At 41.2% G+C, this 57,671-nt stretch carries 53 protein-coding genes (1 of these 53 only partly in view); 7 read left to right on the forward strand and 46 right to left on the reverse strand.

Going from position 1 to position 57,671, the window contains the following annotated elements; all coding sequences use genetic code 11:
• Positions 1-736: 736 nt before the first annotated feature.
• From ACN6KS_RS26925 to ACN6KS_RS26965, 9 genes are all read right to left on the reverse strand, one after another.
• A complete protein-coding gene (locus tag ACN6KS_RS26925; protein WP_440960843.1) occupies positions 737-2,182 on the reverse strand; it encodes an SEFIR domain-containing protein in 1,446 nt (481 codons plus the stop codon).
• Positions 2,183-2,241: 59 nt separating this feature from the next.
• A complete protein-coding gene (locus tag ACN6KS_RS26930; RefSeq protein ID WP_440960844.1) occupies positions 2,242-3,411 on the reverse strand; it encodes a hypothetical protein in 1,170 nt (389 codons plus the stop codon).
• 38 nt (positions 3,412-3,449) lie between these two features.
• Complete coding sequence (locus ACN6KS_RS26935) at positions 3,450-4,505, reverse strand: hypothetical protein (protein ID WP_440960845.1); 1,056 nt, start codon at positions 4,503-4,505, stop codon at positions 3,450-3,452.
• 46 nt (positions 4,506-4,551) lie between these two features.
• Positions 4,552-5,070 carry a hypothetical protein gene (locus ACN6KS_RS26940; RefSeq protein ID WP_440960846.1) on the reverse strand — a complete coding sequence of 173 codons (519 nt, stop codon included), beginning with the start codon at positions 5,068-5,070 and terminating at the stop codon, positions 4,552-4,554.
• Between the two features lie 276 nt (positions 5,071-5,346).
• A complete protein-coding gene (locus ACN6KS_RS26945; RefSeq protein WP_440960847.1) occupies positions 5,347-7,215 on the reverse strand; it encodes a TnsD family Tn7-like transposition protein in 1,869 nt (622 codons plus the stop codon).
• Between the two features lie 3 nt (positions 7,216-7,218).
• Positions 7,219-8,940 carry a TnsD family Tn7-like transposition protein gene (locus ACN6KS_RS26950; RefSeq protein ID WP_440960848.1) on the reverse strand — a complete coding sequence of 574 codons (1,722 nt, stop codon included), beginning with the start codon at positions 8,938-8,940 and terminating at the stop codon, positions 7,219-7,221.
• Between the two features lie 55 nt (positions 8,941-8,995).
• Positions 8,996-10,747, reverse strand: coding sequence for an ATP-binding protein (locus ACN6KS_RS26955; protein ID WP_440960849.1), 1,752 nt, complete (start codon positions 10,745-10,747; stop codon positions 8,996-8,998).
• Complete coding sequence (locus ACN6KS_RS26960; protein ID WP_440960850.1) at positions 10,740-12,899, reverse strand: hypothetical protein; 2,160 nt, start codon at positions 12,897-12,899, stop codon at positions 10,740-10,742. Before ACN6KS_RS26960 ends, ACN6KS_RS26955 begins: the two co-directional genes overlap by 8 nt.
• On the reverse strand, positions 12,880-13,728 hold the full coding sequence (locus ACN6KS_RS26965) for a TnsA endonuclease N-terminal domain-containing protein (RefSeq protein WP_440960851.1): 849 nt from the start codon (positions 13,726-13,728) through the stop codon (positions 12,880-12,882). Before ACN6KS_RS26965 ends, ACN6KS_RS26960 begins: the two co-directional genes overlap by 20 nt.
• 131 nt (positions 13,729-13,859) lie before the next feature.
• On the opposite strand from ACN6KS_RS26965, the gene ACN6KS_RS26970 reads away from it, so the two are divergent.
• Entirely contained in the window at positions 13,860-15,209 is a 1,350-nt protein-coding gene (locus tag ACN6KS_RS26970) for a hypothetical protein (protein WP_440960852.1), read from the forward strand.
• A 913-nt stretch (positions 15,210-16,122) separates the two neighbouring features.
• Here the strand turns inward: ACN6KS_RS26970 and ACN6KS_RS26975 are convergent.
• The 3 genes from ACN6KS_RS26975 to ACN6KS_RS26985 form a co-directional block, all read right to left on the reverse strand.
• Positions 16,123-16,464, reverse strand: coding sequence for a hypothetical protein (locus ACN6KS_RS26975; protein WP_440960853.1), 342 nt, complete (start codon positions 16,462-16,464; stop codon positions 16,123-16,125).
• A gap of 134 nt (positions 16,465-16,598) precedes the next feature.
• Complete coding sequence (locus tag ACN6KS_RS26980) at positions 16,599-18,386, reverse strand: hypothetical protein (protein ID WP_440960854.1); 1,788 nt, start codon at positions 18,384-18,386, stop codon at positions 16,599-16,601.
• A 10-nt stretch (positions 18,387-18,396) separates the two neighbouring features.
• Positions 18,397-19,557: a DUF4317 family protein gene (locus tag ACN6KS_RS26985; RefSeq protein ID WP_440960855.1), complete on the reverse strand. Its 1,161-nt coding sequence runs from the start codon at positions 19,555-19,557 to the stop codon at positions 18,397-18,399.
• Between the two features lie 78 nt (positions 19,558-19,635).
• Here ACN6KS_RS26985 and ACN6KS_RS26990 point away from each other — a divergent pair, with 78 nt between their 5' ends.
• Positions 19,636-19,824: a hypothetical protein gene (locus ACN6KS_RS26990; protein ID WP_440960856.1), complete on the forward strand. Its 189-nt coding sequence runs from the start codon at positions 19,636-19,638 to the stop codon at positions 19,822-19,824.
• A gap of 243 nt (positions 19,825-20,067) precedes the next feature.
• Here ACN6KS_RS26990 and ACN6KS_RS26995 read toward each other — a convergent pair whose 3' ends face one another.
• Positions 20,068-20,739 carry a hypothetical protein gene (locus tag ACN6KS_RS26995; protein ID WP_440960857.1) on the reverse strand — a complete coding sequence of 224 codons (672 nt, stop codon included), beginning with the start codon at positions 20,737-20,739 and terminating at the stop codon, positions 20,068-20,070.
• A gap of 280 nt (positions 20,740-21,019) precedes the next feature.
• Here ACN6KS_RS26995 and ACN6KS_RS27000 point away from each other — a divergent pair, with 280 nt between their 5' ends.
• Complete coding sequence (locus tag ACN6KS_RS27000) at positions 21,020-21,250, forward strand: hypothetical protein (RefSeq protein ID WP_440960858.1); 231 nt, start codon at positions 21,020-21,022, stop codon at positions 21,248-21,250.
• On the opposite strand, the gene ACN6KS_RS27005 is transcribed toward ACN6KS_RS27000, so the two are convergent.
• From ACN6KS_RS27005 to ACN6KS_RS27070, 14 genes are all read right to left on the reverse strand, one after another.
• Entirely contained in the window at positions 21,236-22,243 is a 1,008-nt protein-coding gene (locus tag ACN6KS_RS27005; RefSeq protein WP_440960859.1) for a restriction endonuclease, read from the reverse strand. The genes ACN6KS_RS27000 and ACN6KS_RS27005 overlap by 15 nt on opposite strands.
• Before the next feature lie 453 nt (positions 22,244-22,696).
• The gene (locus ACN6KS_RS27010; protein WP_440960860.1) at positions 22,697-23,425 is read right to left on the reverse strand and encodes a DUF6602 domain-containing protein; all 729 of its coding nucleotides are present in this window, start codon (positions 23,423-23,425) and stop codon (positions 22,697-22,699) included.
• Between the two features lie 11 nt (positions 23,426-23,436).
• Positions 23,437-24,180, reverse strand: a complete 744-nt coding sequence (locus ACN6KS_RS27015; RefSeq protein ID WP_440960861.1) for a nucleotidyltransferase domain-containing protein — start codon at positions 24,178-24,180, stop codon at positions 23,437-23,439.
• Between the two features lie 182 nt (positions 24,181-24,362).
• On the reverse strand, positions 24,363-24,707 hold the full coding sequence (locus tag ACN6KS_RS27020; RefSeq protein WP_440960862.1) for a helix-turn-helix domain-containing protein: 345 nt from the start codon (positions 24,705-24,707) through the stop codon (positions 24,363-24,365).
• Between the two features lie 214 nt (positions 24,708-24,921).
• A complete protein-coding gene (glmS, locus tag ACN6KS_RS27025; protein ID WP_094871743.1) occupies positions 24,922-26,754 on the reverse strand; it encodes a glutamine--fructose-6-phosphate transaminase (isomerizing) in 1,833 nt (610 codons plus the stop codon).
• 638 nt (positions 26,755-27,392) lie between these two features.
• Positions 27,393-28,733 carry a phosphoglucosamine mutase gene (glmM, locus tag ACN6KS_RS27030; protein WP_094871744.1) on the reverse strand — a complete coding sequence of 447 codons (1,341 nt, stop codon included), beginning with the start codon at positions 28,731-28,733 and terminating at the stop codon, positions 27,393-27,395.
• A gap of 111 nt (positions 28,734-28,844) precedes the next feature.
• Positions 28,845-30,302 carry a CdaR family protein gene (locus tag ACN6KS_RS27035; protein ID WP_094871746.1) on the reverse strand — a complete coding sequence of 486 codons (1,458 nt, stop codon included), beginning with the start codon at positions 30,300-30,302 and terminating at the stop codon, positions 28,845-28,847.
• Positions 30,295-31,125, reverse strand: coding sequence for a diadenylate cyclase CdaA (gene cdaA, locus ACN6KS_RS27040; RefSeq protein WP_060625814.1), 831 nt, complete (start codon positions 31,123-31,125; stop codon positions 30,295-30,297). The genes ACN6KS_RS27035 and cdaA overlap by 8 nt, the downstream gene beginning before the upstream one ends.
• A 218-nt stretch (positions 31,126-31,343) precedes the next feature.
• Positions 31,344-31,958 (reverse strand): zf-HC2 domain-containing protein, encoded by a 615-nt coding sequence (locus ACN6KS_RS27045; RefSeq protein ID WP_042192079.1) that lies wholly within the window; start codon positions 31,956-31,958, stop codon positions 31,344-31,346.
• Between the two features lie 121 nt (positions 31,959-32,079).
• Entirely contained in the window at positions 32,080-32,646 is a 567-nt protein-coding gene (gene sigW / locus ACN6KS_RS27050) for an RNA polymerase sigma factor SigW (protein WP_042192081.1), read from the reverse strand.
• Between the two features lie 775 nt (positions 32,647-33,421).
• A complete protein-coding gene (locus ACN6KS_RS27055) occupies positions 33,422-34,285 on the reverse strand; it encodes an IS3 family transposase (RefSeq protein WP_440962363.1) in 864 nt (287 codons plus the stop codon).
• 11 nt (positions 34,286-34,296) lie between these two features.
• Positions 34,297-34,614: a transposase gene (locus ACN6KS_RS27060; protein WP_440960679.1), complete on the reverse strand. Its 318-nt coding sequence runs from the start codon at positions 34,612-34,614 to the stop codon at positions 34,297-34,299.
• 478 nt (positions 34,615-35,092) lie between these two features.
• Complete coding sequence (gene ppc / locus ACN6KS_RS27065) at positions 35,093-37,885, reverse strand: phosphoenolpyruvate carboxylase (protein WP_094871748.1); 2,793 nt, start codon at positions 37,883-37,885, stop codon at positions 35,093-35,095.
• Positions 37,886-38,121: 236 nt separating this feature from the next.
• Positions 38,122-39,015 (reverse strand): LysR family transcriptional regulator, encoded by an 894-nt coding sequence (locus ACN6KS_RS27070; protein ID WP_094871749.1) that lies wholly within the window; start codon positions 39,013-39,015, stop codon positions 38,122-38,124.
• Positions 39,016-39,182: 167 nt separating this feature from the next.
• Between ACN6KS_RS27070 and ACN6KS_RS27075 the strand changes: the two genes are divergently transcribed.
• From ACN6KS_RS27075 to ACN6KS_RS27090, 4 genes are all read left to right on the forward strand, one after another.
• A complete protein-coding gene (locus ACN6KS_RS27075; protein ID WP_440960863.1) occupies positions 39,183-40,151 on the forward strand; it encodes an ABC transporter ATP-binding protein in 969 nt (322 codons plus the stop codon).
• 90 nt (positions 40,152-40,241) lie between these two features.
• The gene (locus ACN6KS_RS27080) at positions 40,242-41,321 is read left to right on the forward strand and encodes an ABC transporter substrate-binding protein (RefSeq protein ID WP_440962450.1); all 1,080 of its coding nucleotides are present in this window, start codon (positions 40,242-40,244) and stop codon (positions 41,319-41,321) included.
• A 5-nt stretch (positions 41,322-41,326) separates the two neighbouring features.
• Positions 41,327-43,006: an ABC transporter permease gene (locus ACN6KS_RS27085; protein ID WP_440960864.1), complete on the forward strand. Its 1,680-nt coding sequence runs from the start codon at positions 41,327-41,329 to the stop codon at positions 43,004-43,006.
• A complete protein-coding gene (locus ACN6KS_RS27090; protein WP_094871755.1) occupies positions 43,003-44,313 on the forward strand; it encodes an MBL fold metallo-hydrolase in 1,311 nt (436 codons plus the stop codon). Before ACN6KS_RS27085 ends, ACN6KS_RS27090 begins: the two co-directional genes overlap by 4 nt.
• 103 nt (positions 44,314-44,416) lie before the next feature.
• Here the strand turns inward: ACN6KS_RS27090 and ACN6KS_RS27095 are convergent, their stop codons facing one another.
• The 19 genes from ACN6KS_RS27095 to ACN6KS_RS27185 form a co-directional block, all read right to left on the reverse strand.
• Positions 44,417-44,698: a holin gene (locus ACN6KS_RS27095; RefSeq protein WP_094876686.1), complete on the reverse strand. Its 282-nt coding sequence runs from the start codon at positions 44,696-44,698 to the stop codon at positions 44,417-44,419.
• 13 nt (positions 44,699-44,711) lie between these two features.
• Positions 44,712-45,407 carry a M15 family metallopeptidase gene (locus tag ACN6KS_RS27100; RefSeq protein WP_440960865.1) on the reverse strand — a complete coding sequence of 232 codons (696 nt, stop codon included), beginning with the start codon at positions 45,405-45,407 and terminating at the stop codon, positions 44,712-44,714.
• Complete coding sequence (locus tag ACN6KS_RS27105; protein ID WP_440960866.1) at positions 45,407-45,673, reverse strand: phage holin family protein; 267 nt, start codon at positions 45,671-45,673, stop codon at positions 45,407-45,409. Before ACN6KS_RS27105 ends, ACN6KS_RS27100 begins: the two co-directional genes overlap by 1 nt.
• On the reverse strand, positions 45,674-45,919 hold the full coding sequence (locus ACN6KS_RS27110; RefSeq protein ID WP_076285567.1) for a hemolysin XhlA family protein: 246 nt from the start codon (positions 45,917-45,919) through the stop codon (positions 45,674-45,676).
• Between the two features lie 344 nt (positions 45,920-46,263).
• Positions 46,264-46,539, reverse strand: coding sequence for a hypothetical protein (locus ACN6KS_RS27115; RefSeq protein ID WP_440960867.1), 276 nt, complete (start codon positions 46,537-46,539; stop codon positions 46,264-46,266).
• A 16-nt stretch (positions 46,540-46,555) separates the two neighbouring features.
• On the reverse strand, positions 46,556-48,118 hold the full coding sequence (locus tag ACN6KS_RS27120; RefSeq protein ID WP_440960868.1) for a hypothetical protein: 1,563 nt from the start codon (positions 48,116-48,118) through the stop codon (positions 46,556-46,558).
• 11 nt (positions 48,119-48,129) lie between these two features.
• On the reverse strand, positions 48,130-48,741 hold the full coding sequence (locus tag ACN6KS_RS27125; protein ID WP_440960869.1) for a putative phage tail protein: 612 nt from the start codon (positions 48,739-48,741) through the stop codon (positions 48,130-48,132).
• A gap of 3 nt (positions 48,742-48,744) precedes the next feature.
• A complete protein-coding gene (locus ACN6KS_RS27130; RefSeq protein ID WP_440960870.1) occupies positions 48,745-49,080 on the reverse strand; it encodes a tail fiber protein in 336 nt (111 codons plus the stop codon).
• 11 nt (positions 49,081-49,091) lie between these two features.
• Complete coding sequence (locus ACN6KS_RS27135) at positions 49,092-50,114, reverse strand: DUF2793 domain-containing protein (protein ID WP_440960871.1); 1,023 nt, start codon at positions 50,112-50,114, stop codon at positions 49,092-49,094.
• A gap of 1 nt (position 50,115) precedes the next feature.
• A complete protein-coding gene (locus ACN6KS_RS27140; protein ID WP_440960872.1) occupies positions 50,116-50,529 on the reverse strand; it encodes a phosphoglucomutase in 414 nt (137 codons plus the stop codon).
• A gap of 1 nt (position 50,530) precedes the next feature.
• Complete coding sequence (locus tag ACN6KS_RS27145) at positions 50,531-51,589, reverse strand: baseplate J/gp47 family protein (protein WP_440960873.1); 1,059 nt, start codon at positions 51,587-51,589, stop codon at positions 50,531-50,533.
• Entirely contained in the window at positions 51,582-52,013 is a 432-nt protein-coding gene (locus ACN6KS_RS27150) for a DUF2634 domain-containing protein (protein ID WP_440960874.1), read from the reverse strand. The genes ACN6KS_RS27145 and ACN6KS_RS27150 overlap by 8 nt, the downstream gene beginning before the upstream one ends.
• Positions 52,010-52,306, reverse strand: coding sequence for a DUF2577 domain-containing protein (locus tag ACN6KS_RS27155; RefSeq protein WP_440962451.1), 297 nt, complete (start codon positions 52,304-52,306; stop codon positions 52,010-52,012). The genes ACN6KS_RS27150 and ACN6KS_RS27155 overlap by 4 nt, the downstream gene beginning before the upstream one ends.
• A gap of 5 nt (positions 52,307-52,311) precedes the next feature.
• Entirely contained in the window at positions 52,312-53,274 is a 963-nt protein-coding gene (locus ACN6KS_RS27160) for an XkdQ/YqbQ family protein (RefSeq protein WP_440960875.1), read from the reverse strand.
• A 9-nt stretch (positions 53,275-53,283) separates the two neighbouring features.
• Entirely contained in the window at positions 53,284-54,036 is a 753-nt protein-coding gene (locus tag ACN6KS_RS27165) for a LysM peptidoglycan-binding domain-containing protein (RefSeq protein WP_042131195.1), read from the reverse strand.
• A gap of 1 nt (position 54,037) precedes the next feature.
• Positions 54,038-55,942 (reverse strand): hypothetical protein, encoded by a 1,905-nt coding sequence (locus ACN6KS_RS27170; protein WP_440960876.1) that lies wholly within the window; start codon positions 55,940-55,942, stop codon positions 54,038-54,040.
• 191 nt (positions 55,943-56,133) lie between these two features.
• Positions 56,134-56,556, reverse strand: a complete 423-nt coding sequence (locus ACN6KS_RS27175; RefSeq protein ID WP_042131197.1) for a phage tail assembly chaperone — start codon at positions 56,554-56,556, stop codon at positions 56,134-56,136.
• Between the two features lie 113 nt (positions 56,557-56,669).
• On the reverse strand, positions 56,670-57,140 hold the full coding sequence (locus ACN6KS_RS27180; protein ID WP_042192125.1) for a phage tail tube protein: 471 nt from the start codon (positions 57,138-57,140) through the stop codon (positions 56,670-56,672).
• 1 nt (position 57,141) lies between these two features.
• Positions 57,142-57,671, reverse strand: partial view of a phage tail sheath family protein gene (locus ACN6KS_RS27185; RefSeq protein WP_440960877.1) — the end only. It continues 793 nt past the right edge of the window; only the last 530 of its 1,323 coding nucleotides appear in the window; the start codon falls outside the window, past its right edge; the stop codon is at positions 57,142-57,144.

Genomic DNA, 57,671 nt, shown 5'->3' on the forward strand with positions numbered 1-57,671 from the left:
ATATCTAACGGGGTGTTAGGGTGCAACTTTTTATAATGTTACGATTTGTCAGGTGAAATAAATGTCATGAACTGATTTTGTTGATTTTATTGGACTTTTAGAGGCATATGATAAAACTAAAAAAAAGAAAGTCGTGAACCACCAGGAATTACCATGAAAAGAATGTCGTGAACCACTATCTATACTTTCATGAGTTGATCTCAACTGCAATGTTTGTTTGAGGTTTGGTCGTTATGTTTAAGCTATTTCCATTAAAAGGATTGTGTAACCTGTAATAAAAAACACATTCCGCCATTAGGCATAAAATGTGTTTGATTTCGGTCTTAAACCGTATTTTAAATTTTGAACTTACTCACAAAGAAGAAACAATCGAATACTTCAATGACATCCCGGGGCTTAGCCTGCTCGAGAACCAAATGAATATTCGCGCTGTCTTCACCTAATCGATTAATAATTGGTGTGCACAGCATTCTCCTTTATTCCAATTGATTTACAATTGTCCACTACTTACCCTTATCCTTACCTATCATCACAAATGTGTACATAGATTAGGTGAGCTTAAAGAAGAAATGAATTAATACTTGAATTTATTATACCTTCTTAGGTAGGAGAAATAAAGAATAAATAAATGCAATGATCTTAGGCTAAATTAATATTTCAAATCCTCTATCTCAATGAGGTAGTACACTCCAGTTAAATATAAACATGCTGCCTTTAACGTGGCAATCAGGTTAGTTTATGGTAACGTGCAGATTTGTTTCGGATCAATATGGTATCCAATCGGCTGGATAGTGTCCCAACTATTCGGGAATCCTCTATGGCTTATCCCTACAATATTTTCCATATTGCCGACCATTTCCTTTGACGAATTCACACCGAAAAAATCTTTCACCTTAAAAAAGTGGCGCATAGATATAAGCCTTTCAAGCAGTTCGACTTTCTGGTCTGAAGAATAGGGATATAACCGTGGGAACCAGTAATTTTGCTGATCATTCATTAATGAGAAGTAATACATAAGTAAATCCGTATTCACGATTTTTTGCTTGGGGTATCTCTTAATCGTAGCCCTTTGTACCATCATTTCAGCGAAGATGCTAACCCGGTCAAGATTTAATCTTTCTCGACGAACTTCCTCGATTGATGGTAAATAAAAGTTAAATACTCTGAAATCCCCATGTTTAAGTTCTGAATGAAAACGAACCTTAATAAAATATTCCGCACTTAATAATTCATTAGCCGCTTTAAATTGAGTATGCTCCAAAAAGATCATAATAGAATAAATGAATAATTCGTGGATAAAAAACTTATAGTGATCCCACTGAATTTTTGTATATGATGTCAGGTGCTCAGGAGGTTGAGTATAAGCAGTAATCCGTTCGAAGAAATCGATAAATGAATCAATATCTACTTGTTCTTGAATTGAACACTGTTTTTCTACAAACTTTACGTAGTCGTCTCGAAGAGCCAGCATATCATTAATATGGTTTACAATCAGCTCGTCGTAAAGAGCTCCTTGCTCAAAACGTTCAATCTGAAATTGGTCTAATCCTTCAAAAACAGCGTCAAAAAAGCTATTCGATAAACTCTTTAATCTTGAAGGTTGGCGGATGGCAGCGTCATTAATTTGCTTAAGCAGATTCGTTGTTTTGAAGTGTGTGGGGGCATCTTCGTATAAAAAAGCTGGCACGGCACCAAGAGCTGGTTTCCGGTATTGTGGCCGGTTATGTAAATTGCGTAGCAGTTCTTCATACCCCGTCTCAAACGTCTCTTCGTTTGACAAATCAATGTACTTTCTCGATTTCATAAGAGTAGGAATATACGTTTCTCCGTTCTCTCCTCTTTCTGAAACGATCGGTATGAACTTCTCCTGCCCAGCGCGGGAATATATTTCAGCTGAAATGATTTGTGTTTCCGTTCCTGCGCCACCGCGTCGATCGTTGGCCTTTTCTTCATAGCCTTTATCACATATTACTAACACTTTACCGATATCAGGCGAGTTAACCATACTTTCCATAAATGCATAGACATCATGCCCTTCTTTTAAATCCCATTTATCTAATACTACATCAACTCCATTTTCTCTCAGTCTGGAAGCTAAAGATAATACCCACTCTTCATGTACAAGAGTTGTCCAGCTATAAGAAATAAAGACTTTCGGAATCGGGATTTGTGGATTACTCATAATACCTCCGTATGCTATGTATTGGTAAACTCAGCCCATAAGATTATTCTCAAAAATAATTAAAAACTAGACTCTTCAATATTATCGATATGCATCTCATCATCCGAACTAACTTTAGAAGCTGATAATTTATCAACTCTAGCATCAATACAAAAATACTCAATAAGCACACCATACTTTATGGACATCTCGTTTGCTTTCTTTCGATAATAGTCACTTTTATTATATGAGCTATCTTCTAAACAAACTATTGAATAAATCCCATAATCGACTTCTGTCACATGCTGATAAAGTGGTAATTGATATTCTAACCCTTTATTTAAGTTACTATTTGTATCCATCTTAAACTCTATTACAACTTTATATTTTTTCCCACAGCTAATCTTAAAATCAAGGCTTCCTCTTCCAGTGTCTACTTCAGGAGAAATATCGAGATCAAAACCTTTTAAGTAAATTTCTAAATAAAAACCAAATAAAATTTGAAACTCCTTTTCGCTAAAACTCTTATTTTTCCCATTTATCAATTTATGCAATTTCTTATTCCGCACATAATGAGAAAACTTATTCATTGTTCCCCTAATAACTTCAATGAACTCCTCTTTTGAATCGAAGTTAACATAATTGGCATTTGAGATGGGGCTATTTATCGCTTTATTTTCATTATCTTTTTTTATTTGGTTATATTTCTTTCTAATATCATAAGGCATCAATTCTACATAAAGATCTAAATCAACATGAAAAATCTTCTCGAAGTTGACTGGATTAATCACATAGTGTTGAAACAGTAAGCCAACATCTAAAAAATCAACATCTTCAAAAATCAGACCAATGATATCATTAATATTACTTAATGTATTAATCACTTCAAGCTGCTCTTCCGACAATTGATTTCCATAAGCTGCCAGGAACTTATTTTGCACAAAAGTAAAGATATTGTTTTTTTCTTCCAGTTCAAACGCTTCATCCATGTAAGTCAGAATATGATAAATTATATATTCATCCAACGGTAAAATATCGTGGTAAAAGTCATCTATTATATTTCCATTTAATTGTTCTAATCTTTCTAAACAATATTCTGGTTTGCCTCTTAAATGATTTGGAAATGCCTCAGCATAAATATCCTCAAATTCAAGGTTGTTAGCAAACTCAATAAACATTTCAAAAAATTCTTTTAAGACTTGGTTTATATATTTGATTATATAGCTATGATCTTCGTGAAAATTAATCAATTTTTTCTCCCCCCTCATATTTCAAAAAATGAAACCATTCATTTCTTTTTAAAGTCTTCCAAAAATACATATTTAGAAACAGTAATCTCACTTTGACATTCCGGGCAATCAAAACTCCAACCATATCTGTACCCTTCAAATTGCGTACTATGTAAATCAATTGGAACAAGCTTTTCACATTCCAAACAAATAAAATTAAGTAACGCTATTGTTTCGCTATTAAAATAATCGCTAGGACTCACTGTGCCTAACATATCATATAATTTGAAGACAATTAATGCATTATTGTATATTTTAGTAGGCTCTTCAATTTTTCTAATACATTGCTCATACAATTTAAGAACTATATTGTATATATAAAATAATAGATGCGGAACTTGTTTGTAGTAATAGTCAATAAATTCTCTGTGTATTTCTTCATCTAGAAATACAAAATTAAATTCGTCACTTCTATTATGCTTTCTTGTTGTAACTAAATGATTCGCTTTATCCCATACTTTTTGCAAACTATTCCCTGCATCTTTGTTATATCTTAAATCATAGTATAAATCTTCGTTAATTATCTTATAGAGGTCCTTATTATCAACTCTATCCATAGCATTTTTTATAATACTGAGCTTCTTTTCAGCACTAACACGCTCAATCGCATATTTTTCTATATCTGCCTTTCTCACTAATTCTACAAACTCTTTGGAATCTCCAAGTAGCCATTCTAAATATAATAGATTGTCCCGCATTGGTTTTCGTAGTAAAGCTAGTGAAACTGTAATTTTCCCCTTCTCTATTGTATTAAGAGATTCGTAAATAAAGTTCATCATGTCAGCAAGAATTGCGTGAAATATTCTCTTCCCAAAAATCTCATTAGCTTCATCTTCGTATCCATTATTATAAAGCCATTCAAAAATATCGCTCGCTTCTTCAAATTTCTTCGCATGAGAAGAGTCCCTGAATGTTATATTAGTATTCATCTTGTTATCATCCAAACAGTCGTGAAATAAACTCAAGATAATATCATGAATATACCAACAAAATGTTTGATACTTCCAATATTCCTCAGGTAAACCTTTATAATCTCTGCTTATATATTCATTCATTTGACCACAACCTTTATATTTATAAAGTTAACTTTCTATAGAAATGCTATGAATTTTCAAGTTCTTTCAGTCGTTCCTCTTCTTTAATTTCTTTCACTTCATTTTCCAAAATCTCTTCGGTTATCCCCAGTTTTTCTAATATTTCTTTAGAATAGATAACAAGCTGAGAATCCAAAGTCCTCACTCGCTCAACAAATTCTTTGCATTCAATAATTAATTGATCTCTACCATTTCGTGTAAATGTTAAGTTTATCTTTTCTTTAAAGAAATCATGAACTATGAAGTTTCTCAGTTTTAGTATTTCCTTCAGTTCATTTAATTCCTCAGGCTTGATTGGATACAATTGTTTAATTTCGTTTATTAGCTGCCCCATCGTATTTGAGAACTTCCGTTCATAAAGAGCATCAAAATCACCTTCAGTTGGCAAAAGTCCTTGAGAACGCTTTAGTAGAACAATCATATTGACTAATTGATGTTCTAACACTTGTGAGTAGAAAACAGCTAAACCAAAATAGGCATAACTTTCTTTGCTATGTTCGTTTTCATCGTAGATCTCGTGAAGCAACTCAATTCACCTACCATCTTGAATTTCAAATATGGCTTTTCTGCTCTACAATCCTAAACTATATCCTACCAATTATACCATTTTGTTTTGTTAGAAGCTGTATACAATAATGCTGAAAAAGGAAGTAAGTATCCGAATTCCATGAACTGCTTGCCTTAGACTTAAACGAAAATGGCTTCACCTTTATTAAGGCGAAGCCACTAATATTCCTATACAGAACACAATCATAGCTCACATAGATATTCTCATAAAAGAATTTAGTTTTTGAGTCGTTCTTTACCAGTAATCCAGATCGCCTTGTATTATGCTCAATTCATAAGATAGCTTCTCTTGTAATTCTAGTGATATATCTCTATAAGACCTTCGATATGACTGAATAATCTCTAGTGTGACTATTTTATAATTATAATGAGTTGTCAGTTGCCTAACTAATGCTGGTAAGTGGCGGATTTGATACTGTTCTTTAGTTTCAACAACTTCCTCTAATGTTTTACGTGTCCTCGGCAAAAATTTGCTATAATTCTTGATCCGACCACTTTCCGTTTTTGATAAAGCATTTAAAATAGAATATGTGCCAACTCTCGTAGACGGGTTTGTCTCTGTTAATGCCGCTGCAACTTCCTTTACTCGTTTAGATATTGCTTCATCAACTTTCTCCCACTTAAAGTTAGTTGTTGACCTTGATTCTGGGAGCCGTTTTTCTAACCATTCTGTATCAAACTTTTTAAGCCATTGATAAGGCCCTGAACATCTGGCACATATTTCATTTCTACTAAGATTCGGCTCATTTTTCATGACCTTCTCTATTCTAGCGCGATAAGCATTTCTTTTTGCGAGATGCTTGGGCTCGAAAGTAGTGCAATTCTCGATGTTTACAGTTTGTTTTTTTATTATTTTTTTAAGTGTATTCTCCGAGCAGTAAAGTTCTCTCGCTATCTCATTAATTGGACAACCATTTCGAAAGAACTCTATAACTTTTTTTCTTTTTTCAGCTGATGAGTATAGATTAAGTTTTTTAATATTTACTTGGTTCTTCCAGCTCCAAAACTTCCTATACTCCGTATCGCAAGTCGGACACTTAAATATGCCTGATACACCTCTATGCTTATTGTCAACCCGTCTAATTTGCTTAATAACTAACTCCCTATAATCTGGACAATACTTGTTCTCACAATACCACGGTCCACAACCAAAGGGGATTTGCAAAGCATATGGATTAGACCTAGAAATGAATTTAGAAAACGACCCGCCTATAAACCGAAACAACAAAAGCATTATCGATAGATTGATACAAGTAATTGAATCTTTCCAAAGCACTCTTTCAAAGGTATTTCTTTGCATAATATATTCTTCAGTTAGTCCCATACTTAATAGTTGGTCTAATGAATAATACTTGAGAAAATCAGACACTAAAAGTTTCCGACGAATCTTAACGTTAGAGGAAATATATCCTTTATAGAAAAGGTGCTCCACCAGTCGTTGTCGTATGAAACTCAGTGATAACTTATCTTTTTGGAAAACTATTGCTTCAAGATCCTCTATTATTTGATCTTGCATTACACTCTCTGACGAAACTTTTTGCAATTCCACTCGGTGGCCGGCGCTACATTCCCCTTTAATTCCACCATATCCAAGCTTGCAACCGCACCTACACTCGCTGACCAACAATATATTATGCTTATTACACTTGTGAATAAATGCAAATTGATGTTCGCGGTGGATGTATCCTGAACCGTATTCCGAATCATCCTCTTCAAGGCATAGTGGGCAATACTTAATATCAACATCTATACATCTACCATATTTATTTCCAGCCAACTTTCCGACGGAACTCTCATTTAAATTGCCGCCATTTTTAATCTCATTTATAACCCTATCCTTGTGGCTATCAGGAAGAAAGGGCAGAAACCATGGTAACAAGGTATGATTTTGAATAACAGATTCAAAAGAAAGAAAACCTTGTGGGAGTTTATTTAGTAATAACCCTAAATTTCGTGGAAATATAGTGAATTCCGACTTCGCCCCGAACAACTCGATATTGGTATCTGTTATTTCTTTGTTCATTGCTTGTAAATGGTAGCGATATAAAATACTTCGAAAATCCTCACCTGGAAGTGGGGTTGGAAAGTACGCCAATTGAGTCATGCTCTATACTCCCTTGTTTAATAGTTCATCAAAGACCTTTTTAACAGGCTGACGCAAAGGATTGCTCAATCCCGCAAGCTTTAGCAGGCGCCATCCTGAAATCCCCCCCTCATCATCAATTTTTTCTGCCGCCCACAACAACCTTCGAATTTGATATCCTTGAGTGCTTTCTATAGATTTCTGAACCAGCTCTTTTGTGGCTGGCATCTTATCAAGGCTCTTCTTAAGAATTTTATTTGATAAACCCGTGGTACTGATTGCTCTAGCAATTGAACTGACAGTAATTCTTGATGGCTCATCAGAAGCACGTAGTTTTTCAACAGCATCTTTCACTTCCCTATAAAGAAGCTCATCTCTTTGTCCCCAATCCACTCTAAATACATCATGTTTTTTGGGGGTATTATTTCTCCTCACTTTTTCCACACTAATTTTGCTATGAGCAACACAACGCTTAACACTTAGGGGATTTTTCAATAATTCCGTTTGTCTCTTCACAGTAGCAGGATCAACTCCTAACAAGACTGCCTTTTTACGAAGAGACTTGTCAGTCTCATTAAGCTCCTTCAGCCGTGAAATCCATACTTCCCCAAACACTTTAGTCCTACCAATTTTTAATATGTCAGACGTACCAGTTTCTGCCCTTCTCCGGGAATATACAAACCCACATGAACAACTGAATGTTCCAACAGGCAGCCCAGTCTTAGTGCAACGAGTAATGATGCATTTTTCAATTATTTCTTCTTTATAATGATCCGCAGCCTTGTTCAAACACGGCCAAGGACCTTGTCCAAATGAATTAAATTGCTCAGGTGGTTTTAACATCTCTATAGATTCACCAAGGAACCTGCATAGTAGCAAATGTCTTAGTGGTTGCGTAATCTCACCGCTCCCCCTGATTAGTTTATGTAGCCATGTATCAGATCCTTTAGTAGCAATACCACATTGAAGAAAGTGAAGGAACTGATCGCTGTAAAACTCTCTGAAATCAGCGATCAGCTCTTTACTTCTGACACTATCGCTGGCGGTAAGATATCCCCATTTATAAAGAACATTCTTATAACACGGGGCTTTTCGGTTTGAAGGGGACTGTAATATTGCTGCAGATTTCTCTACGATGTATTGAAGATGTTTCTCCCAAGAGGGGGCAAACACGAAATTATCGATACCACTCTTCTCCACAAGTAAAATTGAATTGAACGCGAATTTATGATCACGTGTTGAAAATATAATATTACTCAGGATCAGTGGGACCTTATGTCTCTCGCAAATAACAACACCAGGAAGTTGATGAGAACGATGCCAGTAAGGTTCTAGTTGTGCAATTTCTTCCCGATAACACTGAGGACAATATTTAAGGTGACTAGGTGACTTGATAAGCCCTGCTAGCAATCCTAAACTTGCATGAACAACTCCTGTTTCAGTGTCATTAGCCATTAACAATTCTATATGTGCACATATTTCATCTTGTAGATAAAGTGAATAATACGGAAATAACGTATGATGTCGGATTAATTGGTCGACCGTGTATTGTCCCCCCAACCGGTTGGCTATCCTGTTAAGATGACTTGGGAGGTCTGCAGTCGCGCAAACCACACGTTCACCAAATAAATCCTCCACTGTTTGTTGTTGTGTTCGATTTCCGGACCGCAGATGATATCTTGATATACCGCTATATAGCAATTCATCTGTATAGAGTGTGGGGAAATGAGCTAGCAATAGAACCACCCTTTCCTAGCTTCTATTGCTAGTTTTTCATTTAGGCACTTCGTTAATATAACCCTTATACGATCAATTTAGAGATATCATCAGATGAAGGTATGCTCCCCATACCTACCAAATTCACGTAAATTTCATCCGCTCCCTTAGTAACTTTCGCTGCGTTTCGCAAATCATCTTCATCAAGGTTAACGGAAGGTTCTCGCATTTTTTTCGTTTTTGATGTTGTTTCATTAGTTTTTTCTATCACACTGCTCATGGTCTCATTTCCTTTCTCTGCTGCAGCAAGCGATGATACCATTTCTACTACTTTTTTTCTCAGATCCACAATATCTTTCTCGGCCTCACTAGACTGCATTAACATCCGCACAATTTCTTCGGCATCCTTAGATGAACCACCAAAATCTATAGCAGTCTTAATCAACTCAATATATATATCTTGGTCATACTCTAGTTTTTCTTCTCTATTAATCTTAGATCTGATTTCCCCTTGCAGATTCACTCTCTCTTCAGATTTTTTAAGAAATTGATCCAACACGTTCCATTCAGGATACAAATCATCCACCAGTGATAGAAGTTCAGGGTCATTTCGACGCAATATCTTCAATAGTGGCTGAACAAGTTGCATATGTTGCTTGGCTACAGATTTCAACAGCCCTACGGTAATTCTCTCACCCTTTGAATCTTCAGCCTCCATTGCTTCCCATTGAGCAAGCATATAAAGCTTAACTGCAATATCCACAATTCCTTGGGACAAATCATACATTGTTTTTTTTATAGAATCTGTCAAGGGCGAAGATTTTGCTGTCCACTGATATTTCCATAATGACTCGATGAAATAGCTCCATTCCTCCCCCTCCGTTAACCGGTCCATAATCAAATCACCTTGCCCGGTACTTCTTCTTGCTTGGCTGAAAGATCCGGATAATAACCGCATAGCCTTAAACGTGCCAATGAGTATTACCGGAACACCAATTGTATTAATTAGCTGTGTGAAATAATTCAGCATTCTCTCGGCTCCACCACTTTTCATGAAACTCAAGTTTTGTATTTCATCAATAACTAGAACTCCAATTCCATGAAGCGTAGCCAAATGTGCCATTATTGGTATGAGTATGTCAACAGATGATCTTGTTGAGGCGAATTTTTGGAAGTAATTCGTTCCTAAATGGGAATCCATGGCCTGAAGGAAATTCAAACATAACCCCTTTAAAGACCCGTCAAAAGGGCAATTTAATTTAAGCCATGCCAGTTGCTTACGAATAAATGGTTGTTCCTTATAAGAAACATGGTGGATCACTTGAGGATACAACAGCAAAGAACTTTCGATTGCAGTCGTTTTACCTTGCCCGCTAACACCAAGAATCGCAAATCCAGCTGCTGTTGATCTTACTCCAGCCAAATTCATTCCTGTGGAATCTACACCTGCTTCAAGGATATTCTTAAACCCTATATTAAATTGCCGAATTGATTCTGCAGCAAATGGGCTCCTTGCCCTATAGCCATGACGAATCAACCTCGATAGTCGCTGTTCTACGAGGAGTTGTGACGGCAATGGCTCCACATAATCAGCTATCTGTTGTACTAGATGTAATCTTACTTGCTTACTAAGTTTTCGCTGTTCATCGTTATAGTCTGGGTATTTTGCAATATTTAAAATCACATGTTGATCTTCAAAAATAGGAGGCAATGCTTCTATAAATGGATTATCCCTATAGGCGGGAATATCCTGGTGTTTATACTTAGCCTCTTCTTGTCGGCCTATCAAGCTTGGAGTATATAAATATTTGGTTTCTTGAATAACTCTCTTACCCATTACTCTGATCCTCCCTTACACTTGCCAACAATCCTAATTTGGATTTAGGCCGATATGTTTCGATAGGGGTTACTTTCTCTTCATATTCCTTTTCACTTTCAGATGATTTGTCGAGCTCATATGATTGAGCCGTACGTATTTTTTGACGCTCATCCGCTCTGTTGGTCTGTATACCAGATTTACGTTCAGTTTTAGTTAGTGAAGTATCTATTTCCTCTGCCATGCGTTGTTTGGCTTTCTCTGCAATTGCCTCAAGCTTTGCGTGCAAGGCAACTTCATCCTGTAACTCTTCAGATCGGTAGATATTACGATTTAGTTTCTCCTGGTAGCGAAGTTCTTTAATCTCTTCAAGTGATAGATTACGGTATCTTGATGACTTATCTAACAAAGCACATTTAATAAAACCCTTACCGTTTTCAATTTTTACATACACAAAATTCATGCACCTTCTGTCATACGCAATTATGGTTTTTATGGACTTTCCTTTAATAAACCACCCCTGGCGTATCAACTCTTCACAGCCATAGTACATCCCTTCATAATAAATCCCTTCTCGACTTGCGGTCACGTTAGCTTCCGGTAAAACATTTAACCGAACAATGTCAGGGGGGGTTTCCTTAAGATAATGATTATGAGCCACCCCCCATTTCCAAAGGTCCCGGGCTACTGGCCTAACTTTATCCAAGGCTTGGGCTTTGTCCAAGGGGTAATGCTCCATGTAATGCGAATTATTTCGGTAAAGAATTTGTTCAATAAACATGGCAGTGAAGTCTTTGAGTGTCAACTTAGCATCCAATACATAGTCTGGGCCGCCTCTTTTTGTATACTCTTTTTTAACTGCTCCCGGCATCCAAGGTTGAAGTGTTAAATTTAGCGTCCTAAACTGCTGCTCAACAATTCCTTTCAAATCTGCACGGTATGGTGGTGCATTTTTTAGTTTGATTCCAAGTGCCTTGCCCAGTGAATCTGCTTGTTTACTCTCCATCTCTCCTCGGTCCGCATAAATGCAATCCGGCATATGGTGAGAGGGCCATTGATCAGACTCTATCGTAACGTCGTACTGTGCACAAAAATCGACTTTTTCAACAACTGTGTTCTCGATAGCCATCATGACACCTTGCCAGGAAGGTCCCTCTAAGCCTACGTAAAACCCGACAATCATATGACTATATACATCCACAACAATATAAACGACTGGTCTGCCAATTATCAGGTTTGGATCATCCAAACTAACCAAATACACGTCAGCTACAGTAGCATCTACCTCAAAGATTTCACCAGGTCCATTTGCTCTTCGAGTCTCTGAGCCCAATAATGGACGAAAATCTCTATTAAAGGTTACTTCCCCTTCTCTATTTATCAATTTTTTCTGTTTGGAATAGTTTGTTCTAATGTGATACCGTAGCTGCGCTATGCTTGGAACTTTGTATTCAGGAGGTATAATTGGAATTTCGACCTTACCTCTAATTTCCACTCCAATTTGATAATGATTTTTTAACATCTGAATATAAGTGTGTTTCACTGAATCCCGTCGATTAATCTTTAAGTAAACATCACGAATGACTTTATCAAATATTTTGCGAGTCCCTTCGCTCACAATTACTCCCTCCATCTCAGGACTAACCGACTTTTTTGTTTCTCTAGTCCTCCCCATTTTCTTAGTTGGATTCTTTTTATGTCCAGGTTTACCGCATTTCCGAAAGCGAGGAAGCAAGGCATTCACCATTTTGCCCCCCGTCCAATAATAGTGAAGATATTTATAATAGAGATTCTTCCCTTTACCGGTATCATCATTTGCCTTCTTAATCATTTGGTACCTTTCGGTTGGGTTAAATATGTTAGGCTCGATTTCAACCATGTCACGAATAACTTCCCAAGCTTGGTCTCTAAGCCCAATCTCCTTAGCGGTGAGTTTTGTATCGGGAACCATGAAATTAGAATAGGGGTCGTATTCACGCTTTGTTAAAGTACCGTTTTCAATTTCCAGCTCCATTGAAGACAGACTCTTTAGCATAGGAAGCCCCTTCTTATCGATGATTGAAATCGTCACAACTAAATCTTTGCTGTGGTCTAGCCAGAGAATTCTTTCACAATCAACTAACTTAACATCTTGATCCCGTCGATCAAAAAGATTATTCACGAACAATTCCATGGGACTCCCCCCCAGTGCAATAATGGTTATGAATTACCTTTAAGGGCATAAGTGTCGGGATGATCCTTTTACTCATATCAACTATCCAAATCCGGTTTGCTACTAAATATCTAACAATGAACATGCTTGTACCTGGTTTCATTTCCTCTTTTCTATCAAACTCTAGAGTTTTCTTCGCCAACGGTTTATCTGATCTTTCGATTTCCTTGAAAAGCACCGGTTCTATTCTATCTACCATTTCATTAGTGATATGAGAATCGTCTAACTGCTTAGCCGAATGTAACCATTCGACATTTTTAACAAGCTCATAATTAATCTGCTCTTCTGTAATAAGCATCCAATCAATACCGATGTCTTTGAAGAATACCCTTTCTATCTCCAATTTTTCCAGAACTCTTTTGTTTAATTTTGATCTTGGCTTAATGGAGTGGGCAACAAACCGGACATCATCATTGTCACGTACGGTTAACAGCATATCGGTCGTCATAACAATAGGATGCTTTGTTTTTGGGTCTATAGGGTGCTTAATGTTCAGCTTGTCAGCAATAAACAGCGTCTTTTCCAGAGGAAGAAGTGGATACTGCTCACGTATATCACAAACTAAAGACGACCATTCCATTTGATAATGATGCGCCAATTCGAAATGTTCGGAAAAGTAGTGATGCAGACGGTTACTTTTCCAACCCATAATTCGAGTTACAACCCCCAAGGATGGAACATCATGAATAGTAAGCCATGGTTTATACTCAGCGAAATGCCCTCTTCCTCTACCTTCTTTTAATCGCTTCTCAATAACTGCCGGAGTAGTCTTTCTGCAACGCTTGCTCATTTCATGCACCTTTTCTTTTTATATTTTTATATTGTGAGAATAATAGTAGTATAGAAAATAAACAGTGTATTAAGTGGCGCAATGATTAGCAAAAATGGCGCAGAAATAGTAAGTATAGGGGAAGATAAGAGATGGTTAACTTAGAAGCTTATGAAACACAACCTTTTGGATGGCGAGAGGAATTTGAAAGAGCTTATGTTGAGTGGGTAGATTTAGAGCTTGTACACCAGCTACTGGATAGCATGAACCATTGTTCTATACGTTTTCTTTGTGATGCCATTAACGATACAACACGTTGGCCATCCAAAATAAATAAAACCCTCAAAACGGTTAGTTATCCAAGAATTAGAGATGCAGCAGACTTTCTTGGAGTACCTCCTTGGCTTCTTTTTAACCATCCAGATAAAAACACTAAAATAAAGGAACTCTTCACATCCATTGACTCGATTCTTAAACCCATTGAATTACCATATTTCAGTGAATACGAGAAGGACTATGCAAACTTTCATCATGAGCTCTGTAAAAGAGTGAAATCTGAAGAAGATTATCAGATATTGAAAGGTATGCTGGAAGGATTATTTGAATCAAAGAATTATCAGGAAATAATATCGGGGAACTGGAAGGCAGTATTCAGTTTCTTTGAGGATATTCATCACGAATTTTCAGGAGGAGCAAAGTTTTTCTACAGAGATCCCGATGGTTTTATTAGAGGGTCACTCCGTGTTAATTTTACATTTAATCCTCGGAATAAAAGGAAGTTAATAAAAGCAGGCTGGCTATCTATAGAAACCGATCTTAACAAATCTGAAAATTCTGAAACGGTTAACCGACTTCTCACGACAATAATGAATGATATGGAGTGGCTCTTCGACCAGCAGCCTTGGATTTTCGAAACAATAGCCGAGAATAAACATATAAGGCTGTTGACTTGGCATACTCTGCGTTCTTCGAATGAACACTTCGAAATAATCGCAGCTCTCATAAATGGTAAATTACCTAAAGCTAATTTCGCCATGAATGTAGAATCACAGAGGGCTATCGGTCTCCCGTCAAACTCTTCACTGATTAAATCGAGCACAGTATTCGACGAGTTTTTACAAATTATTAAAACAGATGTCAAACATATCAAGGAACCACTGTTCAAAAGGAGAACAAACACACTCCAACTATTGTATGAGAAAAGAATTCTACAAGAGGGGCATCGAATAGTTCTAATCATATCTGACAATATTTCTGGGCCTTCTCTGGAGAAATCTATATGTCAGGCCACCGTAGTTATTCGCAACGGCAAGCCGGCAGTAAAATGGGATTATGACGAAAAATTATATTCTATCTCTAGATTAACCTCTATTATTCTTATTGAGCTGGCTAAGCAAACACATTTGCGTAAGCATCATTTAAATGGCACCAAGTACTGGAAATTAGAAAATGAAAGTGATTCTTCATTATTTGATTTAGCCCAGATGTATCAAAGTCGATAATTTGTTGCATACTATCGACGGGATAATGAAAAATTGCGGTTTATAAAATCCACGGGTACCACAAGTATTATCTACGAAGGAAAAATCACCGGATCAGGAGCCAACCTATTCCCGGTGTTTTTTTATATTTCCAATCATTTAGTCCCCTAGATATCTTTATTAATTATTTTTTTCACTAATTTCATCAATTGAACGGTTTGGAGATACTCTTCCAATTCAACTCCCTGTAGTGCATCCCTAACGACTATCCTACATTCTTCGAATTCGTTGTTTTCAGTTTGAATGTAGATGACCTTCATGTCGTTAGGTGTAAAACGAATCCGTATATTCCATCCAACATTTATTAGAGCTTTCTCAAACCAGCGTTCTCTAATTGCTTTTGAACAAGTATAGAATCCCCAAATATGTGACCTCAGCAAAATCATATAATTCCAATGCCTTAAATTCAGTATGAATAACTATCCTCCTCACTTTTATATGCACATTTATTCCCATCCCTTATATTTAATATTCAATATTCATTATTTTATCCGTTATCGGATATTTTAAAGATGTATAAACTTTTAACTTAGGATTGTACAGGTAGCTGTCCGTTCCCACTATTCTAGTATAATTAATTTTCCATAGATAAAATCCGAAAAACCGCTTTTTTCTAAATGTTTAGTAATTATAAGTTTGTCTTCACTGTTTCTGCTGAAGCATAACGCCGCGAAGCTGGTGGGATTGCCTGTCCAGAAGTTGCCGGATATAATGACGATAATGAAGGGGATATTTCCGGTACGGCCTGTGCTAGCAGGCATACACGCGATGGAAGTATCCTTTTTCCTTTGCTACTGCCTGTAGAATAATACAAGACAGCCTTTCGATGTCGAAGGTGCAGTCGGAACCTGTGCTCGTGATTACCTGATGACCATCATTCAACATTCCCGGAAGATCGTATCGAATTGCCGATGAATGTCGTTTTGATTCTTCCAATAGTACTATAGGAAGGGTCCTTCAGCATCTGCTGCAAGGTTTTACGGTCATCCGTTCCCAAACGTTCTTGAATGATGAGGGCGCCCAGAGCGACAAGAACAGGTAAGGCCTTCTGCCCTTTCAAACTATTCTTGAATGCCTTCACGTACTTCTCTTCGAACTTCGCCCACGAAATCATCGCGACGAGCAAGACCCACCAGTTGTCTCCGCTCAGATTTCGGCCGAACGGCAAGAGAAAATCTCCTGGCATAAACAATTGGCCTTCACTGCGCTGAAACATGAATTTCGTCCTCCAGATGCACGTATTTTACCTGACTGGCTACCGGTTTCCTTGCATCTTACTTCGACAAAACATGATTCTCATCCTTGTTATTACTGTTGTTTTTGTTTGTTCAGCAAGCCCTAATTAGCTAGTTATTTATGATTTTTAATTAATCTTTTTTGCAAAACAAAATAGATAATGAGCCCTATTGTAGTTACAAAAAGCAAGGAATTGTAGATCCAAAACAATTCATTTAGTTGTAAATAACCGTTGAAAGCCGTGTTTTTATAATGGCTATTGAGCAATTTTCTTGTAAATAGATATACAACTACACTCATTATGATGAATATGAGGAAATTAATCAGAGCAGCATTTTTTAGTTTTTTCTCTGCTAACAAGTTGCTTTCTTTTACTTTGATCATATCTTGAAAATCATAATCATAGATTTTATAAATTATTGCAATATCGTTATAAAATTCAGTCAGGTTTTTGTTCCCCATCTCTATGCAATGAATAACCCTATATTTATGTATGGGTATATAAACTAGAGAAAATAAAACAAAAACTGAGATGATAAACTCATGGCCGTTAGCTGATGTGGTCTTTCCGTAGATGGTTGCATAGGAAATTAAAATACCTAACAAAACAGTAATCACATTTGTTATATTTTTATTAATATCATCGATACCCTGAATTAACTTGCTTTTTAAGGCTTGTGTTGCATTTATGAGAGATTTAACAACCTCAGATTGCTCTTTAAGCTTGTCATTCATTAGGTTTTCAAACTGATAAGAGTAGTAGCGAATTAACTTCCCAGTATTATAAATAATGCTTAAGAGGGATTCATCCCCAGCAAGTATAATAGTTGTTCTTAATAATTTATAATTTGACTCTGCATATTTTGAATAAATACATTTCTCATAAAACTCCATTTGCTGTGCTTCTTGTTCTGATTCTAGTTCAAGCTCATGTTCATCCAATTTCCAAGCTTGATCGATGTAATGCATTTGAGTTTGTATCTTTACTTCTCTATCCAAAGTAAATTTCAGTCCATTTTCATGGATGGATATTTTATCAGCGACAACTTGCCATAGAGAAATTAGAAAGCCGATATGTACTTGAAAAATCTCTTTTTTGGATTCAGAGAAAGAAGAGAGCACCAGTGTGTTTTCTTCCAGCCAAAACTCTGGAGGGAAATAAAAAATCCCTTCGCTCTTCTTAGTGAGCTTATTTTGTTTTTCAATGTTCTTATCAAGTTCTTTTTTCTTGATTACAAGATTCTCAACAATGTCTTTTATTTTATCTCGGTTTTGTGTTGAATTTAATCCAACAAAATTAATAAAGCCTGAAGAGTTCAACTTATCTTCACTTAGTAAAAGAAGAAGTTGAGGTTTGGGCTTCTTTTTCATGAAATTCAAAAGATTAAATTGTTCTTTAAACTTGGTTAGGGAAGTCCAAGTATAAAGATCAATATCTTGTGTATAATTGATTCCTTTACTTGCAAGCCACTTGCGTAACAAGTCTTCCTTATCTACTTTAAATATCAATTTAAACTGATAGTTGCAGTCCGCGCAACAATGAATATCTTTTAACAGTTCAAACCGCCGAAATGGTTCAATTACATTGTCCTTTTCTTCAAGAAGTTGCGAATAAATGCTATCGTGCTGATCACACAAAAATGACAAAGATTCTTGAATAACAAAATCCCTTTCTGAGTCTTTATATGGATACTCTTTCCCCGTCGAATCCTCTGTTATGTTTAATTCAAAAAATGATTGATTAGGATCCCACTGTAATTCATTAAAATAAAATTCTTTATTATCTCTGTTTAAGGCCGAGATTTCAAAAATCTCAGATGTAATAATTGTTCCCGTTTCACTACTCGCATCCGCAAGCTCAATTGATTTCGTAATCATACGCCCCAGGTTCTCAATATTCATTGAAGTCCCCCTACTCATCGACTATTGCTTTGAACTCTTCCCAAGTAATTTCACTTATTTCTGAGTTCATTTCTTTTACCTTGGCCAATTCATTACCGCTTATCATTAAATAGACTTTGTCGTGATGTTTGAATTGCTTCATTTTCCGCATTTCAGACAAAGGCGCATTAATTTCCACTTTGTCCATCTTCACCGACAATTTCATTTTCTCTGATTGTAAATTTTCCACAGAGAGCGAGTACCCTTCATCTCTAAAGAGAGTTCTCCACTGTTCATCAAATTTGTCATCAGCAAATTGTTGTTTGCTAATTCCTTGTACAACTTTTTTCAAATGATCTTTAGTGACAATTTTGACCGGTCCCTTGTCATTATTGAAAATGTCTTGTCCAATTTTTACCCAAAGTTCATCCGTTTGCTTTTCATAATTGAAAACCTGTTCTCTAAGTATCGCTTGAAATCCTTCTTTTTCAACTGCTGGTGTTAATTTAGACTTACATTCAAACGCTTCAGCCCAGTAAAGTGTTTGGTCTTTATCAAAGAGAACAAAATTGTTCACGTCGGTGGATGAAAGATCAATATAGGGGAACAACAACCCTTTTGTCAGACTCTTCTCTTTAAACGTATTTTTAATTAATTCCCAAATTAATTCCTGTTTAGTTTCATCAATTCTTAAGTTTTCAAACTCTTTTTCAAGGTCACAAAGTGTAATAAAAACAAAATTTTGTGTACTTCCCCTTAAGTTGGCACTAAACGTAATCATGCCAAATACACTAGTTCTAGACTTAGCAGCAGTAAGGAATTTTAACGCTAATAAATCCCCTATTTGCTGGATATCAGCGTCCGTTATTGTTCCAGATATTAAAGACGTTAATGTGTTAAGAATAGAGTCATCCTTAGGAAATACATATCCGTTTGGGACCTTGATCGACCTATCAATCGATAATATCGTACCTGTGAGATCACTTTTATAATTTTGTTCATGCAACTTTCCTTTGCAAACCAGAAATTCAAGTTGCTTGTAAATGATCGCTCCCAATGACTTCTGCACTTTCGACCAGTCCAAAATATGCGAAAAATGCAGCGTATTAGGGTTCTTTTCGCAGTATGCATAATAAAACTTATTTAATGTTAACGATTTCTGGGTAATTTCATTTCTAAGTGCAACTAGCATCGTCATTTCTCCCCTATTTTTTTACACAAATTGTAATTTCCTTTCATATAATAATACAAAAGACTTGGAGGGATATTCTTGCAAACAACTGTGCCACAATTGGCCCAACGAATGATCGATCATTATGAATCCGAGACACTTACAACACTTACCGACAGAGAAAAGTGGTTAATTAAAAAAAGCTTTTATATGGGCTTGCAGTACGGACAACGACTTCTAATTGAGCAAGACATTCGAATTTTACTTAAAAACGATATCGAATATTAGACCTAACATAAGAAAAAAAGGTTCTCTGCTTCTTCTTGAATATGTTGACTAATTCTACAAAATAGAATTTTTCCCCTTCTTTGTGTCAGAAGTAAATAAAGCATTAGACTGGATCTCTATATTCCACGCGGTTTTTCGAGTTGCCGTACCATCAGACTCCATAACATTAGTTTTATACTGACTTTTGAAATTGAACCAGAACTGCCATGGATGAGAAAATAAAGTCCTAGCCTGTCGCTGTTTTCATTGAACTAAAGTTCCCATTAATTTATTTTTGCACGGCACATTTTCACAATTTTCAATCTTCCCTTTTACCGGATAGCCTATTTCCTCAATATCCTCTTCAAGATTAGCTATTACTAATTCTTCATTTAGACCTTTCAGCATCTTCGCATCCAACGGCTCCAGGGCGAATATTCGCTGTACGAGCGAATGGTCCAGTGAAATCTCGTAATACTCGTTAGCCCAAGCATAGTAAAAATCCGCTTTGCCGGTTAAAATATGCAACAGTTTGTAGGCTTCCGCATCCGTTTCCTTGCTTGCGGACCATACCTGGCCGCGTTGCTTCCATGTGCAAAATGTTGTCATATCCATAATAAAGGCTGGTTCCTTTAAAAATCCTTCAAATTCGTCAGGCATGCCTTGCTGTACATCATGTGGCTCATGCACCTGATTAAACCGCCGGTCAAATCCTTTGATAATCAGTCCTTGTGGCTGAAATAGCGCAAAATAGTGATCACCTTCACCGTTCCTCATCGATGCCATTTGTTGATTCTCATCCCAATGGGCATTGTACGAATAATACCGATATTCCCACTCAGGCATAAGAATAGCATCCAGGATGGCTGCAGCTTGAAATATACGTCTGCTCTCCTCAATATAAGGAGGCAGGCCAATAAAGTTTGAGTCCCTCATGATTTACCTCTTCTCTACCCCTACTTTTTTTCAAGACATTCGAATTATAAAAAGAAGCGACTTCAAAAAAATCAAGGGTATTCTCTGGTCTCCTGCTGCGTAAGCCTCATTCCAGTGAGGTACCGGCACTCAAATTTATGGCTAAAGGATTGTCCACTGAAATCCTATTGGCTCTAGATTAACGCTGTTTATTGCGCTATCGTTTCCGTTGCTTCAACTATTAATGGGATTAAACCTATATTAAATTATTTCTCCTGACATGCACTGAAAAGAGCCACATTTGTCTAAGAACTTAAAGACTCTGCAAGGACTGCCAATGTTCACAGTATCCCCTACAGTTACACCGCTACGATCAAATTGGATTGCAGCTGGTCAGATGATGGAAGTCCGCGGTCGCAATGGTCGCAGGGCTCTGGCGATGCAAATGGCAGCTAGATTCGATGCGCCAACAGACCACAGTCTAGTGTTCCTAGAATGGAAACATTATTCTTACACTTTAATAATCAAATAAATATTGCTCTTCCCATGAATTTATACTATCTAGACTGTAAACTCTTTGTCCTCTAGATCTAAATTTCTCAATATCTCTATAATAATAATCCTTGTGGTCTACATTAAAATGATCTGAAGAAAAATTGGCTTCGACAAATTTAATATCCCAAATAATATAGATATCTTTTATATCAGTAATTTTGCTTAGATATCTCTTAAGTTCTTTTGGCTTTAATATTTTTTCGTAATCAGCACTGTGGTCAACTAAATAATCTATATAAACCCATAAATTGGAGGTTTTACTATCGAAGTAGAATGCTCTTGGCCTGAGAAATTGAACTCTGGGATAAGGTAAGATTAAATCCCCTATCACTATTTTATCATTTTCTGGTCTCATTCTTGGTAACTCAATTTTCTCAATCTCTCCAGTTATATATTCTACGTTTTTTAACAGTGTAAAGGAAAACGAGCTTCGTGCGCATAGATATAAACAATAATTTTTATAGAAACCTATCCACATAAATGGTTTACTTGACTCAATAATCTTCCATCCGAAACTTCTTGATGATTTTGGAAAAAATGTGTGTATCAAGCTGTAACAATGTGGTTTATTTAGTCTGTTCTCAATTTCGATACCATCCCAATAAATAATATCAATATCATGTTTATTATTGAAGTCTTCAATTCTTTTTAAGCCCGAAGAGCTAAGTTGTGTGGAAACTGCTAGTAGTATGCCTGTAGCATCTGCAGACTCACAAGCATCCCTTAAAGACGAAAAATTAGTATCGTCTTGCCCAATAGTTTTTCCAGTCATAGAATGTTTACATGAGACAATCCACTTTTTTTCAAAGGTGCTTAGATGACCTTTAGCACGTTCAAAAAAAATAAGATCTCTACCCCCATCATTTCCAACGCCTGTCCAATGGACTTCAAAACCTTCTCTGACTAAAATTTCTCTTATCAATTGTTCAAATAAAATTCCATCCTTCGGTAATTCAGAAAAATCTAACATAGCTATCCTCCGATTAACTAAAAAATCATAGGTTATTGAATCCTATTATTATCACTCAGAAATATTATTGTATCAAACATTAATCAGTATTAGCTGCTATTGCTTTGAAGAGGTTACGCCAGCGCCGTCAAGTTCAACGCTACCACACACCGGCATTCTTAAGGCTTTAATAATGAAATTTATATATTATTCGCTTCCCAGAATCTATAGGAGTTAAAAAAAATTTTACGGCGCTAAACTGCCCGTTTGTTTAATGCCCTCGACAGTCTAGTACCATATTTCCTTCTACACCAGCGCGTGTCTGTACTTCCATCGATCCGCTGTTTGAGCTTAGCCCACTATCACTGGTACTTGTTAAAATAGTCATACATCCTGTTATTTTGATTACTCCCAACTTATAAGTTTCATTTCTAGAGGCTTCTAACAGCCCAATAGCATTAATGATTTTGTTAGTTAAATAGAATCTAAAGCTTGGCTGTATAGATCAATATCCATTGCAGGGACAGTCCCCAGATTCTGAAGAAGAGAGAATAATTTAATAAAAAAGAAAATTAGAGTCTCATCCTTTGAACTGATATCATATGTTCCGTTCGGCTGAAGGAGAAAACACCCGCTATCTAATACACAACCGATGTCAATGAGCTGCATTGGTATTAACGCTCCTACAGCTTCATTAAACGATTTCCCAAAAGGAGGAGTCCAATCAGAAGTGGTAGTTATTATACCTGTTATAATGTTGAAAAGGGGTCTAGCCGGGTAAGTCCCGCCAGCATGAACTATACGGACACTTGTACGTTCTAGTCTACGAACTGATTCAGCCTTATTAGCAGCATATTTAATATGCTGTTTGTTAAGGTTTTGTTTGACCTCAAAAACACCGTAAACACTCTCCGCAGGTATGTACTTAACTCCAGCATGACAAAAGACAAACGGAGAATATTGTTGATCGTATATTACGATATCAATTTGATCGCTGCATGTTCCTTTATGATCTACAACGAAGGCAGTATCCACACAATATCGATTCGGCAAATAAGTGCTAAGAAACTCAATCCAGCTTAACTCAACAGCATCTCCCTTAGACGGAGCGTGTGTAATATGTTTTCGGAGGGAATTTAATTTTATAATCATTTCTTGCTGCATATCAAGAAACAATTCTCTCATATTAACCTTTTGTGTCATAATTTATCCTCCTACCAAATAATATCTCGCCAATATTTTTGTCCCCGGGACTCTTTAGCTTTTCTCTGAATCGCCTCTTTTTCATATTTATACAAGTCATCAGAGATCATATTATTCGTGTTAGCAGGATCAAAGATTCTTTTATCTACAAAGTTATCATTGAGATATTCTAGAACAGACCAGAAGTTACTAGACGGAGAAGCTGTTTGTTTTCCTTTTAAAGCCTCTAAAACTGATAATTCAAGATAAATAGAGGGAAAATCTAAATTATGCAGCTTACGCCATATCTTCGTTAGAATGATTTCATTTATCCTTCCTGAGTTCTTTACTGTGTTAATGTGTGTAATAACATTGGTCTGAGTCCATGTATCTCGTTTGCTAATGTAAAGGCTATGATCATTTGTAAATCCTGCCCGCTTCTTCCCTGGTACCAGATCAACTTGCTTCTCTCCGATGCTTACACCAATAGATACATTTTGCTTCCTTACTTTATATCCAGCCTGCTCGATATGATAATATAGTGAATTGTAAATCTCCTTTAACGTATTATTAGTAATGGATTTCAGGGAGATGAATAAGTCAAGATCTGAAGATAGATTGACTGCAGTCCCTTTTGCCCTTGAACCAGAAAGATATATATCTTCGAGACATCCACCTGCCCATGTAGTTACGAGTTGCTTCAGGGGGATTATCAAGTTTGTTTGCGTGAATGTATCAATAGCATTAGGTAGTTTGTACTTGTTCACAACTTGCATTACATACTCGTCTCCCGACATATTTACCTCCAGTATAGATTAGAATTTCATCTTTACTTCTAAGGGGGAACTCATTCTAAGTTTCCATGCAAGCAACCCTTATCTTATCGGATACTCCATTTCTTGAAGGTGTTTTATTGATCTTCCGTTATGGAGTTATTCATGTAAGCCCTCTTCTTCACTCACAGATTATTATAATGATTGATCTTTAACTTCATTATCTCAGTAATCTCTCGCTTATCTCTTGTATTCAATTTCCGGAAATTTGAAATTAAATCAATCTCACTGTTATCTAATCGCGTCATAAACAGTTTTGTATGTTCTTTTTCAGTACCATCCAATAAAAACCACTCCAAGTCCACTCTAAAATTGGTTTTTATAGCCAGAATTGTTTCAAGTGATGGAGCATATTTATCTGTTTCCAATTCACTTAAAGTCCCTTGGGAAACGCCAATTATATTCGAAAACTCATTCTGATTTAGTTTGTTTATTTTGCGAATACTTTTTATTTTTCCTCCTAAAGTCACAATTCTCACCTCACTAATTATAAAAAACAGCCCCGATATTGAAAAATATCTCATCGGGACTGTTGGCGTAGTAAGTTCTAATAACCATATTGGTCTTATATGCGGTTCACAACTTTTTTTACTGGTTCACAACTCTTTTTACTGGTTCACGACTTTCTTTACTGGTTCACGACTTTTATTTCACTGGACACGATTTTGTTGGAAAGGATATAACCTACTCCACAGTAACGCTCTTCGCCAAGTTACGTGGTTTATCCACGTCATGACCCAGCGCAAGAGAAGCATAATAAGACAATAATTGCAGAGGTACTACAGACAACGCTGCTGTCAGCATTGGCAATGTCTTAGGAATAACAAACACTTGATCGACTGATCTAAGCAGGTCAGTCAAATGCTCTTGGTGAGTGATTGCAAGCACGTCTGCGCCGCGAGCTTTCACTTCTTTGATGTTGCTGACAGTCTTCTCAAGCACAGCTTCCTGAGTTGCCAAGGCAATAACCGGAACGCCTTCCTCAATCAGAGCCAACGTACCATGCTTCAATTCACCTGCAGCATAAGCTTCGGAGTGAATATAAGAGATTTCTTTCAGCTTCAAGGAACCTTCTTGAGCAACTGCGTAGTCTACGCCACGGCCGATGAAGAACAGGTTCTTGTGCTCAGAAATTTGTTCTGCATAACCCTTGATCGCTTCTTTTTGAGCAAGAATCTCTTCCACTTGCTCTGGTAGAGCTTGCATAGCTGCTAGAATTTTAGCCACTTGTGCCTCAGTTTGTGTACCACGTACCTCAGCCAAGTATAGAGCAAACAATCCGAAGGCAATCAATTGTGAAGTGTAAGCTTTGGTCGACGCTACAGCAATTTCTGGACCTGCCAAGGTCACCAAAACATCATTCGCTTCACGAGCGATAGAGCTGCCCACTACGTTAGTGATCGCCAATACATGTGCACCGTTAGCTTGAGCTTCACGTAGAGCTGCCAAAGTATCTGCAGTCTCACCGGATTGGCTGACAACGATAACCAAAGTTTCTGGCGTCACGATTGGTGAACGGTAACGATATTCCGAAGCGATATCATTCTCTACTGGAATACGAACCAAAGATTCAATCAAAGAGCGTCCTACCACGCCAGCGTTGTAAGCTGTTCCGCAAGCAACAACTTGGATGTTACGAATATTCTTGATTTGTTCTTCAGTCATGTTTAGTTCAGGCAAGACAACCTTGTTTCCTTCGGCATTAATACGCCCCCGCATAGTGTCGCGATAAGCCTTAGGCTGCTCGTGGATTTCTTTCAACATGAAATGCTCGTAGCCGCCTTTTTCTGCGGTAACTTCATCCCAATCGACAGTAATCATTTCCCGAGAAATAAAATTGCCTTCAATTGTCATCAGTTCGACAGCATCTCTTGTCAAGACTGCCATTTCGCCGTCGTTCAAAATATATACGTTACGGGTATATTCAAGCAGTGCAGGAATATCTGACCCGATAAAGTTTTCTCCTTCGCCAAGACCGATGATGAGCGGGCTTGCTTGACGCACAGCGACCAATTTATCTGGTTCATATTCAGTCAGGACGCCTAATGCAAATGCACCGCGCATAAAGGTAATCGCTTTTTGCACTGCTTTCACGATATCCCCATCATATTCGCGAGCAATCAGATGTGAAATAACTTCTGTATCTGTTTCGGAGACAAAGTGGCATCCGCCAGCAATCAGCTCTTCCTTCAGATCCAGATAGTTTTCAACAATACCGTTGTGAACAACCGAGAACTTCATGCTGTTATCCGTATGTGGATGGGAATTCTCATCGGATGGTTTACCGTGAGTTGCCCAGCGTGTGTGTCCGATACCTGCGCTACCTGCCAGTGGGCTGCCTTCTAGCTTCGACTGCAGATTCGCCAAACGGCCTTGTGCTTTCACTACTTGCAGTCCTTCGCCGGTGAATACAGCAATACCAGCGGAATCATATCCCCGATACTCCAGCTTCTTCAATCCTTCAACCAAGATTCCCTGCGAATTCTGATTACCAATATATCCTACAATACCACACATTATAATTTCCCCCGTCCGAGTTATCTTAATGTGGCGGCATAAGGAAAGAAACGTGCCGTGCGGCATGTTTTTGAGAAAAAGCAAATATTCTGTTGTATTTTGGATCAACAAAATAAACTGTCACTTACATCTTATGTTCATGAAATGCACAGCCTTCTTCTCTGCCGTGGCAGAACTACCGTGTTTCTTTACGATGCGCGCACACATGGATTTTTATATTTCTTATGCACCCATGAAAACGTTGTGTGAAAGGTCGCCCTTCCATTTTCCGTCTCCATTTACGGCTCTGGTGCATCACCGGGAGGTCCCCGCCGAACATTTCGAACACCTCCACCTCGTCAGCTTACGTCTGCCGTGATCCGTTCAAGCCTTTGTCTACATAACCATGTAGCAGCTTTCCCTTCTCCCCCGCGCTCGACCAAGCTCTGGCGCTTGCTATTGCAAACCTCACAATCCCCGCTTTCCTTCTAGAATGACACTTAATCTATTATATGCACCTTGCATTACTTTGGCAATGCTGAATAACCTAAATTTCACAGATCCCTGTTTAGACGATCCATTCAAGAAATAATAAACACCGGTGTAATGATCCCGAACGATCTCGTTCATCACACCGGCTATAAAGTTATAGTAATGAATTATACCAATTCACGTTGAACAACTTCTACAATTTGATTCACATAAAGATCTAGATCTGCCTTATCAGGGCCCTCTGCCATGACGCGAATCAGAGACTCCGTACCGGACGGACGTACAAGCACACGACCATTGTCGCCTAGCTTGCCTTCTACTTCAGCGATAGCTGCTTCGATAGCCTGGTTGTTAGGATAATTCGTCTTATCTTGTACACGAACATTGACCAGCACCTGCGGGTATTTCGTCATCATGCCCTTAACCTCGCTAAGCTGTTTACCAGAAGCTTTAAGTGTATCTACCAGCTGGATAGCCGTCAGAATACCATCACCTGTTGTATTAAAATCAAGAAAGATAACATGTCCAGATTGTTCTCCACCTAGATTAAAACCGCCACGGCGCATTTCTTCCATCACATACCGGTCGCCTACAGCTGTTTTAGCAGTGTTCAGGGATAATTTCTCGGTAGCTTTGTAGAATCCGATATTACTCATAACCGTTGATACAATTGTGCTATCTTTCAGCTTACCAGCACGGTTCATTGCATCTCCACAAATACAGAGAATAAAGTCTCCGTCCACTTCATCACCTTTATTATCGATCGCAATCAATCGGTCAGCATCTCCGTCAAATGCAAGTCCCAAATCCGCTCCATGACGTAATACTTCCTCACGCAAAGTCTCTGGATGTGTCGAACCAAATCCAGCATTAATATTCAATCCATCAGGCTCAGCACCAATAGAAATAACCTCAGCGCCCAGCTCTCTGAACAATCTTGGTGCAAGTTCATACGCTGCGCCGTGAGCACAGTCGAGTACAACCTTAATTCCCTTGAAATCCTGAGAAATGGTTGTCTTCAAATACTCCAGATAGAGGTACTTGGCGTCATTATCAACCGTAACCATACCTAAACCAGAGCCGATAGGACGAGGCAATTCATCTACCTCAGCATCCATTAGTTCTTCAATGCGCAGCTCAGTTTCATCCGTAAGCTTGAATCCATCTCCGCCAAAGAACTTAATGCCATTATCCTCAACCGGATTATGTGATGCCGAAATCATGACCCCCGCATCTGCCTTTAATAATCTCGTAATATAGGCAACAGCAGGTGTACTCACTACACCTATACGGATTACATCTGCCCCAATAGACAGCAATCCAGCAATAAGAGCCGATTCAAGCAATGGTCCGGAAATACGTGTATCCATCCCAATGACAACCTTTGGTTTATGCACGTTACCCGCTAGTACATATCCTCCACAGCGACCAATGCTATAAGCCATTTCTGCAGTTAATTCACGGTTTGCTACTCCCCGCACACCGTCAGTTCCAAAATACTTCCCCATTATTTTTCTCCTTTGAATACGCTACATTAGCTTAATGTTCTATCCTATGATTTAAATACTATTTTGGTGTACCTTTGGGACATATCCTAAAAGACGTATTTCAATAAAAGGTTACGTGCCCCCTGTACCTACAGGATTTTCGGAATTCGTACTTGTGTTAGCTGTGCCATTATTCTCTGGACTGCTATCCGTGGGGACAGGCGTCGCTGTAGCTCCAACTTCTCCGCTATGGGTAGGCTTCTCAGTGGCCTCCTCATCGCCTATAACAGGTTCAGAGCTTGGCTCAGGAGTAGGTACACTACCCGTGTCTGGATGAGGTGTAGGCACCGGCGTTGCAGGTGACAGCAACTGAACAGTTACCGTAAGCGGCACACTTGAATTAGCCAGTGCGATGAATTTAGGCAGTGATACCCGTAAAGAAACCTCGTGAGTTCCGGCAGTAAGGCCAGTCACATCAGCCACAACACCTATATCGTCTTTATTTAATTGATTTAGCAAAGTAGGTGCACCTGTTAAGGTAAGGGCTATATCCTTGCTTGTTGGATTAACAATACTTCCTTCTAACTCATCACCGACACCCTGTAACTTGATGGGTACCGCTTCAACCGTCCGTTCAGCAATTTCTGAAATCGTTAATGAAACGCTCACGGTTTCAGGCATTACTTTCTCAGTTCCTGCCGGAGGTTTCAGTTCTACCTTCAGTTGCTTCGTTCCTGCAGAATCTATAGCGCTAAGATCGACAGTTGCTTCATAGGTAGATAATGCAGCTAATGCATTGGCTTGACCATATACCACGACTGATTCCAGCTCAGGTGTCACATTTGATAAGACAAGAGAACCCGGAAGTTGTCCGGTAAAGCCGATATCCAGCGGTAAGCTCTTAAAAGGCAAGGTAATTGGCAATTCCACCGAAACGGTAGCCGGCTCAATGACGGCATCCTTCACTTCTTTTCCTTCGTTATCATAAGCATGCAGCTTCAATTTCTTCTCTTTAAAGGTTTCGTTCTCGCCATTTAGCTCAATAGTGCCTTGTACCTTCACCACTTTGCTTAACTCATTATCTGGCAACGTAACCTCAACAGTATCCGTAGGCTGCAAGACTGGGGTACCTAATTGATACCCCGCTGCTGGTTCTCCCTTGGTAACCAAAGTTACGGGAAAAGACTTTGTATTTCGCAGCTCTACATGTACGTTGACCTCTTTAGGAGTCATTCTTACAAGAGTTACACCTCTAGGTAATGAATACGAGAGTGGCAGCGTATTATCTCCAGGCTCAACCTTACTTAGATCAAGGGTCACTTTATAGTCGTCCGAGAACTGAAAGGAGATATCGGAGTTCTTCCCCTTAACCTCCATACTGACACTATCTACATCCTTGTATTCCAGCACATATTTATCTTTATCTAGACCGATCTCTTCGATCTTTACATTCTCAATAATCTTCGACTTAGTATCGACCGTGGTCTGTCCAACAGGTGCTGTGTCGACACGCACCATTGTAAACAGAATAATCCCAAACACAAGGGCAAGAATCTTATTGAAATTGTTATTGTTCATCCACTTATCCATGATTTTTGTCCCCCTTCCGTTTCCAGAAAGTTGAACCTTTCTCCTTCAGTGATGAACTTACACTCAGCTCTTGATGGAGCTTCGAAATCATTGATTCTTCCTTAATGTCCCTTACAATTTGACCATTGATGGCCAGAGAAATCTGTCCTGTCTCCTCTGAGACAATGACAGATACTGAGTCCGCAACCTCACTAATCCCGATAGCTGCACGATGCCGTGTCCCCAGTTCCTTGCTAATAAAAGGGTTCTCAGACAAAGGTAAATAACATGCCGCCGCGGCGATCTGGTTCCCTTGCATAATAAGGGCTCCGTCATGCAAAGGGGTGTTAGGTATAAAGATGTTAATCAGCAGCTCAGAGCTGACCAGAGAACGCATGGCGATACCCGATTCCGTATATTCATTGAGGCCTGTCTCTCGCTCGAATACGATTAATGCCCCTATTTTTCTATGTGATAAATAATTTACGGCTTTAATCACTTCGCCAATTAATTTACTGAGTTCTTCATCACTTTCCCCAGCCCGTCCGAAAAACCTACCTCGTCCAAGCTGCTCCAGTCCCCTTCGTAGTTCTGGCTGAAAGATGATAAAGACCGCCAGTACACCGAATGTAAACATTTGATTCATCAGCCATTTGAGCGTATAGAGGTCTAGGATGGTACTCACAGCCCAAATCAAAACCAGGACCAGAATCCCCTTCAGCAGCTGAATCGCTCGAGTTCCGCGGACCATATTAAGCACTTTATAAATAATGTAGCTGACGATCAGTATATCAACAATATCTTTAATGGAATCTTTCCATGTTAAGTCTGTAAAATAACTCATTGCCTAAAACCCCCGTCATTTCATATTAGCTGGGTTTATGTAAAATGTCTGTTAGATCTGTATCAATATCTAGGTTATAACGTTCGGGCTCCAGTTGCAAGTTTAGCCCCTCACCCATTTTCTAAATTTTCTAATTTTAGGCAACAAAAAAGCGCCATCTTTCCGGAAAAAGAGGCGCAAAATAATATTCCAGCTCAAGGTAACCACTGTCGCTTTCTTTAACGGTAGGCAACTTCAGAGAACATGTTCGTCACTTTATACCAGAGCCAACTTACCGCTTGGTCTATGCTTTTGACTTGCCCGGAAATATGAGCTGTTGAAGCCTGATACAGAGAACCGTCAATGACTGTTACGTTGCCGTTCACTTCCCCATATACCTGTGCTTTACCATTTTCTATGGTAAGGTCACCGGTAATAATCTTGCCGGAAGGTACGATTACAGTATCCCCTTTGATGACCACTTGATCCAGATCTGCACCTCTAACTACAAGTTGTCTATCTGGACTCCAAAAGGTTACGGAGCTCATCAGCATTACGACTAGAAACAGAGATGCCGCTGTAAGTGCAGGGTGTCTCTTGATCCAGGTAACAAAAGCATTTTCTTTCTTGGTCTTTGGCAATGAACTCATTATCCGGCTCACAAGATCATCTGAGGCAACAGGATTCTGATGCATTAGGGAGAACATCAACATATCTGTCTGTTCTAATTCTTTAAACTTTGCACGGCAATCTGGACAGGATAGAAGATGCTCCTTCAATTCCCTCTGCTGCTGATCGGGCAAGTCGTCATCCAAGTAGTCGTGCATCATAGAGACGGCCAGTTTGCATTCCATAGGAGCCAATCCTTTCATGAGTGCTATTTAATTATCCTAAGACAAAGGGTCAGGACACATAAGACTTGCTTAACTTACATACGTCGCTCTCCCAAAGATGTTTCATAAAAAAAATCTATTTTTACATTTTAGGGCCTAATTTTTTACGTAAAAACTCACGACCTCTGTGTACACGCGTCTTAATCGTGGTTACAGGCATGTCGAGCACATCACTTATTTCCTGAAGCGACAAATCCTGCAGGTATCTAAGAATCATCACAGACCTGTATTTCACAGGCAGACTGTCAATGGCCTCATAGATTAGCCCCTGCGTCTCAGAGAGCAGTAATTCGGTCTCAGGTGTTACATTATCACTTGGAATCAACGAATAGCCGTCAAGGCCCTCCTGATCGTTCATATCTGCATCGAGCGAATAGGTTGGTTTCCGTTTGCGTAATCTATCAATACAGAGGTTCGTTCCAATCCGATAAATCCAGGTAGAGAACTTCTGTTTGTCATCATACCGATCCAAGTTTCTATACACGCGCAAAAAGGTCTCCTGAACAATATCCTCCGCCTCATGGCGATTGTTCAGCATCCGGTACGCCAGATGATATATTTTGTCTTTATATAGTTCCACAAGCTCGGCAAATGCTCTTTGGTCGCCTTTTAAGGCGAGCTTTGTCAATCTGCCTTCCAAATTCTCCACCTGTTAACTCCCCCAGACTTGCCGCCCTTGGTATTTATTTTCAAATATCCACGGTACAAGCAATTAAATCGTAATTCAAGTTTGTGTAAAAATCAAGGATTGTATTGTAACCTTCTCTGTAAACTGAGTTAATTTCTAGGAATAAAAGATAGGGTGAATACAATGACATTCCTAAGAATGTTGGACTTTCGGTCGCTGTTATCCTCTGATTTCCTGATTATAAACCGCATATAGCGGTCGAAATCTGAGGATAAAGGCGATCGCATTCGCTCCTACAGTTCCAAAATTCTTCTCCATGCCCTCTTTCACCCGAATTTATTATTCTTATCATTTACCTCGGACTACATCTCGGTTACATGGTTGGTGCAAGAAAGATCAATATTGGGCAAAGCACCACAATATTTTTCAGGACAAAAGAATCACTTCGCAGCACAATATTTAGTTTTATGAGCAAAGTAACTCGTATTAGGCAACAAAATCATCCCGTCGGTTGAATAGGCTTCTGTTAGTTTAAATTTGTCGCATATGGAGCAGACATTGTTGTACTTTCCGCAGGGTTTTCGGTGATTTGGCGTGTATGGACTCCAATGTAGGTTGAGGATTTCATTTTGATGGAACGAGTTATAGGGAAAACCTCCCTATAAATTAGGTCACAGCTGTTTTATGACCAAGTTATAAGGAATTTCTCCCTGTATATTGGCCAAATTCAATTAATTACACCAAGTTCAGCTGATATAAAGGGAAAAATGGACCTCTGTCAAGAAAGTAGACATCATTAAACTGCCTTTCTCTTATTAAATTGCGCAGCAAACCGTACCGGCGAAAGATAGCCTAACGAGCTGTGGATTCGTTTCCGATTGTAAAAAAACTCAAGATAACTATAAATCTCGTCGTATGCTTGTTGTTTCGTTTTAAAGCGTGGGCTACAGTAAATAAGCTCCTTTTTCAGAATGCTGTGAAAGGATTCTATGCATGCATTGTCGTAGCAATTTCCTTTGCGACTCATGCTACTTTTCATCTTGCATGTTTTAAGTTGCTCTTGGTAATCCTCAGATGCATATTGACTTCCACGGTCAGAATGGTGCAATAACCCCTTCTTGGGTTTCTTGGCTACATAAGCATCTTGTAGGGCTCCTAGTACTAAGTCGGTTGTCATGCGGTCCTGAAGGCGCCAGCCTACAATCTCACGCGTACACAGGTCAAGCACACTTGCGAGATAAAGACGTCCCTCTCTGCACGGAATGTAGGTAATGTCGGTAACCCAAACCTGGTTAGGCTTTTTTACTTTAAACTGCTGATTCAAAAGATTGGGTGCGATTGGAAAGTTATGGTTAGAATCGGTCGTTTGGATTTTGAATTTCTTACAAACACAGGAACGCAGACTGAGCTCTTTCATATACAAGCCAACGGTTCTCTCGGTAACCTTGTAGCCCTCATGCCGCAATTTTTTTGTAATCTTAGGGGCACCATAGCGTCGATAGTTATCGTGATAGTGATACGTAATTCGCCCCATTAACTCACGCTTTCGCAACTCTTGCTTGCTCGGCATAGAGGTTTTCCACTTATAGTATCCGCTCCGAGAAACTTCCATAACCTTGCACATCTTCTCCAAGATGAACTCGGAGCGATGATCCTCAATAAACTGGAATCTTAGTTCCTTGGTTTGCTGAAGATGTGCACTGCTTTTTTTACAATTGTGAGTTCTTCCTCAACATCTGCAATCCTTTTATCTTTCATCTGAATCTCATGTTCTTTTTCTCTAAGCAGCTGTTCCATCTCTCGGAATCGTTCCAAGGTAACAATAGGTTCATTTTTGAACTCGCGATATTTAGCCTTCCACCCATGCAAAGTCTTTGCTGGAATGTTCAACTCTAACGAGATATCCTCCACCGACTTTGTCTGCTCTTGCAAATATTTAACAGTGTTTCTCTTAAATTCTTCATCATACCGTTGCCGCTGTTCACCCATGTGAACACCTCCTTAGATATCTTCATTATCTTAATCTCTTAACGAGGTGTCCACTTTTAATTCTAGTTTCAAAATTCCCTATATTTTATCGAAATGACCTTATAATACCGATTTACGGGTAATAATTCCCTTTAATTCAGCATTTTGACCCTAAAGCAGAGAAATATGAAACTTAAAAATGTTAATGTGTGCGAGCAGACAGTAATTCCTATAAAGAAGCAAACAAACACGGGCTCCGGCGCTCCTTTTGTGTATCCTTTGCACACATTCCTGGCAAAGTCCATAACGCGTGTGTCATAGTGCATCGCTTTATTTCGGTCTATAATGCTTCTATGAAGAATATTGGTCAGATGATGACCGTGCATTTCCATGAATCCATGAAAGTAATCTTTTAGAATCTGCCGGATACTGCATAATTCCTATACAAGCACAAAAAGTCCACCCTAATAAAGGGCGGACTTTTTGTGTTAAGACTATATCAGCCGGTATTCCGAAGACCAGCGGCAATGCCATTGATGGTAAGCAATACTTCGCGGAGCAACTCGCTATCGTCTCCATCGACTTCACGGAGCGCTCTAAGCTCAGATAGCAACTGAACCTGCAAGTAGCTAAGTGGATCAACGTAAGGATTGCGGAGTCTGATCGACTCCTGAATCACAGGGACGTTATCCAGAATATCCTGCTGGCCAGTAATCTTCAGGATCAGCTCAGAGGTCAGTTTGAATTCATCTTCAATCTGGCCAAAGATCCGTTGACGCGCTTCCTCGTTCTTGCCCATGCTGGCGTATTCCTTAGCAATGATCAAGTCTGCTTTTGAGATAGCCATTTGCAGCGTATCTATCAGTGTAGTAAAGAATGAGAAGTTCTCATACATATGCTGCATAATCTTCAGATTCTCTTCCTTACCCTCATAGAAACTCTGCAGTCCGGTTCCAGCAGCATACCATGCAGGAAGCAAATAACGGCTTTGTGTCCATGCAAATACCCACGGAATGGCACGCAGGTCTTCAAAGCGGTCACTGTTCTTCCGTTTAGAAGGACGTGAACCAATGTTAAGCTCTCCAACCTCAGGCAGAGGTGTTGATTCTTTGAAGTACGTCAGGAAGTCCGGATCACGGAAAATCAAATCCTGATATTTGTGAAGCGAAACTTCAGAGATACGGGCAACAATCTCATCCCACTTCTCTTCATATAGATCCGCTTGCGGAATTCTTGCATTAATCGCTGCAGTCACAAGCGCAGATGTCGCTTGCTCTAGACTGCGGTAAGCAATCCCTTGCATTGAATAGCGGGAGGAGATAACTTCTCCCTGCTCTGTGATCTTAATCCCGCCACCAATCGTTGAGGCTGGCTGAGCAAGAATGCTGCGGTTAAGCGGCATGCCACCACGTCCGAGCGCTCCACCACGTCCGTGGAAGAACTTCAGCTTGATTCCGAACTTATCGGCTGTAGCTGTAATCTCTTTCAGAGCAACACGCAGTTCCCAGTTCGCAGTAACCACACCGCCATCTTTGTTACTATCTGAATATCCAAGCATGATTTCCTGCAAATCATTCATTGCTCTTACTGCATCGCGGTAGATAGGCATGCTGAGCAGTCTATTCATAATTTGTGGGGCTTCATGCAAATCATCTATCGTTTCAAAAAGTGGCACAGCTTGCAGCGTGCATACGACAGTACCGTCGTTATCTTTGCGGAATAGTCCTACCTCTTTGGAGAAGACCATAACCTCCAGAATGTCGCTTGCCGCTTCTGCCATACTGATCAGGTAACTGGTGATACACTGTTTGCCGTACTCTTCTTGCGAAGCAAAGATCGTCCGGTACACAGCAAGACATTCCTCAGTTCCCTCACTATACGTCTGATAAGAAGAAGTGATTGGACGTGGATCATTCAACAGCTTCTCCAGCAGCTCAATCTTCTCATTCTCAGACAGTTTGGAGTAGTCCGGTGTAATATTCATTTTCGCCAGAATTTCAGTCATGGCATTCTCATGTTCTTGACTGTGCTGACGCACATCAAGTGTCGCCGTATGGAAACCGAACAGCTCCACTTGGCGGATCAATTTCTTAATATAAGTGTCGGCCACATAATCGGCATAGTGATGCCGTAAGCTGCGGTCAATCACGTTCAAATCATCGATAAACTCTTCAGGTGTAGAATAACGCTCAGGAGTATCTTTTTTCTCATCATCCAGAACATTTTGTGTCTTGGAGATCATATAGCTAAGTTTAATACGGTAAGGTTCATTGTCATTGCGCCATTCTTCCATCTTGCCAAGATTAATGATCTCACGATCAGCTTCAATGGATGCGGCTAGCTCAGGCGTCACCTTAACAATACTTGTGCTAAAGCTTAGATATTTCATGAGTTCACGCATAATCCGTTGATATTCCCGAATCGCCAGCTTACGCTGCATGCGCAAGGTCTGTGAAGTAACTGTAGAAGTTACCGAAGGGTTACCGTCACGGTCTCCACCAATCCATGAGCCAAAACGCAAGTAGGTTGGTACATGCCAATTCTGCCCTGGGTAGTATTTACTGAGACAACGTTCAAGTTCCTGATAAACATCGGGCAATACATGGAAGATCGTCTCATGGAAATAGTACATCCCATTACGTACTTCATCTAGTACGGTAGGCTTACGGTCACGCAGTTCATCCGTTTGCCATAGCGTAATCACTTCATTTAATAGCTTCTCACGGAGCTGTTCACGCTCCCGGAAGGTTAAGGTAGGGTTATCCAGACCCATAACATCATCAGATATCCGCTTATGAATATCGAGAATAGCACGGCGCATAGCTTCCGTTGGATGTGCCGTCATTACAAGTTCCAGAGATAATCCTGCAATAATCTCGTTAACTTCCTCATGAGAGAAATCACGTTCACGAAGCTCTTTAATCGCGCTTTCTATAGAACCGGGTTGGACTGTCTCCCCAGCTGAACGTTCATAATCACGTTTGCGGCGAATCCGATGGTTCTGTTCGGCAATATTCACGAGCTGAAAATAAATAGCAAACGCTCTTATTACCTGATGACGGTTCTCTGGATCCAAAGAATTGATTAACTCCTTAAATTCACTGTGCAGTTCAGGTAAAAATAGTGAGCGCAGCGATTTACTGGTTTCGCGAATTTTCTCCACGATCTCTAGTAGTTCGTTACCGCCTTGGTGAACCAAGACCTCTCCTAAAATGTTCCCCAAGAACCGTACGTCCCGTCGCAGCAGATTGTTAGAGTTGCTTTTGCTGACGGTAGTCGTAAGTTCGGTCATGCTGCTCCCCCCATTCTCTTCCGGATCAATGTGTTAATTATTGTCTGTCTAAAAATCGCCTATTAAAGCTTTCCTCATATCATACAATAAAACTGCGTGAAAATCTCCAACTATTTTGCGCTGTAAAGCGACACAGCATCTAAGATTATACACCAATTTCTCAATTTATACAGTCCTTATATTTTATGTATTCTTTCTTATATATAATGGCTCTAGCATACCTTCATTATGTGTATTTAAATACGGAGCGTTCGAATCTGATCGATGAACAGACCAATAAGCGGAGAATAATGACGATCACGGTTATACGAATAATAAATATGTCTTTGAAAATTATAATCTGGAATGGTGCGCATTAGCAATCTTCCTCTGGCTACTTCATCCTCCACAGCAAGACGCGATATAAACGAAACGTACCTTCCACTCATAAGCGATTGCTTTATGGCCTCCAGTGAATCCAGTAAAATATAGGTCCTCGGCTCATTCCCCTCCCGCTCAAACCATTTATCCGTCAGTTGGCGTGTACTTGATTCCTTGTCATGTAATATAAAACTCGCAGAAGCAATCATAGCCGGGTTTAGATTAGAAAACGAAGCAAATTCATGAGATGGCGCAAATACAAGCACGAGTTCGTCCTCACACAAGGCTTGAGTATGCAAATCAGGCAGATAAAAAGATTCTGTAGACAAAATACCAAGGTCAATCTCATGGCTAGCCAGCATTTCTTTGATTACAGGGGAAGGCTTAACCGATAAAGAGATCGTAATCCCCGGATGTTGTTCTCCAAACAGCCCCAATATTTTCGGAAGAATATAAGTAGCTGGAACGTAGCTCGCACCAATCTTAAGCGTTCCGCGACCCGCCTGACTGAACTCTTTTACAACCCGCTCCGCTTCTGCAGCTAGTGCATTGATTTTAGTCGCATAATGAAGAAACGCTTTTCCACTCTCCGTAAGAATCATTTTATCCATTCTGGATTCAAATAACTTCTCCCCCAATTGCTGCTCTAAATTCTTCAAATGGTACGTAACAGTGGGCTGCTTCAGTCCGAGTTTATCGGCTACTGTAGTTATTTTCTTATGTTTATTTAGCAGTTCTACGATTTCCAGCTTGATTAAATTAAGGTTCATTTTTCTCCACTCCCTCGCCTATTCCCTAAACGGTACCATAGAAGAATTCTATGAATGTTAAAATAAATCGGCAAAAAAGTTAATATCACAGTTACATTCAGCAAATATAGCGGGAATTCTTTACCTTTACACTAAGAACAAGCTTAAGAACAGGCAGGTAGATAGAGATGAAGGAAATTACAATCCACAGTTTGGAAAAGAAATTCGGAGATGTGCATGCTTTGAAGGCGGCAGATCTGAAGATTCCCGCTGGAAGCTTTACGACATTACTCGGTCCTTCAGGTTGTGGAAAGACGACACTACTCCGTCTGATTGCTGGGCTAGAAACACCGGATGCGGGAGAAATCCTAATGGATGAGGAGTTTATTTTCTCAGGCAACAAAAGAATTAGTCGCCCAATCCATAGCCGCAACTTTGGCATGGTCTTTCAAGATTTCGCACTCTGGCCGCATCTGACTGTCTTCGAGAATGTCGCCTTCGGACTTCGAGCCTCTAAGCAGAAGAAAGATTTACGGATTAGGGTTCAGCAAGCCCTTCGTTCTGTAAAGCTGGAAGGACTCGAGCTACGCTTTCCCCATCAGCTGTCCGGTGGACAACAGCAGCGGGTTGCTTTTGCCAGAGCCGTAGTTACTAGACCCCAGCTCGTATTGTTCGATGAGCCTTTAAGTGCGCTGGATGCGGTCTTGCGAGATGAAATGAGGCTGGAGTTAACCTCCTTGGTGAGGAATATGGGCATTACCGCTTTATATGTTACCCATGATCAAACCGAGGCGATGTCTATGTCAGATGAAGTGGTCGTTATGCAGAGCGGCACGATTTTACAAACAGGCTCTCCTGAGGAGATTTATCAGAAACCAAATCATCCCTTTGTAGCTCATTTTATTGGAAAATCCAACTGGATCGTTCCTGATAAGCAAATGCTTCGTCCGGAACATTTACGTTGGTCTCAGGAGGATGCTTCCTCTCTACCTTTTACAGGGACTATTCGACATGTGAGCTATATGGGTGACCGTTATGAAGTCATTCTGGACATGGAGAATGGAATCACTTGGACCGCTTATCATGATCAACGTTTACCTGTTGGAGAAACGATCCAGATCTATGCTTCTCAGCATCAGATCCATCATCTGAATTAAGCGTCCACTGCATGGAATAGCTATGTTTAATGCTGTTCCATGCAGCAAGATGCACAAAAAAATATTTGGGAGGCATTCAAATTGAAAGCAATGAATAACACTAAAGGACTTAGTACACTTCTTCTAACAACTATAATCGGTGCGAGTTTAGCTGGCTGTAGCTCCTCTAACACGCCTGCAGCTAACGCAAGTAACCCAACTTCAAACGCTAACACTACAGCTCAAACTGAAGCACCACAACCAACAGAGAAATCTCTGAGTGGCAATCTTGTTGTCTACAGTGCAGGTCCTGAGGGTCTAGCCAATAAAATTAAAACAGGCTTTGAAGCCAAAACCGGTGTTAAGGTCGAAATGTTCCAAGGCACAACCGGAAAAATATTAGCCCGTATGGAAGCTGAGAAGTCCAACCCAGTTGTCGATGTTGTCGTTCTTGCTTCCCTTCCGTCCATGCAAGGGATGAAGAAAGATGGATTATTACTTCCATATAAAGAGGCGGTTAATGCAGATAAGCTCGTTAGCGATTGGTCAGACACAGCAGATGGAAATTATTTCAGCTATAGCGCATCCGCACTAGGGATTGTCTACAATACCAAAAAAGTTAGCACACCACCGACCTCATGGGATGACCTCACCAAAGCGGAATGGAAAGGAACCGTTAATATTCCAGACCCTTCGCTATCAGGCTCGGCTCTTGATTTCATGACTGGGTATTTAAGTGCTAAAGGGGACAGTGGCTGGGATCTTTTTAAACAATATAAAAGCAATGAAGTAGCGATGGCGGGCGCCAATCAAGAGGCACTTGATCCGGTGATTACCGGTGCTAAATCCGTCGTTGCCGCAGGTGTAGATTACATGGCTTATAAAGCAAAAGCTGACGGAGAGCCTGTAGATATCGTCTACCCTGCTGAAGGAACCGTAATCAGCCCTCGTCCAGCTGCGATTATTAAGACAAGCCCGAATGTAGATAATGCTAAAGCTTTTATCGACTATCTTCTATCCGATGAAGCTCAAGCGCTTGTTGCCAAAGCTTACTTGCTGCCAGGCAGAACCGATGTGAAAGCAGAGAATCGTGCAAATCTCGAAGAAATTAAGACATTTGATGTGAAATGGGAATGGATGAACGAACACAGTGATGAAGTTTCCTCAACATTCACACAAATTTTTAAATAAGCGTAATGAATATTAACTCTTTGCGCTCATTTAAATGGGTGAGCGGCGGACTTGCTTTATTTATACTGACAGTGCTTGTACTGCTGCCACTCCTGCTCATCTTCTGGACCAGTATTTATCCGAATGAGCAGCTGGATATAACCGCGCCACTACGAACTATTATGGGTAGTCATGATCTGGTAGAGGTACTGCTGAATTCTATCGGGCTTGGGGTAAGCGTCATTCTACTAACTACGCTATTTGCACTACCTCTGGCGTGGATTATGGCTAAGACGGACTTAGGGCATCATAACTGGCTCGATGTCGTGCTGTTAATCCCGTTTATGACACCACCATACATTGGTTCTATGGGTTGGATGTTGTTTATGCAGACAGGTGGGTATATGGAGCAATTTCTACCTGTATCCTCCGTGCTGACTCCGTACTTCTTTAGCTATGGAGGGATGGTGCTGATCATGAGCCTGCATTTATTCCCCTTCCTGTATTTACTGCTGCGTAATGCACTTTTGCAGATCGGGGGCAATCTGGAGGAAGCAGCCTCTGTTCATGGTGCTCCGTTCTTTTACAGATTTAAAAGAGTAATCATTCCCTTGCTATTATCCAGCTATGGGCTTGGAGCTCTTCTCATCTTCGTCAAAACGATTGCCGAATTTGGTACCCCTGCGACCTTTGGTCGTAGGATCGGCTTTTACGTTCTGACCTCTGAGATCCATAAGTATATCTCTAGCTGGCCGATAGATTTTGGAAAAGCTACTTCACTAGCGTCCTTGTTGCTCGGAGTTTGTCTAGTCATGTGGTACATCCAGACTCTAATTAGCAGCCGTTTCTCTTACCGCCTAATTGGAGGAAAAGGGACGCGCACTAAACGTTATAAGAGCACAGGAATCGTAGGGGTTCTTAGTTGGGGGTATGTTATTTTATTACTTCTATCATCTATCGGCATTCCTTATTTCTCGATCATTACAGCCTCATTATTGAAGCTGCGCGGAGAAGGCGTATCTTGGAGCAATTTAACCTTCAAACATTATGCAGAGCTGCTATCACCCGGTTCTCAAGGTCTTGAAGCCTTATTAAATAGCTTCACATTAGCTATCGTTGCTTCCAGTATCGCGGTTATTCTTGGGACTTGGTTTGCTTTAACCGTAGGAAAAGGAGCTACATTCAAGCAGAAAATTACAGATCTGTTCAGTTTGCTTCCCAACACTGTTCCTGGAATTGTAATCGTAGTGGGATTAATTCTGCTTTGGAATGCTCGCTGGATGCCTATCCCGCTCTATAATACCTACTGGATGGTTGTGCTAACCTATGTTGTGCTGTTCATCCCCTATACCGTTCAATATGTAAAAGCTAGCTACGGGCAGATCGATTCTTCCCTCATGCAAGCGGGACAAGTATTTGGTGGAAGCAAGCTTTATGTGTTCCGCCGTATCCTGCTCCCTCTCATCCTTCCGGGGATGGCGGCTGGCTGGATGATGACCTTTACCATTTCCAATCGGGAACTGGTAGCCTCCTTACTCATTCTTCCACCTTCAATGCAGACATCGGCGACCTATATTTTTGCCCAGTTTGAACAAGGTGCAGTAGCGATGGGGATGGCCATGGCCGTAATCTCTGTAGGCGTTACCACTATATTACTACTAGTCTTAGAATATTTAAGCCCAGATAGAAAGCGGAGACAACAATGAGCACACTAACGATTTGGGGAGGGGCCGGAGAGCATGGCCGTTCCTCCTATCTTTTGCAGAACAAGGGTGGGAAAGCTGGGATTCTACTCGATTGTGGTGTCAAAAAAGAAGGCCCAGGTGAATACCCCCTGCTAGATACAGATATCATTCCTCATTTGCAGGCCGTATTTCTGTCTCATGCGCATGAGGATCATTCCATAGCCCTTCCCCTACTATATAAGTACGGATATTCAGGTAAGGTATGGACAACGAAAGCTACCGTTAAACAGCTTCCCGATTATTTCGAAGCTTGGGATAAATATGTGGCTGCTCAGTCCGCATCATTACCTTATGGAGAAATAGATAAGCAATCTATTCAGTTCATGTATTTGGAGGAGCATATCCCCCCTCAGACTTGGCTGAGGGTTGCACCTAATCTTCGAGTACAATGGGGGCGAAGCGGACATTTAGCAGGTTCGGTTTGGCTGATCCTCGAATGGGATGGAACAATCGTATTTTTCTCAGGGGATTATACGAAGGAGTCGCTGCTGCTCATGGCAGATTCACCAACGATTGTGGAAGCCGGAGCTAAAGATGCCGTCGATCTATCCATTATCGATGCCGCCTACGGCGCGGATCCTGATGAGCAGCTTGTAAAGTTACAGCAATTAGAGTCAGCTATCTGTAGCACTCTGCAAAAAGGGGGTTCAATCCTCCTTCCGGTACCTATCCATGGCAGAAGCCAGGAATTGATCGTATGGGCAAGCGAGTGCTTCCCAGATGATCCGCTGATCGTCGAAGAAGAGCTCGTAGCACCGTTAAGAGGTTTGAGCGATAAGGCCGAATGGCTGAAAGAGGACGCTATTCAGCGCGTAGATATGCTTTTTAATAGAAAGAACTTGTGTATTGTATCTAACCCAGACGACCGCGCAAAGGCATTATTGAATCTCAAGGGCGCAATCGTATTTACCAATGATGGGATGATGCAGTCGGCAAAAGCACAAGAGTACTTTCATCAGCTCTCTGCTTCTCCTGACAACCATGTGATTTTTACGGGACATTTGGCAGCGGGTAGCCTGGGACACCGTCTCGTTAAACATTCTATGGTAGAGCAATCTAGCAACACGAGATGTAAAGTTTCACTCATACGCTATAAAGTCCATCAAGGCTTGCCAGACATTCGAGACATGCTCCAAACGCTTCCCAGCCGCCGGACGGTACTCGTTCATGCTCCCAAATCGCATATCGATCATGTTACTTCTATATTAGAAGGAGAAGGTTTTGCAGGACTGTACTCTCTACTTCCGGGTAATACGCTTTCGTTCTGAAGCTTAACTATGTAATCTTGTGATGGAAACAATGGGGCTCTTCCTTAGGTCTATTCAGACTTTTTGGAACAGCCCTTTTTTATGATTTGAACCTAATATCCATCTATTCTTTCGTCGTCCCCGGACGATCCTTAAAAGCTAGCTCAAACAACCCCGTCGCAGATAAACCAGCCAACCCCCCAGCCCACAGGCGAAGGACGATATCCAGTTCGGTAAAAGGATACGCTGCCGCTCCGATGAGCAAACCTATTAATAGTCCGATAATTGGGACTGCATTACGCGGGATGTTGATACTATTTTTGACCAATTGAACCAGAGCCAGTACGAATACAGCTAATATAGAAGCAAACGCCATAACATCATCTAAAATCTCTCTAGTTTCCATGATATAACCCTCCTTAGTGGGTACTTGTAATCTCAACCGTTCGAGTGGCGGAATTATAACCTACCTGTGCACCTAGCGCTTCTGCAATAACACGTACAGGAATGTAGGTGACCCCTTTTTCAAGCACTCCATCTGCAATCTTAACCCCGTTAACCTTTACGACAGCAATAACCTCGCTCTTCAATTCTTCCTCCACCTTCCGATTGATGATCTTGTACGCGGCCTCCACTGCGGATATTGAGGGCTTGCCCCCTGCACGTAACTGAGTGAGCGTTAAGCCAAACGTCATTTGAAAATGTGGGTAGTCCTTAAAGCTCGTCCAATCGCCACCCCACTCAAAGCCCAGCGCCTTCGCCTCTTTCGCAACCTCCTGCCAATCTGCGATCTGATTGTTATTGCCGTCCCGGCACATATCCCATGACACACTCGATCCACTGGGTAACAAAAGAGCAAAGTCTACGGCCAACCCAAAATTATGATAGCTATACCCACCCCGCGCATTGGTGACAATCGCTCCGGGTTTGGTGCGTCCTTGTGCGTAAAGAGCATCCTGCTCGGCAATTGTTCGAAGTCCCTGTGTAATGAGAATATTTACTCCGCGAGCATAACAGCGCTCAATCAGCGTCGTTGCAGCCGCTAAGACTACCGGATTCAGACCAAGCAAGTTCTTTACCGACTTTGCTTTGACTTGTTCAAGTATTAGTGCCATTACTTGTTAGCTCCCTTTTGTGCTTGCTTGATGAGTTGATTACCATACACAGCCATAGCCCCGCATAAAATACCTTGAACAATACTATCTATAGTAAATCCAAGGGTAAAGCAAACACTAATAATAGCCAGCAGTGTGACCCAATAAATAATAGCCCAGTTAGGCACTCGCGGTGTTTGCTTAAGGATGTATCCGATCACCCAGCATCCAGCAACGATAAACAGCAACTCAGGTTTAATTAAATTTGCGATTGCATTCCATTCCATTTATTTCCCACCCTCCATAGTAAATTTTATGATTGCCATTATCACGGCACCGACTATAGTTGTCTCTAACCAAAAGATGGTTTTTTCGATTTTGTCTAATCTTTGATGGGCTAGCCTTGCTGATGATAATGCCTCTACAGCCGTTTCATGAGCAGCAATCGCACGATCTAACTTTTTATCCATTTCATTCACTTTCGTTTCTACTCTCGTTATTCGTTGCAAAACCTCGGATTGTTCCACTCCCATACCCATCCCCCTAACATAAATAGCCCTCGGGGATCCGAGGGCTTTAGTGTATAATTTTTATTTTTCTGCTAGATAATCAAGGCACTATCAATAAGGATTTCTCTAACCTCGTTTTGTAGCTTTGAAGGCACGTTATTAAATTCGGGCTTTCCCAATACTACTCGTTGCGCAAAAAATGTTGCCATCATAATAAATCAACTCCAATCCAGTTTATTTGTATATAACTTCTGCAATTTCGGCGATAACATCATCCATCAAATCCGCTCTATCTATTACCGCTTTGACCTGTGACTTGAGTAGTGTAACTTGCTTAGTCAACGGTTCAATATATGCGGGCTCCTGCGTTACTCAAGCGTTTCATTAGAATCTTGATAACTAAACTCTAGCTCGCCCGTTTCGACGTTTACACGATATCCATTACACTCTGCAAAGTCATGCTCATACTCGCCATATTCAAGCTGCAAGCAGACCACCGTTTCGGGCACGCGTTCTGATAAAGCTTTATAAACGGTGAAGTCATATTCTGTAGTTGTTTCTGCCACGCCACCTTGACGCTCTCCAAGATCGGCTAAAACGGTGCCCGTTACTTTGTCATAATATATCTTTCTGCCTATTTCCATTTATCTCCCTCCTTTCTTAGCCCCACGCCCACCACTTATACGGAGTACCACTATTGAACCCATAACCAAGCCTGAAGCCCCCCGGAAGTATGTCCCAATATGGCATAATCACATTACCGCCACCATTGTAATACCCCCGAATAGTTCTACCATCCATAGTCATACCTATAGCTTGACTGTTTCCACCGGGACCATAATCTACCGCCGCTATCACTGGCGTAAATGACAATCCAGTAACGGTTACGGTTCCATCCCCTACGGCATTTATCGTTCCGCTGGCAAATAATCTAGGCTGCAACGTACCACCTACACCGAAAATAGATATACCATTCATTATGTTCTGCGGAGCTAAAGCGCTGTCTGCTAGTTTTAACTGTGCCGTACTCACCTTAAGTTCCCCTGCACCCGCTCCACCTTTGCGGTATCCTTCGCTTGGATAAACTGCTAATGCCCCATCGGGCCATCTTGCTACCCCTATAGCGGGATCTCCACCCACTGTTATAACCGGAATAGAGCCCTGCTTCCCGAAAATATTTTTATCTGCCCGAAAATTTGCGGCGATAAAATCAGGATCATCTATATTTACGAATGGTGATTGGCCACCGAATCCCGAAGTATCTAAGTAGGCACCGACTGGTACGCCCACACTAAGCCCTGTTGAACCAGAAGGTGCTGCTAAGGCACTTGCCGTACCGTTTGCTTTTATAGGTATAGTACCAGCAGTACCAGCGATTGTAGTTCCTGCAAGCACCTTATCTGCTGGCACCGTAACAGCTGCAACCGTGATAGCTGCATCATAAATTCCGGCTGCCTTAACGACAGCAGTTGCTCCTGGAGTGACCGTACCACCAGCTTGAACCGGGAGTGTGCCTGTAATATCCCCTGCGTCTGTTGCCGCCGTTTTTCCTGCGCGAATGTCTCCTGCTACCGCATTACCAGAGCCACCCGCGCTATCTGCCAAAAAATCCGTACCCACACGCCGGAACGTATAAGGTTTCCCAGCGATGAGCTTCCCAGTTGCATAAGCTACGCCTTTTTGATCTTTAAGAGGCGCCGCTGCAAGTCCGTTAACACTGAGCGTAGGATTTGCCCCATTGGTTACGTGCGGGACGATAGTAATACCAAATCCATCTGGTGTTGTCGTAGGCGCTGGGGTTAGAACTGCACTATAAGCTGTAGCTGTGCCACTAGTGGCAGCATACCCCGGTTGACGAATATAGTCCGTTTTTGCAGCTGCGACCGCTGCGTCCGCTTTTGCCTGAGCGCCAGCTGGAGTCTCTTTCGCATTCCACGCCGTCTTTTCAGCATCCGTAACAAACCGATTACTCGCGTCTTGAGCAATAATAGCTGGTGGGTGGGTAGCTGGGTGAGTATAGTTCGTTGCCCCCGCAGCAATGCCCGCCAGCTTCGTTTTCTCAGCTGCGGTGTAATCATTCGTGGACAGCTGCTTACCAGTAACCTTTTCAACTTTGCCATTAACGGCATTATCCAAGATATCCATATTCCCGTTCAGATCGGCAATATCAACGATATCTGTTCCCTCGGGCTTTTTTAAGCCCAAATTTCCTGTGGTTTGCATGTGTCACTCTCCTATCTATAAGTTCTTAATTCATTCCATGTTTTACTGTGAGCACTCTCCCAGGTCAAAACCTTGACGGAGTCCCACCAGGTATAGCTGAACACAAAATCATAAGCTAAATGCGCGGGTTTAATCTCTTCGATAATTTGAATCAACCCCGCCATATTTGGAGGAATGCCCAGCGTACTTACAAAATGAATCTCAAAACGGTACTCATCAGGCACTTCCTTTACTTCAACTACCCCACCCGAAAAAGCTGACGCCGTCCGCTGGATCATCTCCGGCGTTGTCGTCCCGTTTCCTCGCAGCTTCGCCTTAATCATCTCTCGGCGTGTGGCATATGACTTGGATACATCGATATTTAGTCCAAGCTCAGCTTCCCAACGTCCAAGGCTCACCGTTGCCGTTTCAACAAACGCCTGATCCAGCACATTTATAGTGCCAGCCTTCAGTCCACCTATTTCTAGCCCGATGTTCTCCTGAAGCTTCTCCATTTCGGTGACACCCTTATAATAGTCCGGCAAATACCGCATTAGATCTGGCGCCTCGACTTCTCCCGGATGATTAGAATCTTCATCTGCGGAATACAATAATTCGCTGAATAAAGAGTTGCCATAACTCATCCCCTACACCCCCTTCAGTTGGTTCCAGGTTAGAGGGCCCTTAGGCAGATAATCATGTGTATGCGCCGCTGGAGGAAACACGGATGGCTTCCCCGCTACCCCCGCCCAAGCCACACTATCTGCTTGTTGCGCGAAATCCACCTTGCCATTGTTATTCGTATCGTAAATGCTTTTCAGCATATCCCCGGTACTCTGCGCCGCAACAAGCAAGACATTCCCAGCAGCAGAACCAATATATAGCTTGCCAGAGTCTGTACAGTAGCCAAGCTCACCAATAGCCAGTGCGCCAATGGCGCTTTCCAATCCGCGACGTATTTGAATCAATGTCTTTAGAGCCATTATCCCGCCCCCTAGAATGTTCCGCCATCAATACTGGCTACAGTAAGTTTATTGCCATTCGTTGCATCATAAATGATACTACTTCCATCCACACTTACAGCTACACCGGCTCCATCTACGATGATCCCTTTTCCAGCCGTAACGGCAATCGCGTCTGCAGTGACCGTGATCCCATTGCCTGCACCAATATTCAGCGTTACAGCATCGGCTTGACCACCACCAATGAGCCCGTTCCCAGCGGTAATCGTCTGTAGCGCACCCCCGGTACGAACCCATGCACTTCCGTTCCAGCTATAAATCTTCTGTTCGTCGTCGACATAAGCGGTCCAACCCACAGCAGGAACATAAAAGACCCAAGCAGCAGACTGATATTCAACGATTTGATTCGTTTTCCCCGCCCATGCCCCGGTTGCTCCGGCCGGAATAATATATCGGTCACCCTCAACCGGACTGGCAGGTGGAGCGAGCAGGTGCTGATCTTTTACCGACGCTTGCGGTTCAATATTATGCTTGGCCAGCTCAATTTCGTTCTTAATCTTCTGGGCAGACCACAGATCTGTAATCGTAGTCCCAGCATCATTGATCGTCCGGTGTTTGGTCACATCGTCAATATGCGTCTTGATCTCAGCCGCAGTTTTTATGTTCGTGCCGTCCGATACTTTATTGATATGTCCCGCACTAATATCCGCTTTAAGCACCTTCGCATAGGTTGCTCCATCAGCAATATCATCGATTGTACCTGTCAGGTCGCTAAGTTTCTGCGCATTCACCCGCCGCCAAGCAGCCCCATCATCAAAATATAAATATCCGCTATTCGTACCCGTAGTCACGTAATACAAACGTCCAACAGCTCCTGCAACTGGACGCGAGGCTTCTGGCCCGGACAACGCCCTTCCGACCATGGAATTAGACGTGCCGTCACCAATATAAACTTCCTTAGTATCACTGCAAAAACCAAGCTCGCCTGCCTTCAACACGCCATAACTCGTTAGTTCAGCCTTTGTACCCCGCTTTATTTGTATGGTCTGTGCCATTTTACACCTCTCTTCTAAAAGATCCTCCGTCAATCTGACCCTTGCTCTTATAACGCTCTATTTCAGTTTGGACAGCAGTAAGACTCATCTGTAAACCGTTAATATCCTCTGCTTCAACGGTATCGCCGGGGGTTTCGTAAGTCACATAAACCTCTGGCACATCGGCAAAAATCTTAATCAATCGCCGCCACGGCGCCTCATCCGGAAAAGACACAGTGAAATTACGTAGCTCGATCCCTGAATACTGTGATCCTGTGTACACGGCGACGGTCTGATTATTAATGTTGTCATGCGCAAGCACACCACTGAACATGCCATTTTCAAGCGGTAATCTCTCTTCAATTACATAGCTACCACCGTTTGCTTTTTTATTAAGCTTGTCTTGAAATATATCAATTTGCTCTGGATAACCCATACTACACCTCCAGTAAAACATTGCCGAACAACGGTACTTCTTCTACGTTCAACATTACGTTACCCGCTCCACCGTTTAGCTTTAGCTCCGTATAATCCGCGACACCCTCCGTAGCAAGCAATAGTGCCCCGATTACAGACTGACTGATATAGGTTGCTGAAAAAGCCTTCTCTTTGCGATAGCTCTCAAGAATTACCTTGAATTCTTCATTAACAGTTTGCAGTGCATAGCCTGATGCGAGGGTTACTTTTGCACTTATATTGATATTTTTTCCCGTTGCCGACGCTACTGTCACAACTGCACCTACGGGGGCTTGCCCCTCACCCGCTCCAGAAACCGGATCAATGTAATGCTGAACCTTAGTCACCAGCAGCTCAGAAGCAGGAAGTTTCTCAGCATCTACGATGATCACCTTCACCGTCTTAGGACCGTTCCATAACGGAAAAACACGCGCACCTCCCACCCCCACAACCTGCATCGCCCACTCCATATAGTGATATTTATTTCCGCTAGTAGCTGGGCGTCTGGCTGAATCCAAATAACGTTGGCGTAACGATTCATCTGTTTCTTCGTTCTCTCCAGGAATTAATAGAGCAGCTATTTCCCCACGCGCAAGGTCTGAAATATAATCCACAGGCAGCAAAGAGCCAAAATATCGGTTTCCTTCTTCTCCAGCGGTTTCACTTTCCAGCCGATACACTCCAGGTGATACCTTCTCCACGGCAATATAATTCAGCATATCGAGAGAGAAGCGGCTGCCGAGAGGAACATCCACAAATCCTCCATCCGCTTTATAAAAAATCCCCTTCAGCTGCGCCTTACTCGCTTCACGCCTTACAATTCCTGACCAGGCGATACTTCGCTCCAAGTACTCTCCGGTAGCCGTATCTGCAAAATACAGATTATTATTCACATCCAGCTCAATGTACATCTGCGCGAGCTCTGCTGCTGCTGGAGCGAGCGCGTCATAAATGATGCTGCCCTCGCGTTTATCCAAACCTGACGGAACCCGGTCCAGCATTCGCTCCAAAAGAGCCTCATACGTCTGATCCTCATACATCCTCATTCAACTCCTTTCTCAGCTGAAAATTGCCATAACGTGTGGCCACCTTGCAATCAAAGGTTAGATTATCCCCGGTAAAAGAAATCTCAATATTCTCTAAACTAAGGATTCGTTCATCCTGAAGTAAAGCCTCACTAACAATACGTCTGATTTCAGCTCTGACTAGCAGCCGATCTTTGCCAAGCACCAGTCGCCACTCTGTTCCGTAATCCCAACTGTAAATCAGATGTTCAAACCTTTCGGTTCGCAGAATTTTGGCCGCTGCCTGTTGCACGGCCTCAAGTCCATCCGTTTGGCCTGTAATCCTTTTTCTATCCCAATCCATTCGGTAGGTTAGGCTGGGGCTTTCCCCACGCTCAAGGCTGACCTCACCTTCAAGAAGGGCGGTTATCGGTCCGGCTTTTCCAATCGCAGGAATCATATTGGGCTCACCAGCCGATCCAGAACAATATAGCTTTGTCCGCCTTGCATCCGAACCATCAGAACCCGATCACCAGAGGCAAGTCCTCTTCGCAGCACTACTTCTCTTCCCTCTAGCTCGATCTTGCTTTCCATTACCGATTCAGGCAGTACTAGCGCATTCCCCGATAAAATAAACCGTTGATCCACCTGGATCTGCAAAGGAGCTGCCTCCGTTACCGTCCCATAAGAAAAAGCCACAGGATTTGTATTTCCCACGGCTCCTAAGCTTGCTTTTTTAATTATATCCAACATCATTACTACACCACCTTTATATCGAGGGACATCGTATGCTCCCCACCAGAAATCTTATGACTGCATTGATCCACCAGAAATACCTGCGTCTTAAATTCATCGAGCAGGACATAAATGAAATTACCAGCCCTTACGCGCATATCACCAATCGCCTGTACGGAGAGACTAAGCTTTTCTCGGTTATGCATTTTTAGCAGATTATTTGCCTTCTCCTGAATTTGTGCAGCATTCGCTTTGTCATCGGCCTTCTGATACAAGTGTAGGATTCCCCAGCGTTTCACATTATCCTTATCGCTAACCGGAAAGAAATCGCGCTTACCAGACTTCTCATTATCCTTGTATAGAAAAATGGTGTTGTACGTATCATCATCAATACTTTTTTTGAGCGAATAATCGTACAGATAATGCCCCGCTCCCAGCACCAGATTAAGCAGCATAGAATTCGGTTTACGCAGCGTAAGCTTCCCAAAATCATCGTAAAAAGCCATCAACTGCCCCTTAAACTGCAGCTCACTGCCGATCGCTCCCATAATGATGTCCAGCAGCTTTTTGTCATCTTCGATTAAAGAGGGAATCCGGTACTCCGCCTCCTCCAGCACACCTGTCTGTAGTCCGTAATCTTGTGTTATTTTTTTGATAACATCGCTAGCCGTAACATCCTGCAAAACATAACTGCCATTGCCCAGCAAATAACGCATCTGATCATAGGCAGTCAGCTTGATTTCCTGATCTGAGCCTGTATCAATGCTGAACACAAACCCGTAGAATACATCCACATTATCTTTGCTGAACTGAATAATATCACCGTTGCTAATGCCAAACTTGGGATGCTGATAGATTCCACTATCCACAAGTGTTAACTCTAACGTTGCCGGTTTTCCTGAGCGGGCCGTTTTCCAAGAAATATCGGAGACGATGCCAGAAATATCCCATAGATTCCCTTCCTTATTCTTCACAAGCAGTTCCATAACATCCTCCTACGGCAGCTTAATGACCTTACCGATTGGAAGCTTCCTCAGCTCACTATCTTTAATGCCATTAAGTTTCTGGATTTCCCAACACCTATTACCATCTCCAAGGATTTCTTTAGCGATTTTCCATAGATTATCTTTAGATTTCATGATATACGTTTTAGGTTTGGGAGTTTCGTTCGCCCGCTTCTGTTCTACCTTCACTTCATCCTTGACGACTTTAACAGCTACCGCCTGATAAAATACATACTTTTTGAGAGATAACGAATATTCAATATCCCCTGATGTACCTGCACTGAGCTTCCAAGAGAAGCTTTCAATACTCATAGCCATATTCACACCGAAATCAATCTCTATGGATTTATCCTCACTAGTCGATGAATCCTTTAACCATTTCTTGGCGTCGTTTAACTTCCCATCGGCTTTTTTCAAGTCATCAGTATAGCTCACCCCGGAAAATACAAAACGAATAGGTCTGCGACTCGTCATCCACTTCTTAATCAGCTCCACATATTCAAAGGGTCTCTTCAACCCGTCCTCTTGTACTAATACAAACGGATACCTTTGTGCCGGAAAAATACTTTCGATTGTGATCTCCGTCAGCTTCGGATAAGCAATCGTATTAATCTCACCTAGATCGATAATGGTATAGCTCTTCCCATCCCCGCTTTCCTTGATTTCCAAGGTCTCTGGATTGACTGGCAGTCGGAATGCTTCCGCCTGATTATTAAAACCAAGAAATATCCCGTACTCTTCCACGTTACGTATACACCCCCTGCGCCGTAGAGACAAACTCCTCGTTCAGCTTTTGCCCAATCTTGTTGATAATCGAATCAATGTCTCCGGCATTATTAATATTTCCAGTCGTCACCTGGACCGTCGGCGTCAGCTCCACAAAATTCTGGATCGCCTGAATCTCCGCCAGCTCCCTCAGCATTTTCAGATCATCGCTAGAGATGTCTACAGTGTCGTTGATGGAGTCGAGTTGTTTCACGCGGTTGACGGTGTTGAGGTTGTTGCTTTGGTTAGCTAATAGTCCTGATTGTGAGGTTTTTGATCCATTAATTTTCCCGATGGGATTTTCTATTAATTCTTTCGCTTTCCTTCCCATATCATTAAATTTCCCAGTAAACTCCTTCCCCCTTCGGGTGTAATCATTAACAGTATCTGCATATTCTAAGTACTCTTTTTTCTTAGAATTTTTTACAGCCTTATCACTAGTTGGGGCAACCAATTTGTCCTTCATACCTTTAATCATTCCGCTCACAGCATGAGGTTCTTCAGGATTTAGATACTCTACTTTTACATTAGCTAATCCCTCTAATCCTGGTACTTTACTCAACATGTTTAGCAATTTCTTAATACCTGGTAACATTTTATTAATCGCTTGTGCTACTACTTTCATAAATCCGCCCGCAAAGTTTTCAGCACCAATTGCCATTTGATAAATAAGATCCAAAAAGTGAACTGCTAAGTCATAGAAGAGCTTTCTAATAGCATAAACAGGATCTATAAATAAATTTTGAATATAATCACTGAACGTAATAAATCCATTTTGCAAACTTATTACAACATTCTGTAGATGAACCTTCAACCACCCAAATGCTCCTGCTATAGCTACAATCACCTCTCCCGCAGATATACCTAGCATCTGAAAAATTCCAATTAGTACTGCAATAATTGCAATAACCACTAAAATAGGCCAATTTGCTACCATCCATGCAGCTGCAAGCGAATACACTTGCACAATCATAGCTGCTAGATAGACGAAAGCTATTGCTAAAAGGATCGGTTCAATCCATGACCAGTTTTCCTGCACTACTCCCACCAGCCATAATAAGCCATCGACTACCATACCAATCACATTAGCTATGAAGAGAAATCCATTAGCCATAGCATCTATAATCGGCATTAATTGACCTGAAGTTAGTGCTGTATTCAAGGTATCCATTACAGGTCTTAGGGCACCCATCGCTTTCTCACCGATTTTCCCAAGTGCAGCATCTGTATTCTTGTTCAGTGTATTCCAGTCTTCGATATCTCCAGGTTTTGCCGCTGCTTTTACAGCTTTCTCACCAAAAGACTTAACCGTATTAAATGGTTTTATCACATCTGCTGTTTTGAGAAATTTCATAATTTTTGAGTCAGGAGAAGGTGGGGATGGTGGAACCGGAGGGTCCTTTCTCAAATTAATTTTAGGAGTAGGAATTGGATCAACCTTAACTTCAGGTTTTTTCTCCTCTTCTTTCTTTTTCTCTTTTGCTTTTAATCCCTTCCACCAATTAACCTTCTTCGCTTTTTCTTCTTCTTTCTTACCCAATTGCTCACCTGGGGAATTACTCAGCGTTCGTTGAGCTAATTGTTGTGTTTGCCCTGCTTGTTGACTTTGCTCAATAACTATATCCCTGGAAACTACAATCTTAGGAGGGAGCCGTTTAAAGCCCTCAAGTAGAGTATCGTTGATGTCCTGCAAAGACTGGTTTACTTGATTCAGAGAACGGCTCATCTCATCATTTGACCGCTTAACAACCACTTGCATTCCCTTGACCAAACGATTAACGATATCCAGATTACTGTTTATACGAACACATTGTTTATTGACACTCTTCCAGATTGCCAGGGATTTCATCGGTAGCATTACGGCTTTAGATGCTTCTATCTTCATTCATTCACCCCCTCATCTCTTCCTCGCCTTACTCCTCGCCTGATCCCGCTTCTCCTTCTCCACCCGAATAGCAATCATCGCATAAATTGCGGCGCGTTCACGTGTAGACAGTTTCATCAGCTCATGTGGTAAAATGTGCAACTCGTGGAGGGCGTAGTAAGCCAGGTTGGCTTCACTGTCACCCCCGTTGATTAGTTTTTTACTTCATCCACCAGCTCGTTCATATCTGTACCGAAGCCATTCAAGGCCTGTACCCGTTCACCCAGTGCCGCGAATTCACCCGGAAGCAGCATTTTTCGCAGCAGCGTTTCGGCACCTAGCACACCATAAGAACGCTGTAGCTCAGCATTTTTCAGATCTGGGTGCACCACACTTGAAGTCATCAGCTTAGCCATATAATCATTCGGTTCAATCTCGGAGGTATACACTCCGTTCTTTCCTTTGACTTTACGGGTAGCCGCTTTACGGCATTCCTGATTCTCGTCCTCGTTCATGCTACGTAGTTTCCAGGCAACCGCATTCCCTTCCTTATCCTTAAAACGCTGCGATACCACAAACTCCTCGGTCGTGTCACATGCTACATTTTGCGCAAAAAACAAACTTAATTCACTCATTGTCTTCCTCCTAAAATGATTTAGTTTCTTCTAGTACTACTAACTAGACAGAGAAGAGACCCGCCGCTCACCTGCACGCCCGGGCCTTACTTGCTCCTATCTAGTTGTCTTTATTAGTTTCCGGAGCCTGCTGGAGCGCCAAAAGCTTGCACAATCTGCACGTCTTCAAAGGTAAAGCTCACTTCTTCTTCCAGCGCATCTGATTCTGTATCAAGAGAAGCCATGATGACACTATCAAGGTTCACGCCTTTTAAAATAATGCGTTGTGCTCCAACACTGGACGATGGGTCTTCGTTCGTAACCTCAATATCGAAATATTGATCGACACCTGTATTCATATAATCGAGCATCATCTGGCGGAAACGGCTAGTCATATAAAAAATCGTCATTGAACCACTTCCCGACCATCCAGTCGCTTTATGCTGAACACCACGGCGGCCTAGAGTCTTTACCTCTGCCTTTGTTTTTTCTACCGTAGCTTCAAGCGTCTTCACATAGAACATCTCTTCAGCTTGCGTACCAATCACGGCATACGCACGGCCCTCCTGGCCGGAAATCGTATCACTAGCTTTTAAAAATGCCATCTTAAACCACCTTCACTTTCATATATACTTTTTCTACGGAATCTACCGGTTTCACAGCCACATCCAGCACGATACTATCACTATCCGCACCAGCCACAACGACAACATCTGTCTGCGCGTTAAAGCCCTCAATCGCACCCATATCCTGCAAATCATTCATATAAGTCGCACATTGTGACCAGAACAGAGCCCGTCCATCTTCATTATTGGCTACTTTACCAATGTAGTAGTTCTCAAAAATACGCTTCAGATCATTCGCAATCCCATCCAGCACACGCAGCACACGATTTTTGGAGAACGCTTTGCCTTTATCCGGAGAGAATGCCGTAAACGTGTTAATATCCTGTTCCACCACAGCTCGCCCTCCACTGTAAGTAAAGAGCAGTTCGCCTTGCAGCAAAGCTGCTGTCGTTTCAGAATGGCTAAACCGCACATCAGCGTCAACGGAGTCGTCATATCCCTGATAAGTCAGCGATTGATTCACCGCAGCAGCAGCCGTAGCTCCGGCTACCCAAGCAACAGCATTGTTGT

Origin of the sequence: Paenibacillus nitricinens, from assembly GCF_052056485.1 — a bacterium.
GTDB lineage: Bacteria > Bacillota > Bacilli > Paenibacillales > Paenibacillaceae > Paenibacillus_AQ > Paenibacillus_AQ nitricinens.

What these genes read in the sequence shown, in the direction of transcription:
- ACN6KS_RS27180 (WP_042192125.1), bottom strand. Translation starts at nt 57,140, where the DNA reads ATGGCATTTTTAAAAGCTAGTGATACGATTTCCGGCCAGGAGGGCCGT.
- ACN6KS_RS27085 (WP_440960864.1), top strand. Translation starts at nt 41,327, where the DNA reads ATGAATATTAACTCTTTGCGCTCATTTAAATGGGTGAGCGGCGGACTT.
- ACN6KS_RS27130 (WP_440960870.1), bottom strand. Translation starts at nt 49,080, where the DNA reads ATGGCTCTAAAGACATTGATTCAAATACGTCGCGGATTGGAAAGCGCC.
- ppc (WP_094871748.1), bottom strand. Translation starts at nt 37,885, where the DNA reads ATGACCGAACTTACGACTACCGTCAGCAAAAGCAACTCTAACAATCTG.
- ACN6KS_RS27145 (WP_440960873.1), bottom strand. Translation starts at nt 51,589, where the DNA reads ATGTATGAGGATCAGACGTATGAGGCTCTTTTGGAGCGAATGCTGGAC.
- ACN6KS_RS26975 (WP_440960853.1), bottom strand. Translation starts at nt 16,464, where the DNA reads ATGTTTCAGCGCAGTGAAGGCCAATTGTTTATGCCAGGAGATTTTCTC.
- ACN6KS_RS27170 (WP_440960876.1), bottom strand. Translation starts at nt 55,942, where the DNA reads ATGAAGATAGAAGCATCTAAAGCCGTAATGCTACCGATGAAATCCCTG.
- ACN6KS_RS27160 (WP_440960875.1), bottom strand. Translation starts at nt 53,274, where the DNA reads ATGGAACTGCTTGTGAAGAATAAGGAAGGGAATCTATGGGATATTTCT.
- glmS (WP_094871743.1), bottom strand. Translation starts at nt 26,754, where the DNA reads ATGTGTGGTATTGTAGGATATATTGGTAATCAGAATTCGCAGGGAATC.
- ACN6KS_RS26995 (WP_440960857.1), bottom strand. Translation starts at nt 20,739, where the DNA reads ATGAGGGACTCAAACTTTATTGGCCTGCCTCCTTATATTGAGGAGAGC.
- ACN6KS_RS27010 (WP_440960860.1), bottom strand. Translation starts at nt 23,425, where the DNA reads ATGACACAAAAGGTTAATATGAGAGAATTGTTTCTTGATATGCAGCAA.
- ACN6KS_RS27080 (WP_440962450.1), top strand. Translation starts at nt 40,242, where the DNA reads ATGAATAACACTAAAGGACTTAGTACACTTCTTCTAACAACTATAATC.
- ACN6KS_RS27105 (WP_440960866.1), bottom strand. Translation starts at nt 45,673, where the DNA reads ATGGAATGGAATGCAATCGCAAATTTAATTAAACCTGAGTTGCTGTTT.
- ACN6KS_RS26945 (WP_440960847.1), bottom strand. Translation starts at nt 7,215, where the DNA reads ATGACTCAATTGGCGTACTTTCCAACCCCACTTCCAGGTGAGGATTTT.
- ACN6KS_RS26935 (WP_440960845.1), bottom strand. Translation starts at nt 4,505, where the DNA reads ATGAATGAATATATAAGCAGAGATTATAAAGGTTTACCTGAGGAATAT.
- ACN6KS_RS27140 (WP_440960872.1), bottom strand. Translation starts at nt 50,529, where the DNA reads ATGGGTTATCCAGAGCAAATTGATATATTTCAAGACAAGCTTAATAAA.
- ACN6KS_RS27175 (WP_042131197.1), bottom strand. Translation starts at nt 56,556, where the DNA reads ATGAGTGAATTAAGTTTGTTTTTTGCGCAAAATGTAGCATGTGACACG.
- ACN6KS_RS26965 (WP_440960851.1), bottom strand. Translation starts at nt 13,728, where the DNA reads ATGAGCAAGCGTTGCAGAAAGACTACTCCGGCAGTTATTGAGAAGCGA.
- ACN6KS_RS27090 (WP_094871755.1), top strand. Translation starts at nt 43,003, where the DNA reads ATGAGCACACTAACGATTTGGGGAGGGGCCGGAGAGCATGGCCGTTCC.
- cdaA (WP_060625814.1), bottom strand. Translation starts at nt 31,125, where the DNA reads ATGAGTTATTTTACAGACTTAACATGGAAAGATTCCATTAAAGATATT.
- ACN6KS_RS27100 (WP_440960865.1), bottom strand. Translation starts at nt 45,407, where the DNA reads ATGGCACTAATACTTGAACAAGTCAAAGCAAAGTCGGTAAAGAACTTG.
- ACN6KS_RS26925 (WP_440960843.1), bottom strand. Translation starts at nt 2,182, where the DNA reads ATGAGTAATCCACAAATCCCGATTCCGAAAGTCTTTATTTCTTATAGC.
- ACN6KS_RS27075 (WP_440960863.1), top strand. Translation starts at nt 39,183, where the DNA reads ATGAAGGAAATTACAATCCACAGTTTGGAAAAGAAATTCGGAGATGTG.
- ACN6KS_RS26985 (WP_440960855.1), bottom strand. Translation starts at nt 19,557, where the DNA reads ATGCTAGTTGCACTTAGAAATGAAATTACCCAGAAATCGTTAACATTA.
- ACN6KS_RS27125 (WP_440960869.1), bottom strand. Translation starts at nt 48,741, where the DNA reads ATGAGTTATGGCAACTCTTTATTCAGCGAATTATTGTATTCCGCAGAT.
- ACN6KS_RS27060 (WP_440960679.1), bottom strand. Translation starts at nt 34,614, where the DNA reads ATGGGTGAACAGCGGCAACGGTATGATGAAGAATTTAAGAGAAACACT.
- ACN6KS_RS27150 (WP_440960874.1), bottom strand. Translation starts at nt 52,013, where the DNA reads ATGATTCCTGCGATTGGAAAAGCCGGACCGATAACCGCCCTTCTTGAA.
- ACN6KS_RS27110 (WP_076285567.1), bottom strand. Translation starts at nt 45,919, where the DNA reads ATGGGAGTGGAACAATCCGAGGTTTTGCAACGAATAACGAGAGTAGAA.
- ACN6KS_RS27095 (WP_094876686.1), bottom strand. Translation starts at nt 44,698, where the DNA reads ATGGAAACTAGAGAGATTTTAGATGATGTTATGGCGTTTGCTTCTATA.
- ACN6KS_RS27115 (WP_440960867.1), bottom strand. Translation starts at nt 46,539, where the DNA reads ATGGAAATAGGCAGAAAGATATATTATGACAAAGTAACGGGCACCGTT.
- ACN6KS_RS27070 (WP_094871749.1), bottom strand. Translation starts at nt 39,015, where the DNA reads ATGAACCTTAATTTAATCAAGCTGGAAATCGTAGAACTGCTAAATAAA.
- ACN6KS_RS27015 (WP_440960861.1), bottom strand. Translation starts at nt 24,180, where the DNA reads ATGCAAGTTGTGAACAAGTACAAACTACCTAATGCTATTGATACATTC.
- ACN6KS_RS27135 (WP_440960871.1), bottom strand. Translation starts at nt 50,114, where the DNA reads ATGGCACAGACCATACAAATAAAGCGGGGTACAAAGGCTGAACTAACG.
- ACN6KS_RS27120 (WP_440960868.1), bottom strand. Translation starts at nt 48,118, where the DNA reads ATGCAAACCACAGGAAATTTGGGCTTAAAAAAGCCCGAGGGAACAGAT.
- ACN6KS_RS27035 (WP_094871746.1), bottom strand. Translation starts at nt 30,302, where the DNA reads ATGGATAAGTGGATGAACAATAACAATTTCAATAAGATTCTTGCCCTT.
- glmM (WP_094871744.1), bottom strand. Translation starts at nt 28,733, where the DNA reads ATGGGGAAGTATTTTGGAACTGACGGTGTGCGGGGAGTAGCAAACCGT.
- ACN6KS_RS26970 (WP_440960852.1), top strand. Translation starts at nt 13,860, where the DNA reads ATGGTTAACTTAGAAGCTTATGAAACACAACCTTTTGGATGGCGAGAG.
- ACN6KS_RS26960 (WP_440960850.1), bottom strand. Translation starts at nt 12,899, where the DNA reads ATGGAATTGTTCGTGAATAATCTTTTTGATCGACGGGATCAAGATGTT.
- ACN6KS_RS27155 (WP_440962451.1), bottom strand. Translation starts at nt 52,306, where the DNA reads ATGTTGGATATAATTAAAAAAGCAAGCTTAGGAGCCGTGGGAAATACA.
- ACN6KS_RS26980 (WP_440960854.1), bottom strand. Translation starts at nt 18,386, where the DNA reads ATGAATATTGAGAACCTGGGGCGTATGATTACGAAATCAATTGAGCTT.
- ACN6KS_RS27045 (WP_042192079.1), bottom strand. Translation starts at nt 31,958, where the DNA reads ATGGAATGCAAACTGGCCGTCTCTATGATGCACGACTACTTGGATGAC.
- ACN6KS_RS26955 (WP_440960849.1), bottom strand. Translation starts at nt 10,747, where the DNA reads ATGGGTAAGAGAGTTATTCAAGAAACCAAATATTTATATACTCCAAGC.
- ACN6KS_RS27005 (WP_440960859.1), bottom strand. Translation starts at nt 22,243, where the DNA reads ATGTTAGATTTTTCTGAATTACCGAAGGATGGAATTTTATTTGAACAA.